The organism is Nonomuraea sp. H19 (assembly GCF_052068215.1).
In the GTDB taxonomy this organism is placed as follows: Bacteria; Actinomycetota; Actinomycetes; order Streptosporangiales; family Streptosporangiaceae; genus Nonomuraea.
The window spans coordinates 1-55,917 of record NZ_JBQHCV010000011.1; the positions used below are offsets into that span (position 1 = coordinate 1).

A 55,917-nucleotide genomic window follows, 5' to 3' on the forward strand; every position below is an offset into this window, starting at 1 on the left:
TCCGATCCTCCCAGTTCAAGGGCACTTTTCTTATGTGAACGATCAGGCTGGCTCAAATTCGCCGTGAAAGCCGCAGGCTAGTCGCGACAGCAGTAGAGAGAGGATTTCATCATGAGAAAACCGTTGATCCTGGCGGCTGCCGCTACTGTCGCCGCTACCGCGATCGGCCTTTCCCTCGTGGCTGCGGCGCAGGCCGACACTGCGACCTCGAAGGGCGCGATCGAGCACATGTCGCTGATGTCCCAGAGGCAGACTCCGGTGGATCACCTGCCCGAGTTCATCTCCTCCGGGACCGAGGTCGGTGAACTGGTCGCCCCGGCCACGACTCGGCGACTTGGTTCCGCCGGCGCCGGCACGTACTGGTCCGGGACCGATGCCAACGGTGAGCTCTGCCTGATCACGGTCATCGGTGACACGGCGGCCGACTTTGTCGCCGGCGCTTCGTGCGCGGCGCCGTCCGATTTCCCCAAAAAGGGGATAGGCCTACAGGTGGCCGGCCCACCCGGCGCAAGTGAGGCCTATCTCCTGCCGGATGGCGTGCCCGCCTCTCGACTGGGCGACGGGTACACCGTGGTGTCACCCAACCTGGTGCTGTCCGATCCCGGTGCGGAGCCGAACGGGCCTCGAAGCGTTGCCGGCACGAGCGGGACTTTCGTGCTCTCCGACCTGGCACCCACCCCGGTGCGATGAAGGCCTCCGAGATAAGGAATCAGGCCATGCCCATCCGCAAAAGGTCTCTGTACCTCATTCTGGCCCTCCTCGTATCGGTTCCGGCATTCGTCGCCACGACCGGGACCGCGCACGCCGCTCTCATCACGTACTGCAACCGGGACATAGCCCAGGGCGTGCAATGTGGTAGCGCTTCCTACCTATCGCTCACGGGAGGCACGGTCGAGTCGGGAACATGGACGACCGTGTACCTATATTCCGACTCGAACGTCACGAACGCGTCATATAGCTCGAAGGGTTCTTCTGGGCATACCACGATGACGCATCCACGGCTCAGCCCGGCGTACAGCACATGCAAGTGGACCGGCATCAGTGGAACCGCACACATCAACTGCAAGTACCGCAACTAACGTTCCCGGCCACGCCCAAGATCGGTAGAGCGCCGGCGCGTCCCTCAGTCGATCCCGGCGCGTGTCGCCGTCGCCTCACGATCGGCGCGAGCTGCGGCGTCATGGTCGCCGACGGCTGCGTGCAGGCGGCTGAGCCGGTCCAGTGCACGTGCCACGTTCACCGGGTCGCTCATGCCACGGGCCAGGTCCAGCGCCTGTTCGGCAGGGCGGATCCCGCCGTGCAGGTCGCTCGCTTCGCCGAGGTGCGGATCCGACAGCGCGAGCAGGTTCTCACCTGCATGAGCCCGTCGTTGTGCCCACGCGCGGCTTCCAGGCCACCGGACAGCGATCTAGGGAGAGCCTGGCCGGGAAGAGGGTCTTGCTGCCGAGGGCCGGCTCCCCGCAGATCTCGTCCAGCCGAGGTCGGCGGCCTGCTCGACGGCGGCTGGCAGCGATGGGCCCTCCGCCGCCAGCAGGGACAGCGGATCAGCCGACGGCGGGAAGGTGACGGTCACGGCCACGGCTGGTACGACCTCGAGGCCGTTGTCGCCGAGTACCCGTCGTACCGGCGCCGGCTCACCGGCCGGGTGGAAGACGGACGTCCCGGCGTCACACCGTGACGACGGCGGCCAAGCCCGGTCAGCGGAAGTGCCTCACCCCGGCGGCGTGGAGCACCCAGTTCGTCGGCCGGTTGTCGGGATACCACTTGGCCGGAATGATCGACTTCATGACGCTGGCACTCTCCGGCCAATCGAAGGCGCAATAGGCGATCGCGCTCCTGTGTGACGTACGGCAGTACCGGTAGTAGTCCGTGTTCCCCACCTTCCACTGCACCCGGACCGCTCCCAGCGCTCCGTCGATCGGGCACATGTCGCGCAGGAACACCTTGTCGTCGCTATGCCGCACCACCGCGATGACGTGCACCGCACAGGTCGGCCTCTCATGGACGGCGGGATAGGTCACCTCGGTCCTGTGGTCCAGGTCGCCCGGCGCTGAGGTCGCCCGCGTCGCCTCCTTGGAGACCACGTTGTCCGCGGCGATCGCCGGCGGGCTCTCGGCGATCATCAGGACTGCGGCGGTGGCCGCGACGGCGGGCGTGATCGCCCAGCGTCGGCTCATCCTGCGGAGGGCAAGGGTATGAGACATGGTTCGACGAACCTTCCATGGTCTTCGGCGTCCCCGCAGACCTTCTGGCGCCGCGCTCGGCCGACCTGGCCCCGCACAGTACAGGCCGGCGGTATACCGCCGGCATACGTTCGGAATGCGTAACCGGCCGTGGCCGAGCCGTCTGTCACCGCCGTACTTCCTGGCAACTCCCTACATATCGGCTTCGCTCGTCGCTCGTCAGACTGCCCGGCCTTCCGCGCTCGTGGATCCCCGCTCTCCCTGGACAGGAAGGAACGGCGTGAAGTCGATACGACGCAAACCCCTGATGGTCGCGGCCGTCCTTGCGGCGGCCGCGACCGCTTTCAGCGGCCCGGTGCTCGCCACGACCCATCGGCCTCGGCGGGTCCTCAGGCCGATGCCGGCGCGCTCTACATGTACGCGGTACGCGCCCCGCTCGGCAGTGCCACCCAAGACCGGCTGCTGCGCAGCTTCGACGTACTGGAACACCACCTCTACGTACTCGGTGACGCGGCCACCGGCTAACTAGCTGCGCGTGTTGATCCACGACCGCGATCCGCTTTTCACCGCCGCGTTGGCAGAAGCGTTCCAGGCCGAAGGGCTGCGGACCCTCACCACGCCGCATGACCCCAGCTCGGGCGCCAGAACTCAATATTCGAGCGGCACAGCATTCGGCCCTTAGGGGTTTCGATGATGAGTACCGGCTGCGTGAGCGGGTCGGGTGCGGAACTATGGCCGCCGACCGTCAGATGGCGGTCGTTCACGGCAACGTGTCGCCGAAGAGCCTGGCTGCCCTTCACCCGAGCCGGGCGTCCAGCGTTCTCATGCCATTCTCGTGCGAGATCCCACGGAACAGTTCGCGGGCCTCTTCCCAGACGGCCCTGGCCGTGCGGTGGTCGCCGGCGGCGCCGTGGGCGTCGCCGAGGGCGCGGAGCGCCCGCGCCAGGTAGGGGATCGAGCCGCGGGTTCGCCAGACCCGGACCGAGCGTTCGAGGGTGGCGATGGCGGCGGGCAGGTCTCCTTCCGCCAGATTCAACTGCCCGAGAACGCTGAGCGCGTCGGCGAGATAATGGCCGAAGTTGCCGTCCTCGCTGTGGGCCAGCGTCAGTTCGGCGGTCGCCCTGGCCCGCTCGTCCCCGACCGCGACGAACAGCTTCGAGAGGTAGAGCAGCGAGAACGTCTCCAGATAGCGGTAGTTCAACCGCCGTGCCATTCCCAGGGACCTCTCCAGCAGTTCCTGGCCGCCCGTGATGTCACCGCAGAACGATTTCGCCGCGCCGAGGAACTGGGTGATCGTCGTGGTGTAGTGAGCGTTGCCGAGCGCTTCGGCGACCTTCGTCGCCTGCTCCAGGACCGTGAGCGCCCCTTGAGGGTCGTCCTCGCCGTAGATGATCGCCATCACGTGATAGGCCCGCGCCTGGCCGCCGAGGTAGTCCGCGTCGGCGGCCGTCCGCAGAGCGCGCTCCGCCAGGGCGAGCGCTTGTGCACTACCGTTCCCGTCGGCCGTCATGCTCCAGGCCAGGGTGGCCAAGGCGTCGGCTATTCCGACCGGATCGTTCAGCATGGTGAACAGGTCGAGGAGCTGCGAAGCGCCGGCCCGCATCCGTGTCATCGCCGGTCCGGGGCCCGGCGGTGAGCTCCAGGTGGTGACCTCCAGGAGGCCGCGCATCAGCACGGCCTCGCCGCGCTTGTCGCCGGTCTCACGGCAGAGCGCGAGCGCCTGCTCGTGCATGCGCTGCCAGCCGTCATACAAGCCGCGCACGTTGAGGTACGTCTCGGTGGACCCCGCGAGATCCCATGCGAGTTGGGTCAGGCGCGCCTCGCACGCTTGGGCGACCCCCGCCATCAGCGCGGAGTGCTCTGCGCCGAACCAGGCCATCGGGTCGGCCAGCAGCGGGCCGGAGAGCGCCGCAGGCAGCCGCCAGCGCGGCGCGCAGCTGTGCATGGGTGCGTAGCAGGGGCCCGGGACGTGCTCCGCCGCGACCTCCGCCAGCGCCAGCCACGCACCCAGGGCCCGCTGGAGCGCGGCCTGGCGCTCGGGTTCGGAATCTTCGCGCTGCGCCCGCTCACGCGCGTACAACCGGATCAGGTCGTGGAACCGATACCTGAGCCTGCCCGTCTCGTCCGTCCCGGTGAGGTTCAGCAGATGAGCGTCGACCAGGGTTTCGATCTCGCGTTCCGCCTGCCGCACCGGCACGTCCAGGAGGGCCGCCACCGCCCAGGAGGCGAAATCGGGCGCGTCGAGCAGCCCGGCCAGCCGGAAGGCCCGCTGCGCGCCCGCGGGAAGCGTCCGGTAGCTCATCTCGAATCCCGCGCGGATGTCGAGGTCGCCCGCCACCAGTTCGTCCAGCCGATGCCGTTCCTCCCCGAGGACGCCGGCGAGGTGGGACAGACTCCACTGCCTTCTGCCGAGAAGCCTGGCCGCCGAGATGCGGACCGCCAGCGGGACCCGGCCGCACAGCCGGGTGATCTCCAGAGCCGCGTCCGGGTCGTCCTGGACGCGTTCGTCGCCGACGATCCTTCTCAGCAGGCCCATGGCCTGGGCCGACGGCAGCACGTCGAGTTCCAGCAGGCTCGCGCCCTCGAGACCGACCAGCCGGACACGTCCGGTGAGGAGCACCGCCGTGCCGGGAGCCCCGGGCAGGAGCGGCCGCACCTGCTCCTCCCCGGCGACATTGTCGAGCAGGATGAGAATTCTGCGTCGGGCCAGGCAGCTCCGGTAGAACGCCACGCGTTCTTCCAGGGATTCGGGTATGCCGGTGGCGCTGATGCCCAGCGCGAACAGGAACCGGCTGAGCACATCCTCTGGGCGGGCAGGGTCGGCGGAGGCGCCGCGCAGGTCCGCATAGAGCTGACCGTCGGGAAAGCGACCCGCGATCCGGTGCGCGACGTGCACGGCGAGCGTGGTCTTACCCAGGCCCCCCAGACCCGCGATGCTGGCCATGGCGACGGTGCCCGGCCGTGGCTCGGTGAGGACCTCGGTGAGGTCTGCCACCTCGTCGTCCCTGCCCGTGAAATCCGCGATGTCCGGCGGCAACTCGGCGGGGGTGGGGGCCGCTTGAGGTTCAGGCATCGGGGCCGTGGCCTGGACGGGACGGTCGGCGGACAGGACACGCACGTGCGCGTGCTGCACTTTCTCGCTCGGCTCGATGCCCAGTTCCCCCGACAGGCGCGCAGCAAGTTCACGGTAGCCCCGAGGGGCCTCCGCCGGCCTGTACGGGCTCGGCCCCACAGGGGAGCCCGTGATCGTCGCCATGACGCGAGGAACGAGGTCGAGTGAGGGGTCCTGAGTGAGGATTCTCTGATACATGTCGTGCAGTTCTTCGGCCGGGTCCAGCCCGGTCTCCTCGATCAGGGTCTTGCGGGCACGCGTGTATTCGGCGAGCGCGTCCGCCCGCCGGCCACAGCGGTACAGCGCCAGCATCAGCTGCGCGCGCAGCCGCTCCCGCAGTGGATACTCGCTGGTGAGCGCGGTCAGCTCGCCCAACAACCCGGCGTGGCGTCCCAGCCTCAGGTCCACGGCGATCCGCGACTGCAGGACCGACAGGCGGACCTCGTCCAGCCGCGCGGCCTCCGCGGCCAGCATCGGGACATCGGTCATGCCGACGAACGCGGGCCCGCGCCAGAGACTCAGCGCCTCGTGCAGGCGGTGGGTCGCCTCCTCCGGCTCACCGGCAGCCTCCACCGCCTGCCCTGAGCCGGCCAGGTTCTCGAACCTCGCCGCATCCAGCTCGTCCCCGACCACCGGCACCAGATAGCCGGAGCCCTGCCGCACGACGCGAGCCGGGTCGCCCAGGTGCCGCCGGAGCCGGTGGACGTAGGTCTGCACATTCTTGGTGGCGCTCTTCGGAGGGGTGTCCTCCCACAGCGCCACGGCCAGTTGATCTTCCGAAACAGGCTTACCCGCTTGGCACAGCAGAACCGCTAACAGCACCCGCGCCTTAGGGGTGCCAAGATCGAGCTGCTCACCCTCTCGCCACACCGTCAGTGGACCTAGTATCCCAAACTTCATCGTGCCCCCTTGGCTGTACGCACTGTAACCTGGACGGCCTGTTTCGGTGATCCACTGGGTGAAGAAACGATTGCGAACTCTTCTCGCCCGGCCCTCGATCCCCCGACGGCATCAGTGTCGAACGCGCCTGGTCTGAGATAACCGCGAGCGGCTATGGCGTCGATCGGTCAGGTGAGGGGGCCCGCTGAGCCTTGCTCATCGGGACGGCGACGGCCCCCTCTGCGCAGTGAGGGCTCATCGGCTCGTGGCGTGTCCGCCTTCGAAGACCGATCGGCCGGCACGGCGGCGTGACGGATTGAACGCTGCGGAGGTCATCCCTAGACCGAAGGCCATCACCCGCCACGTCGATGACTACGCCGCCCACGCCCGGCTTCCCCGGGAGTCCTGAAACTTGACACCAACGTCCAGAAGCTCGTGACCAAAGATCGTTAGGCTCCTCGGAAGACCGGGAAAGCTCGGCGACCACGGGGATATTCCCGACGTATTCCAAGCTGCCACCGGCGTACGCAAGGATCCAACCAGGAGTTGTGAGCAACGGCCGCACGGGCGCCTGTTGTCGCGACGGCCGACATTGCCGCTCATATCAGAACTCACAAATCGGCTTAGATTAATTCGCCAGCAAAATGATCTGGTTCGGAAGGGACAGAAAGCCCATGAACAAGCTGGCCAAATTCGCCGCGGTAGGCCTTGGCGCCGTGGTTGCGAGCATCGTTCTCGCGCAACCGGCCTTCGCAGTGAATTTCATCCGAGACATCGGCGACGGGACCGTTCGGTACACCGACGACACCAATCAGATATGCCTCCAGGCGGACAACACCTTTGGGACCGCCTGGGTGGAAGTGGCCGTGTCCCGCCAGGGCGGGGACGGATCACCCATCGTCATCAGGGACGACAACGTCGATCATCCGGGCGCCACCTGCAGGGTCCTCAACGTTCCGGAGAACGTCACCTACCAGGGCGAATACCGGAGCTACTGGGAAGGGCGGGGCACCCCAATACGTGGGGTATTCCTCTTCACTACCTGACCGACCCGGCAAGGCGGACTCCCCGTCCACCACCCGCACGGCATCGGGGGAGTCCGTATCCGACAAGGCACGTCGGCCGGCAGTAGATCACCGCGCCGCAACCAGCGACACACGTGCAGCACCGAGGTGACTTGCTTGACGGCATGTTTGTGCCGAGACTGTGCCGCTGGCTCTGACGGGACTGTCAAGATTTCCGTACGGTCCCTGACCGAGTCTCGACCGCATTGTTAAAGGCCGCTTGATTTGAGTGATTGCGGCTTATGTTCGTGCCTCGCCCGTCTTGATCCACCAGGATGACGAGATCTCGCATGTCCGCCCCCGATCGCAAAGGATTTTCCATGAACAAATATATGAAGGTCGCCCTCGTGGCAATGGTCGCCACAGGATCCTTGCTCGTCGGAGCACTGCCGGCACAGGCCGCCAACCGCGACAACTGCCGCGGACTCGTCTCCAGCATCTACACGAGCGGCTCTGCCGTCGTCGCCTCGTACGTTGTCATATGCGACCGGATCCAGGACCGCATCATCGTCTCGGCAGACGTCAACCGCCACACCATCCCGATGAAAACCGCGCGCAGTCTGAAGACCTGTGACAACACCAGGAGGTGTAGCGTCCAACCACGGATTTTCAATCCCACCGGCAGGCAGTTGTTCTCCGGAGCGGTCTTTGCTGCGACCGCCAGGCGAGGGAGCTACATCGCAGGATGCGGGTATGTAGAAAGCGTGCTGAGCGGGGGCCTGAGCCTGGACGCGATCATGCCCTGCAGATCCTCGGACGAGTTTCACTGATGCCGGTCTGAATGAAGGCGAGGATCTCTGGCCACCAGGTCTCGATCGTGGTGGCCAGGCGTTCCAGCTCGGGCAGCCGGGGTTCGCTGCCGCTTGCCCACGTGAAGGTCGAATTTTCGGGTCAGTCAGGACCCTGGGCCGCAGTCGCCAAAGGCTCGTCCTTCAGTGCCACGCCGTGTAAACGCTTCCACCCGTTCCGAGGCGTCGCTCCGGCCCGCTTGGAAGGCACCGAAGAGGGTTGGCCGGAGTCATTTCTGGCCGGGCGGGCCGAGGAGATCCGTACGAACCGCAGGCGACGCTCGGGCCGCCCTGGGCGAAGGACCATCGGATGGCGCTGGCGGCCACAGTCATGGCCGCGCCTGACGCGGCCCGTCGATGTCGCCTTCGACCTGCACGCTCATCGCGTCGTTCCGTCGTTCCGGCGGACCGTGCGGGTCCGTCCAAGGATCACCCGCCCGACGCCCTGACCGCGGGCCCGCCCGGGTGGCGCTCCGCCGGCCGGGCCGAATGCTCACCCGTCCTCGGCCTGCCATTTCTGCAGCGCCGGGACCCAGCGCAACACGGTGCCATCGGGGATCGCACTGATCCTCTCCGAGAGGGCGCACATCTCCCGGGCCACGGCCTCGCCCGCCTCCATGGCCGCGGTGTCGAAGACGAAGGTGACCCGGGTGGTCCGATCCGCGATCGCCGCCTCCTCCTCCGGTCCGCCCCGGCCGAGCGGCAGTACGCGCCGGAGCAGGCCCCACAGTCGTTCGCCCGCCGATTCCCCGGTCTTCTCCGCCAGCACCCCGAGCATGGCGCCCAGGGCGCTGCTCACCAGGACCACGATCTCGGGGTCGACGCCCATGGGCGGAGGCAGCTCGTCCACGTCGAAGCCGAGCGCTTCGGCCGCCGCGGCGAAGTCGTCGGCCTCCGCCGCCGACAGCCGCTCGAAATCGATATAAAGCACTACATATTCCATTCATCCTCCGTGGTCGGGTCAGCGTCCCGTGTATCCGAACGCAGCCCAGTAGACGGGCTCCGCGTAGCGAATCTCCGCGTCTCGCCGGCCGGCGAACGTCGCGGACGCCCGGCGGTTGGCCAGGCCGGGGTAGCGGGGGGCGATCTCGGCGCCGTTCGCGCCGCGCAGCCAGCACTGCGCCATGGTCAGCGCCCGTGCGGGCGACCGGCCCATGGCGAGGAAGTCGTGGAAGCGGTTGAGGAGCAGCATCGCGGCGCGCTCGTTGACCTGCCACTGCGCGGCGACGACCCCGGCAGCGCCGGCCTGGATCAGCGCTGCCGGCAGGCCGACCGCCTCGTTCGGTGCCGTGGCGCCCGTGAACTGGCTCTCGCAGGCCGCCAGAACCACCAACTGCGGCCGGCCCGGTGGGCGGCCCATCAGGGTTCCCACCGACAGGCGTCCGTCCATCAGCTCCAAGCCGCCGAGCAGCGGATCGGCCGGTTCGGCTTGACCATGGCCGAAGAACTGGACCAGGTCGGCGTCCGCGAGGCGGTCGAGCACCTGAGCGCGGGAGGCATCGCTGAGCGGGTGCGCGGCCGGACCGTACCGCTCGGCCAGGGTGGCTGCCTCCTTATGGGCGTACCGCAGCTTGCGCTGTCCGGGTGCCTCGGTGGCGTCCACCACGAGCACCCGTGGTGCGGGGCCGATGGTCAGCGGGCGGCCGAGACCGGCGCGCGCGTTGGGCAGGCTCCGGACCACGAGCGGTTCCCGCGCCGGGTCAGCGATGGTGGCCTCCAGCAGCGCGGCGTTGAAGGGCAGGTTGTCCAGCCCGCCCACCGGCACCAGGGCGATCTCGGGATCCCCGCGCAGAGCGCACACCAGCGGGCCGAGCCTGGCCGTGAGCAGCCGGACCCCTGCGGCCAGCGTGGCGGGCACCGGATTCGGCTGCCGCTGGGCGGCGAACTCGTCGCTCAGGCGCAGTGCGGGCAGCCGTACGAACTGCGGCTCGCCGTGGTCGCGGACGATGAGGGCGTAGCCCGACTCATCGGCGGAGGCGAGGTAGACGACAGGCGCCTGGCTGGCCACCTGCTGGATCATTGCGTAGGCCGGGATCTCCAGCGGGTCCGCTGGACCCGTTATCGCAGCGCTCGCCCGCCGCACCCGGGTGACCTCCGCCGAGGCGTGTTCGAGGTCGAAGGGGACTCCCGTGGCGTAGGCGCGGCCCTGTCTGATCAGGGATGCGCCGGCCGGGCCGCCTCCCCGGTGGAGGCGCCGGTAGGCGTCCGCGCGCAGCCGGATCGCCCGCTCGTGCGCGGTGATGAGATCGTCGCGGCCGGCCGCCCGCAGAGCCGTCCGGGTGAGCGGGTCTAGGCCGCCGATCATGCGGGTCAGCACGACGGCGCGGGAGAGCTCGACGACCGCCACCGCGTCGCGGCCCTGCTCGTCCGCCGCCAGGAGGTGACCCGCCTCAGCGGCCGCGTGCTCGGCCCGGCCGAGCACCCCGTACTGGTCGATCAGCAGGCCACGGCGCCGGGCCTCCCTGGCGGCGGTCATCACGCGCATCCGGTGCGCCTCCGCCAGCTCCGCCCGCGTGCCGTGCTGCCGGGCCCAGGCCTCGAACGTGTCGGCGACGGCGGTCAGGTCGGTGAGACCGCTGGAGAGCCCGGCCGCGAACGCGGCCCGGGCCAGCTCGGCGACAGAGCCGGACCGGCGGCCGCCGAGCCACGTGAGCCTCACTCGATCTCCGCCCGGATGACGGCGTTTTCGAGCAGCAGCGCCCTGGCGCCGGCCTCGATGGGCGGGCCGAGACGGACCAGCCGGTTGAGGATCGTCCTGGACTCGTCGAGGTCGCGCAGGCCGTCCTCCATGTACGGGGCCCGCGCCTGCAACGCAGAGGCGAGCTGGAGCTCGACGGGGTGGCGGAGCTCGGCCGGCAGGCCGACACGTCGATCCAGGGCCCGCCGGATCAGCCCGACACCTTCCATCAAGTCCTTCTCCTCGCCCAGCTCCGCTGCCCGGCACAGGAACTGGCCGTGCATCGCCAGCTCCTGCGCCCAAATGGGCGTCCCCGGCTTCGTGTAGGCGATCGCGGCCAGCCGCTCCCGCTTGACGCCTTGGCAGAGCTCGCGCAACGCACGTTCGGCGGCCACCTCGCCGGCCGTGTCACCGGCCTTCGACGCCTGGATCCAGGTCTCATGCATGCGCCGCAGCTGGAACGCCAGGTGGCAGGCACGGTGTCCGTGCAGCTTGGCCCTGCCATTCGGCACCCTGGGGTTCTCCTTGACCACCTCGGTCAGCAAGGCGATCGCCTGGGCGTACCGCCGGTCGTCCCTGCTGCGCTCGGCCATGCTGCTCTCGGCGTTGACCAGGTCGTCGGCGGCCGAGAGCGCGATCACCGGGTCCAGCGCGGGGTCGGTGAGCGCCGCCCGCAGCAGCGGCAGCGCCTCCTGCACCCGGTCCGAGTCGTCCTCCCGCAAGGCGAGCATCATCACCGCACGTGCCCGGTTGAGCGCCCTGACGGTGGCGGGCGCCTTCGGTGCGTCGGACTGGGCCCGGGTGGCGTCATCCAGCAACCTGCCATCCTTCAGGGAGTCGACCGCCAGAGGCTGGAGCACCTGCATCTCGGTGGCCTTCGGGCGTTGCCGGGCGTAGATTGGCGCGGCGACCAGCCCGACCAGGACCGCGGCGGCAAGGGCCCACTGCCACTCCGCGCCGAACGCCCCGAGCAGCACGCCCGTCATGAGCGCAGGTTGCAGCGCCCAGCAGAGCACGACCACCCAGAGCCGGCCGGCTCTCGTGAGACGCGCCGCCCACGTCGATCGAGCCACCAGGAAGAGGTTGAGCGCGAGCGCGCCGGTCAGCGCGGCGGCGCCGATGCCGGCGTAGGCGAGGCTGCCCGAGATGAACAGCAGGATCGCGCCATAGACCACGAACAGCGCCGGCAAGCCGGCCGCCAAGAGCAGGGCGAGGCGCCGCCATCGTCCATCGGAGCTCGCCTCACCCCGTGCCATCGTCGGCCTCGCCGGGGCCCTGCCCTGCCGAGGGCGCTGCCGAGGACTCGGTCGAGGGCGGTGCCGCCGTACGCCAGACGACGACGGCGGTCCGATCATCGTGCGAGCCCTGCCTGCGGTACCGGAGGGTGTCGCCCATCGCGAATGGCCACTGGGGAACCCGCCAGCGGCCCGCCAGCCAGCTCCGCAACGCGGCGGAATTGCGCAGGTCGTTGGCGAGACCATCGGTGCCGAGCACCACGATCTCCGCGAGTCCCAGCTCAGCCGTCTCCACCTGCTCGGGCCGCTCACCCGGCAGGGTCGCGCTCACCACGTTGATGAATCCGGACTCGACCGGGAACACCTCGGCGAACTCCCCGCCGGCCAGCGTGAAGCCTGCCACGTCGCCGATCCGCGCGAGCTCACACCCACGGGCGGAGAGAACCGCGACCGCGCCCACGCAGGCCGCCTCCCTGGCCTCGATCCGGTACGCCTCGGTGAGCACCCGAGCCGTCCGGACACTCGCCTCTGCCAGCAGCAGCGCCGCGGTGACGGGAGAGCCGTCCGCGGACTCCGCCTCGGCGGCCGCTATCAGCACCGACTCGGTGAACAGGTGCGCACCGAGCTGTGACGCCTGCCGGGAGCCGAGGCCGTCGGCGATCGCCACGTACAGCGCTCCCGAACGGCCCAGCATCACGTTGTAGGCGTCTTGCCGTGGTTGTCCGCCGTGCATATGACCCGCACCCATGATGGACGCCGCCGCGACGTGGAAGATCCCGGCCGTCGTCCCGTCGACGGCGACCGCCGGTGGGCGCAGTCGGCAGCCGGTCCCGAGCACGCCAAGGCTCGCCGCGCTCACCCGTCCGATGGCCGGGGCGTCCGTGGGAAGGTCGGCCGGCGCGTCGCGCACCTCGGCCGGCGCGTTGCGCACCTCGGCCGGCGCGTTGCGCACCTCGGCCGGCGCGTTGCGCACCTCGGCCGGCGCGTTGCGCACCTCGGCCGGCGCGTTGCGCACCTCGGCCGGCGCGTTGCGCACCTCGGCCGGCGCGTTGCGCACCTCGGCCGGCGCGTCGCCCGGCTCGGGCGGGGCCGGCCGCGCCTGGGGGACCGGCTCGTGGACAAGCGGCTCGTCGCCAGCTGGTGTGCCGAGCTCTTCGACGGGCTCGGGCAGGCAAGGAGCGGCAGCCCGACCGTTCCCGGCCGGGCGTGGGAGTTCCGTGCCTGGCCACAGTCTCTTCAGAAACTTCATGCCGTCCCGATCAATCCATGGGGATCGTAGGCAGCCGAGCGAAGTGTTCGGTCGGCGTATCAAGGTGAAGACCCTGCGCCTGCGACGGGTCCGTCAGGCTGGCTGAGGTCGTCTTGATACTCTTGATCAACGTCTTGATGATCTCCCGCACTTGAATTGCCGGGTCGGCGTCTCTGCAGTCGAACGCGAACGTGGTAGCGATGACCTGCAGCGGCTCCCTCTTCGCCGTACCGAAACCGAACGTGACCACCTCTGGTGCGAACTTCCATCCGGGATCGCGTAGTTGCTTCAGTGCGTCCGTCCAGCTCTCACGGGCTTGGTGCTCGCCATCACTCATGAAGAAGACCACGGGGCGGCACACCGGCGTCCCCTTCGGCAGCGAGCGCATGCCGGACTCGATCGCGTGGCGCGATTCCCGGAACGCGGCCGCGAAGTTGGTGCCGCCCTCCACGTACAACTCGGGCAGCTGTACCTTGGCGAGGTCGGAGAGCGGCAGGGCCACCCGGGCTTCGTCGGAGAACGTGACGATTGCGACTTGTGCGATCTCGCCGACCATCGGGTCGCTCTGCAGCTCTCGCTGCAGGTCCGGCAAGGCCGCGTTGATGGCTTCGATCGGTCCACCCGCCATGGACGCGCTCACGTCGATGAGCAGGAAAACGGGGAAGACGGTGAACAGCTCTGTAGACGGTGACGTCATGGTGCCTCCGGTCTGTTCGTTAGATCGCGATCAGGGAGATCAGGAAGAGCAACGCGTGCAACGAGCACATAGCGATGCCGGCGGTGCTGCTGACGATGGCTTTCATCCGGCCATAGGCGTCGGGGTCGGCGGTCAGCGCCTGTACGAGCACGATCGAGCAGAGAACGAGGCCGACGGGCCAGAAGAGGATGGTGAGCAGCAGCAGCGGAATCCACCATCTCTTGCCGCCGTTCATGGCCCATCGGGCGAACGCCTGCGGGGGACGATAGAACGGCTGGGCCGGAAAGGGCGTGTAGGTGATGGACGGAGCGACGGGCTGCCGCCATGTCGGCTGCGGCGGTCCCGGTAACGGTCTCGGCCCGGTCGGATGGGGCTGGGGTCGAGGCGGCGGGGACACCGGCCGGGCCGTGGGCATCGTCCGCGGCCGGGCGGGTGGTGCGGGCGGGTGCGGTCTCGGCATCTGGACGAACCCGGGGCCTGAGGTGTCCGGCAGGGGTGCCGTCAGCGCGCGGTCCAGCAGGGCCAGCGCCTGGTCGTCGTATCGTTCTCCTTGCACGTAGACGTCGAGGACGGCCCGTACCCACTCCGCTGGCTCGGGTCGCCCGCTCGCGTCGAGTGCGTTCGCCAGGCCGCGACGCAGCAGGGTGGCGATGCGCGGATCCAGGTCATGGGGTATCTGGCTCGGGGCCGCCCAGACGCCGTTGTGCTTGGCCAGGCTGCCACCCTGCGGCAGCAGCAACCCTCGATAGAACGCCAGCGCCAGGCAGTACCAGTCGCTGTAGTGGTCGGGCGCGGGCACGACCTTGTCGATGACCCGCGGATCGGTCCAGTGCGCCGCCTGAACCCCGACGGTGGGCGGCGGGTGCTGCGGAACCATGCCGTCGCAGTCGATGAGGTAGGCCGTCGGCTGCGGGTCCAGCGTCCACGCGACGTTCTTGGCGTTGAGGTCCCCGTGCACCAGCCTCTTGTCGTGGACGTACGCCAGGATCTCGGCCAGCCGCAGGAGCACGATGACCCGGGACAGTGCGGCGGGGGGCCGGCCACGGCGCATGACGAGGAAGTCCAGCGTGTTGACCTTGCCCAGGTCGGCCCGGAAATAGCGCTGCGGGATGGCGGGCAGGACGCATCCTTCGATGCGCCCGCCCCGATCCCGGATGATGTCCACGGGCCAGTTGACCGACGATTCCGGCCGCGCGGCGATCGGGAGCCCCTGCTGCACGAGAATGTCCCTGCCGACGTCCACCAGCCGCTGGAAAGGAGCGGGCCGAGGGGCCTTGTCGGGCGACGAATACTCCTTGTACATCCACTGCGGGTCCGTGGTCCGGTAGATCGCGCCGACGCCCCCTTTGGCGACGGCGTCACCGGTCACGGTGTAATCCCGGTACGCGCCATGAATCTGTCGCAGTCGTGGAGCGTTCACGACTTACCCAGCCCGGAGAGACTGTCTATGGTGCCCGAGGTCGTTCCGCTGTTCTCGCACCGTGGGCAGTGAAAGGCGGTCCAGCTGTTGTCATGGCAGTTCAGCCCATGGCAGCGGCCGCACCGGACGAAGTTGTCGGCCCCGCAGTAGGGGCATCCGGTATAACCCGCTGAACAGCTGAACGCGGCCTCGATCGCACCGCCGCCATCGGACGGGACCACGCAGCCCGGTCGTTGCCGGGACGTGCCGATGGCCGCATAGGAGCTGCCGTTCCATTGAAAGCGAATGACGGCGGGCAGACGTTGCGAGCTGCACACCAGGCCAACGAATAATGGATGATATTCCAAAATTCCCCTCCAGGCATGGCGGATGAAAGTGCTGCGCAGCACTGAGCGATATGGTGCCGATAATGCGCTGAGCACATGCGTGAATGGCGTGGTGATCAGCGACTTCCCCCATTGCTGAAGTAAAGTGTGCACGCCCGTGCGCGGTAAGTAAAGGGAACGGTCCAACGGGATTGGACCGAAAAACAGCTTTATAACGACCGGAATCCCGAGGGGATTACCCCCGGCTCTCCGCCCGCCCGCCGTCCGGGCGTGTGGCCTGGGGGCCGGTCCCGGACGGCGGCGGGACACCGGGCCGGACGCCACACGCCGGCCCCGCCGCACCGACCGAACGCTCCGAGCGGGGTTGCCACGCCGCCGCGCAGATAGAGCCCTTACGATTGCCACGACGTGGTCGGCCGCCGTGCGTGGTTGGGGGCGATCGACGAGCCAGGGTTCGTTCCTCACCCTGGCTCTCGGAGCAAGGCGGATGATCACCGATTAGGGCGTGGGAGGTTGTGCACTATGCGTGCCAAATTCATGACCCTTGGCTGAGGGAGTCCACAGGGCGCTCGGGGCACTCCAAGCAGACGAACATGTAGAGCGATCCAGCGTCCTGGATCATGAGATCGGTGGGGTTCTGCACTTCCGGAGGGGCGTGAGGGGTGAGCAGCGGACGCTCTTAGACGGGAGCCCAACGCTTGCCGCTCTCGATGTCGAGTTCCCAGCTCGCAATTGTCAGCAGGTGTGCCATCTCGTGGCCTCTGCCGCACTCGAACTGCACCCGATCCTGGATCCAGTCCACCCAGCCCCCAACCTTGCTCCCCGGAGCAGTTGAGAGGTGCGCGAAATAACTCCAGTCGTCAGAGTTCGAGGCATCCTCTTCCCATGCCCAGATCCGAGCCCTGAGCTCAGCGGGAAGTCCCCAGCCAGCCGGGTACTCCTCCACCCGCTCTGGCGACAGGACGCAAGCCGTAGGGAGATAAGAGTCGTCGCTGTCAGGATCTGGCTCGGGGGCCCTAATGAGCAGGCTCCCGACCTCTTCCGCCTTCCGCCAGCGCACGATCGTATGAGGCTGAAAGTACGGCTGCCGCATCATGCCCGCAGGCGCCCACCGGCCGGGAACGCTTCGGCCCTGGCCCACGGGGGGCTGGTGCCGGACAGGCTGGGCCTGTTCGTGGTCGGGCGGCTGGCCCACCGCAACGGTGCCGAGGTCACGCTGGTCCCCTCCGCCGTACAGCGGGATCGCCGCGCTCCTGCCCGCGGAGCTGATCCACGCGAAAGCGTCGGCTATTGAAGCGACACCAGCACCGGAATCATCCCCTGACCTTCCCGCAGAGCCCCAAGCGCCTTCCCGATGACCGCGCCGAAGGCGCGACCGGGGTCGGCCGCCTTCATCGCGTGACCCGGGGTCGGGGAGCTGCACAACAGGTCGCCGATCGCGATGGCGCCCGTGGTGGCGTCGGCGTGGACGTACACCTTGCCGAAGACCGCCACTGGCAGCCGCGAGGTGTTGTCCTCCCGGTTGTCGAGCACGATGCCCGGCCGGAACGCCCCGGCGCCGGAGACGATGCCGATCACGGTCCGGTCGTAGCCGACGGTCGACGGGCTGATCGTGCCGCTGTCGTCGACGACCACGACCGTGCCCGGCGTGATCTCGTCGGGATCGGCGGCGTCGAACAGCTCGGCGCCGTCGGCGTTGACGAGCCGGATGTCGCCGGTGACCTCGACGTCGCCCTGGAAGAGGGCCGCAAGCCGCTTGCCTTTGCCGAGAACGCCCACACCCTCGGCGCTGACGCCGACCACGCCGACGCCCTCGCCCTTGTGTTCTCCCCACATTCCGGCCCCGCCGGTGATCGACTTGGTCTCGCCGAACACGCCGTGCCAGGTCTTGCTCACGCCGATGACGCCCGGCCCGGTGGCCTCGCCCATCACGCCCGCGCCGCCCGTGACGCTTTCGCTGAAGCCGAACACCCCCATCCAGGTACGGCTCTGCCCCCATACCCCGGTGCCCTTGCTCGTCCCGAGGACACCGGGACCCGCCTGGTCGGACTGGTTCTCCTGGATCCCGGCGACAGCCGCGTGGTTCGGCGCGAAACTGATGCCGCGGACGCCGTTGAACTGGGTGCTCTCGGCCAGCACCCCGGGGGTGTCGGGCTTGGTGGTGTTGAAAACGCCTTCTGCCATGATCTGGTCTCCTTCAGGGGGGCAGCTGCTGGGTGACTTCGCGGGCGAGCTCTCGCAGGGAAGGGATCTCGTCGTTGGCGGCCACGTCGGCCACCTGGTCACGCACCCCCTCAGGGCGCGCGGCCCCGAGGGCCCGCAGGGTCCACTTGCGGACGCCCGCGTCGGGGTCGGAGAGGAAACGGCTGCCCATCTCGGCGCTGAGCGCGGGCTGGCGTTCCAGCGAGCCGGCCGCGGCGACCCTGACGACCGGGTCCGCGTGGTTGGCGGCCTCCTCGATCGCGGGCCTGGCCAGCTCGGCCGTGAGGAACCCGGCCATGGACGCCGCCTTGGCGGCCAGCTCGACGTCCTCTCCGGCCGCCAGCTCCGCCAGGATCGGGGCCGCGCTGGGCCCCAGGCGAAACGCCGCCGCGGCGTAGTCGATCTCGTCGGGACCGAGTTCGGTCACCACGTCCTGTCTCGTGAGGGCCATGCGGTCACCTCGGGCAGTCGTGGGTCAGGGTGGAATCTCGCATCGTGGTCGCCTCCGCGGAGCTGATCGTGGGCGTGCCGGTGATGGCCCCGGTGCCGCAGCCGGTCATCAGCCGGGTCCGGTCGGGCGTGCTGCAAGGCCGTCCTCCGGCGGCGGCGTTCTCGCCGGAGATGTGCGACAGGCCGAGGACGTGGCCGGTCTCGTGGGCGAGCGTCCAGCGGGAGGCGAGGTCGGTGACCACGGCGCCCGGCTGGCCGGCCGGGTGCGAGGCGCACCCGTTGAGCGCCGGGTTGGTCGAGCGGACGAAGTAGACGACCACGTCGTTCGCCCCGGCGCCGGCGCGGTTGCCGAACAGCGTCGTCTGCTCGGCCGTCATCACGCCATCGCACTTGGCGACGTCGACGTCCACCAGCGTGGTGAACGCCGTGCCGGTCAGCTCCTGGCGGCTGCCCACATCGACCCCGACGGCGGCGCCGTTGTAGACGGTGCGCATCGAGATCAGCTGGTCGCGGATCTGCCGCGTGGGCGTGGCCAGCGTTTTCAGGTGGAGGGTGACGCACTGCCCATGGGCACAGCGGGCGTCACGGATGAAGCGTCTCAGGGACAGGGGGAAGCCCATCCCGACCTCGCCGGCCAGCTGCCGCACACTCGCGGGCAGTCGGTCGACCCTGCAGGAATCGGACAGGTTCGGCATGTCACCCAGCATGCTCGCGCTGACTCTCACCCCACTTGAGTAGCCCCTTACTCAAGTGGGGTGGTGACGTGGACGGGACACACTCGTCTTGAGCGCTTCCCGCGTCGCAGCGAGGTGTTCGACCCTGGCGCGACGGCGTCAGCACGGGCGCCTCTTCCCTCCTGAAGGCGCGATGAGGGGGCCGGTCGCCGCGCACCGCTCGGATCGCCTGCCTCAAGTAGACGATGCGAGGGGCTTGCATGTCCTGCTTGGGCCGAACACATTCGCGATGGGCGACGTCAGCGAGGCTGGTCGCAGAAGCAACTGGCCAGCCAGTTGTTCAAGGCCGCCCGTGAGGAGATCGCGCTGCCCGAGTTCCAGTCGGTGGCTTCGGTGTAACGGTATGATCAGCACGAGCGTGTGTTGAGTGAACCTATGCCGTTCCTGTTCCAACGAAAGATCGGCACCTCGCGCAGAGTAATGAACTCACAAAACCATATGGCGCGTCCTCAACCGCGTATGCCGATCCGTCGCCGAAACGCGACCAGAATTCGCCAGGCTCGCTTTCACACCTCACAATCTCCGCAGAATCTTCGCGACCGACCTGATCAACAATGGACTGCCTATCCACATCGGCGCAGCCGCACTCGGCCGCCTGTCCACACAGGCCACTCGTGGCTACGTCGCCGTCTTCGATGAAGATCTCTTGCGTCACGAGCCCATACCCAACGCTTCACCCAGCGCGCGTGCACCTCGGACTTCCTGGGCTGCGACCTCCGCTCACAGCAACAGCCGCCTTCGCAGGACATCAGTTCATAGCAGTCGTCTTTGCACGACATCGGCGATGACGGCGTTCACGACCTTGCTGACTTCCTCAGGCTCCGGGGGGACCGCCTCCCGGCCGGCGAACAGCATGTGCCCGGCCCCGATCAGGGAAAGCGCCAGCGCATCCACGTCGGCGTCCGCCGCGATGCGACCCAGCTCGCACTCATCGTTCAGGTAGGCGGCGATCATGGCCGCGGCATCCGTCAGGACCGGGACGCCGGGAGCCGGCCGGGCCTGACGCAGGCGGGCACGCAACTCGTCCCGGAAGATGACGAGACCGACGATCGCCACCGCGACCGAGTCGAACAGGTCAATCAGCGCCCCGGTCAGGTTGCCGGCGACGTTGCCGGTCCCGGCGGAGCCGCGAAGGGCGGCGGCCTGGCCCTCGAGCCGGGCGATGCGGTCCTGCACGACCTCGGCGAGGAAGGCGTCGAAGTCCTCGAAATGCCGGTGCAGGACACCCTTGGCTACGCCCGCCTCCGCCGTGACGGCCCGGCTGGTCAGGCCGTTCGCCCCGTCCCGGAGCAGGACGCGCTCGGCGGCGTCGAACAACTGCTGCCGCACATCCCGGAGGGCCACTCCAGTCGGCATCGCCCGTTCCTCCTTCTTCGCCCGCTCTTCGCTCACCGCGAACCGCTGCCTGGTTGTCGAGTGGGCGCGTGCCCACTATGGTGGGCGCATGCCCACTATATCGCAGGAGCAACCAGAGGCTCCGCGGAACGAGCCCCATAAGGCCAGGCAGATGGCGGAGTCGTTCGGGATCGACGCCGAACGCTACGACCGGGCCCGGCCCGACTATCCCGATGCCCTGGTGCAGCAGATCATCGCTGCCAGCCCTGGCCCCGACATCGTCGACGTCGGCTGCGGCACCGGCATTGAAGCCCGTCAGTTCCTGGCCGCCGGGTACAGGGTGCTGGGTGTCGAGCCGGACGTACGGATGGCCGAGTTCGCCCGCCGTACCGGGGTCGAGGTCGAGGTGGCGACGTTCGAGGACTGGGACGCCGCCGGTCGCACCTTCGACGCGGTCGTCGCCGGGCAGTCCTGGCACTGGGTGGACCCGGTCGCGGGCGCGGCCAAGGCGGCGCAGGTGTTGCGTCCCGGCGGCCTGCTGGCGGTGTTCGCGCACGCCTACGACCCGCCGCCCTTCGTCGCGGAGGCGTTCGCCACCGTCTTCCGGGAGGTGGCGCCGGACTCGCCGCTCAGCGCCGGACCGCCGAGGCCGGCCCAGGAGATCTATCAGGCGATGTTCGCCACGTTCACCGACGGCATCCGGAGGACGGCCGGGTTCGGCGAGCCGGAGCAGTGGCGATTCGGCTGGGAGCAGTACTACAGCCGCGACGATTGGCTCGACCTGCTGCCGACCACCGGCGCGCTCACCCAACTCCCACCGGGCAAGGTGGCCGAGGTGCTGGAGGGCGTCGGGGCCGCCATCGACGCGATCGGAGGCGGCTTCACCATGGCCTACACCACGATGACGACCGCCGTGTCACTGAACACCTGAGTCGTCCAGCACTCCGAGGGCGCGTGGGCCGGGCAACGGCAGCGTCCCGATCCCCGCGCTCCCGGGTGCGGCCGGTGAAGTAGATGAACAGGTCACTTGCCGCCCGACTCGTGATCAACTTCTTAGTTCAGAGAACTTCCCCAGCGCGTCGGGCCCGAGCTCGAACGTCACCGTCCGGGTCTCACCCGCCGGCAGCAGGACTCGCTCGAAGCCCTTGAGCTCACGGACCGGCCGGGACGACGTGCCGTGGCGCTGGTGCACGGAGAGCTGGGCAACCTCCTCGACGTCGCGGCGGGAGGGGTTGGTGACGTCCACTGACACCGTTGTGGGGTCGCCGACGGTGATGGCGTCGATGCCGAGCCGGAGGTCGGAGTACGTGACGTCGGCGTACGACAGCCCGTGCCCGAACGGGTGGGCGCACGACGACCTTGCCGGCCTTGGCGCGTCCTTGCTCGACGTGGGCCAGGGCTTCGCGGGTCTGTTCGAAGTCGAAGACGGAGTCCACGACCGGCCGGATCGTCCCGGCGGCGATGAGCGCGGTGAGTTCGCGGAGTTGGTCACCGCTGGCCTTCATGAACAGGTACGAGTACGTCACCTGGTGTCGCCGGGCACGCCGGCGGATCCGGAAGCTCAACGCGGCCCTTGGCTTTCGGAGAAGCGGACCGGTGACGTGCCTGGCTGCTTACGACGTTCGCCGTGAGCAGCCGGGCCGGTGCCGTGACGAATGCAGGCGGCTGGCGCTGGCCGAAGAGATGGCACGGTTTCGCCGCCGGTCGGGCCTACTCTGGCTGTCCTGACCGCTATGGGAGGAACGGGGCGAGTCGGGTTTCGATCGGCTGGTGGAGGCTGGCGCGGACCGCGCGGGTGAGGTCGTCGGCCAGGATCTCCACGTCGCCCTTCTCGACACCGTCGAGGACTTGCCGAACCACGTCGGCGGGATTCGACTTGGCGGCGTCTGTCCCGGCGGTCATGTCGGTGTCGACGTACCCGACGTGGACTCCGACGACCTGGACGCCTCGGGGTCCGAGTTCCAGGCGCATGGAGTCGGTGGCGCTCCACACGGCCGCCTTGGAAACCCCATAGGTGCCGCCGAAAGGGAGCCAGGAGGCGACCGAGGCGATGTTGATGACGACGCCGGAACGCTGCGCCAGGCGGTCGGCGAAGGCCGAGGTCACGGCGAGCGGGCCGAAGAGGTTCGTTTCCAGTTCGCTGCGCAGGTTGGAGGTGTCGGAGTCGAGGACCGAACCGACGCGGGCGATGCCGGCGTTGTTCACCACGACGCTCACGTCCTGCGCGATCTCGGCGGCGCGGGCCACCGAGCCGGCGTCCGTGACGTCGAGCTGCAGCGGGATCAGGCGGGGGTCGTCGGCGAGGATCGTCCGCGGGTCGCGGGCGGCGGCATAGACCTTCGTGACCCCGCGGTCGAGGAGTTGACGGACGAATTCACGGCCGATGCCGCGGTTGGCGCCGGTGACGAGGACGGTCTGGTTGACGAGCTGAGTCATGTCATTCTCCGGGAGTCTGTGCGCCCGGTCGGGCGCTGATGTGACGAGTACGCCGCTGTACGGATTTGTTTCGCCGGCAGGCGGCGGGGAGAGTTCTCAGGCGCCGAGGCGGCGGCGCAGCCAGTGGCCTATCCCTTGAAGGCCGTGAGCCGGTGTCCGAACTCAGCGCCGTCGCCGGCGAGGGTCTTGTACTCGCGGGAGTGGACGCTGGTGGCTGTCATGTCGGCTCCCTGGCCCTTTGGATTACGTTCATAAGACTATAGGGTGAAGGCGTGGTCGGAGGCAAGGTGCTGGGCGAAATTAAATTATGATCATACTCTATATCTGATCGCAGTGGACGTCGCACGGGGAGGCCGTGCGTGGAGCACCGGCGCGATTGCGCGGCGAACCGCCCAGCCGTCCGTCCGGCCCGGGGCTCACCGCCGGCGTGAGCAACCGGTGAGATTACGAACACAATTTGATGACCGAGGAGTCTTGCCTCCAGATCCCTTCTCAGATTATGGTCGTATGATCGTAATTTAAAACTCTCGTCGGAAGGAACTCGATCCTCATGTCCGAGCAGACCCTGCCCACCACCGGTCGTGCGTGGCACCTGGAGGCGCGTCCGGTGGGCTGGCCGACGCCGTTGGAGTTCGCGCTGCGCGAGGTGTCGATCGCCGCGCCCGGCCCGGGCCAGATCCTGGTCGCCAACGAGTTCCTCTCGGTCGACCCCTACATGCGGGGCCGGATGAGCGACAAGAAGTCCTACATCGAACCGTACGAGGTGGGCGAGCCGCTGGACGGCCCGGCGGTCGGCCGGGTGCTGGCGTCCAACGCCGAGGGTTTCGCGGTCGGTGACCACGTGATGCATGCGCTGGGCTGGCGTGACTACGCCGTCCTCGACGCGGCCACCGCCCAAAAGGTGGACCAGAACCTGGCGCCGCTGTCGGCGTACCTGGGCGTGCTCGGCTTGCCCGGCCTCACCGCGTACATCGGACTGACCCGCTTCGCGCAGGTCCAGCAGGGCGACACCGTATTCGTCTCCGGCGCGGCCGGCGCGGTCGGCAGCATGGCCGGGCAGATCGCCAAGCTGCAGGGCGCCGCCCGGGTGATCGGCAGCGCCGGCTCGGACGACAAGGTCAAGCTGCTGGTCGAGGAGTACGGCTACGACGCGGCGTTCAACTACAAGAACGGGCCGGTCGCCGAGCAGCTGGCGCAGGCGGCACCGGACGGCATCGACGTCTTCTTCGACAACGTCGGCGGCGAACACCTCGAAGCGGCGATCGGCGCGCTCAAGCTGCACGCCCGGATCGTGCTGTCCGGGATGGTCTCGCAGTACAACGACGAGAAGGTGGTCGGGCCGCGCAACCTGTGGAACCTGTCCGTCACCCGGTCGAAGATCCTGGCGTTCATGTTCAACGAAGAACTGGACCTGCAGCCCGACTTCATCCGCGAGGTCGGCGGCTGGGCCGCCACCGGCAAGCTGCAGTTCCGCGAGACCGTCTTCGACGGCCTCGACAACACGCTGGACGCGTTTCTCGCGATGATGCGCGGCGAGAACGTCGGAAAGATGGTCGTCCGGCTCTGAGGCATGTGCGGCACAAGTACCGGGCCACCGGCCCGTCTATCTCCATCGAAGCGACTACCACGAAATGAGCCATCCGATGAGCCAGTCCAGCACGATCCGCCTCGAGCGCACCACCCCGCAGATCGCCAAGATCACGTTCGCGAATCCTCCGATGAACCTGGTGATTCCCGAGACCGTGGTGACGTTGCACGAGATCGTCCGCGGACTCGACAACGACCCCGACATCCAAGTGGTCGTCTTCTCCAGCGAGGTCCCCGACTTCTTCTTCAACCACTTCGACGGCGCCGAGGCCGGCAACCTGCCCGTGCCCGAGCACGAGGACGACGCGCCGGTCTGGACCGACATGGTCCTGCGGTTGAGCAAGGCCGCGTACGTCAGCATCGCGGCCGTCCGGGGCCGCACCCGCGGCGCCGGCAACGAACTGGCCCTCGCCTGCGACCTGCGGTACGCCAGCCGTGAGAAGGCGTTCTTCGGCCAGCCCGAGGTCGGTATCGGAATCGTCCCCGGCGGCGGTGGTGCCGAGCGACTCCCGCGGTTCATCGGCCGGGACCGGGCACTCGAGGCGATCCTCGGCAGCGCCGACTACGACGCCGACCTGGCCGAGCGCTGGGGATGGGTCACCCGGGCCCTGCCGGACGCGGAACTCGACGCTTTCGTCGACGCGATGGCCGCTCGCCTCGCTTCTTTCGACCGGCAGGCGTTGGCGACCGCCAAGGCGATGGTCGGCCGGGCCACCCTGCCGCCGGACGCCGACCTGATCACCGCCTACGGCGAGTTCGTGGACTCGCTGACCCGCCCGGCACTCCTGACTCGTGCGATGGCGCTCGGCGCACTGGCCGCCGACAAGGGCCTGGATGTCGAATACCAGCTGGGCGAATACCTCGGCGTGATCAACCAGAATCTCTGATCGCCTCCTCTGCGTCGGCGAGAGCGTGGGCCGGCTCTGAGCCGCGCGAGGCACTGAACCGAATGCGGGTACGCCGTGCGCGGAAGGGAAACGCGTCATGACCCAACTGCTCGCAGGGTTCGAACGGTTCGAGGTCGACGTCGACGGCGTTCGCATCGCCGGTCGGAGTGCGGGCTCGGGGCCGCCCGTCCTGCTGCTGCACGGCTACCCGCAGACGCACGTGATGTGGCATCGGGTCGCACCGATCCTGGCTGAGCGCCACACTGTGGTGCTGGCCGATCTGCGTGGCTACGGCGGATCCGCCAAACCGGCAGCGGGCGCCGACCATGCCGAGTACAGCAAGCGCGCCATGGCCGCGGATCAGGTCGCGGTGATGGCGAGGCTTGGTTTCGACAGCTTCGCCGCGGTCGGACACGACCGTGGCGCCCGCGTCGTGCATCGGATGTGCCTCGACCATCCCGCTCGGGTGAGTCGGGCCGCCGTCCTGGACATCGTGCCCACCCGGCACGTCTTCGCCACTGTGGACACGGCCTTCGCGATGGCGTACGAGCATTGGTTCTTCCTGGCCCAGCCGCCCGGATTTCCGGAGCGGCTCATCGGTGGCGACCCCGAGTTCTACCTCCGGGCGAAGCTGGCCGCCTGGTCCGCCGGCGGCCACACGTTCGACGAGGCCGCCGTCGACCAGTACGTCACGCACTTCCGAGACCCCGCCGCCATCGCGGCGAGCTGCGAGGACTACCGCGCGGCGGCGAGCATCGACCTGGACCACGACGAAACCAGTTACGCCGGCGGCGACCGGGTCACCTGTCCGTTGCTGGTCATGTGGGGTACGGCGGGGTTCGTCGGCCGCCACTACGACGTCGCGGCCGTGTGGCGGTCCTACGCCACCGACATGTCCACGGCCGCCGTCGCCGCCTCCGGGCACTTCCTCGCCGAGGAAGCACCCGCGGCCACGGCGGCCGCCCTGACCCAGTTCCTCCGGTAGTCGTCTCCGGACCGAGTCGAGCCGGGCCAGTACGGCATCGCCGACCGGCCCGGCTCCCTTCCCGATCACCTGCACCGCGACGTGATCGGCGGCGGCCTGGCGGTGGTGCGTCAGGCGGGCCGGGTGCGTGTGGGTGATGGTGATCCGGTCGAGCGGTGCTCCTCGTCGGTCTGCTCCTTCTCGAGGTCCGCCGGTGACTTTGGTGCGGCGAGACTCCTGCGGAGGGTTCAGGCGGTGACAGCCTGCCAGCTGTGAAGTATGACCGTAATCACATGTTGAAGCGACCCGCCGGTGTCTTGTGGAGTGATTGCATTACGACCATACTTCAATTGAACCACGGCGCACCAAGACGCTCAACCGCACGGGGCCCGCCCCGCCGTCGGGCCTGAGGGCACACACGAATACCTCAGGGTCTCGCCCAAAAGGAGATAACCATGAACGACCGTCAAGAAGCGCGAAACAGCGCGGTGACGTCATACAAGAACGCGCCCACCCGTACCGTCTCCGCCGGTGGCGTGGAGTTCGCCTACCGGGAGCTCGGCCCGAAGATCGGCGTCCCGCTGGTCCTGGTAACCCATCTGGCCGCGGTCCTCGACAACTGGGACCCCCGGGTGGTCGACGGCCTCGCCGCGAAACATCGGGTCATCGCGTTCGACAACCGGGGCGTGGGCGCCTCCACCGGCGCGACGCCGAAGACCATTCAGGCGATGGCGAAGGACGCCGTGACGTTCATTCGGGCGCTGGGTCTGAGCCAGGTCGACCTGCTGGGCTTCTCCATGGGCGGCATGATCGCCCAGGTGATCGCTCAGGACGAACCTCAGCTCGTGCGCAAGCTGATCCTCGCGGGCACCGGGCCGGCCGGCGGCGAGGGCATCAAGAACGTCACCAAGCTCTCGCATCTCGACACCGTCCGGGCGCTGCTCACGCTGCAGGATCCGAAGCAGTTCCTCTTCTTCACCAGGACCCCCAACGGCCGTCAGGCGGGCAAGCAGTTCCTCGCGCGCCTGAAGGAACGCACCGACAACCGGGACAAGGCGATCTCGCTCAAGTCCTACTTCGCCCAGCTCGATGCCATCCACAGCTGGGGACTGGAGCGGCCACATGACCTCTCCGCCATCCGCCAGCCCGCGCTCGTCGCCAATGGCGAGAGCGACCGGATGGTGCCGACAGAGAACTCGCGCGACCTTGCCCGACGCCTGCCGGACAGCGACCTGGTGATCTACCCCGACGCCGGGCACGGCGGCATCTTCCAGTTTCACGGGCAGTTCGTCGACAAGGCCCTCGCATTCCTCCAGCGATAGCGCCGCAAGGGAAACAGCCCCCTCGACCGCGAGGGGGCCGTGCCGCGGAACGCCTAGGCATTGCTCAACGAAGGAACACGAGAGCGTTCTCGATACCCTGCCTGAGGACCTCGTCGGCGAAGCCCTGGTCGGACAGCGCACGGGACAGCTGCAACGTCCCCACCGCCATCGTGTACAGCGCGAGCGCCTTCCCGCGCGCGGACTCCGGATCCTCGGGAGCCAGGCGGGCGGCGATCTCGTTCACGATGGACCGCGCACCGTCGGTGAAGGCGTCCTTGGTCCCGGTCGCGCAGCGCCCGATCTCGTCGAGCAGGGCGGCGGAGGGGCATCCGGCGCCGGGGTTGTCGCGATGCTGAGGCGACAGGTATTCGCGGAGGAACTCCTCCAGCCCCGCGCGGCCGGGCGCCAGCGCGCCGAACACCTCGACCTGAGTACCCAACTGGTCGGCAACGACGTTGGCGACCAGGTCGTCCTTCGACGAGAAGTGGGCGTAGAACGCACCGTTGGTCAACCCCGCGTCCGCCATCAACGTGGCCACGCCGGAGCCGTCGATGCCGTCGGTCTTGAACCGCTGGCCGGCCACCTTGATGATCCGCTGCCGCGTCGCCTGCTTGTGCTCCTTGCCGTAACGCGCCACCGGGACTCCTCCATCTACTCTCCACGGTCCATGCCCGCACCAAGCATACCGATGGTATGACGTATGTAATATTATAGTCGCTGGGCACGGTGCGGTGCACAAGGACATCAACTCCGGCAACATACGTCGTCCGTCGCTGATCGATTTCGGGTTGGCGACAACGTTCGCCGAGGAACTGCCGGGGTTTGCGCACGAGAATCTGCTCGTGGGCACGTCGGTGTCCATGGCTCCGGAGTAGACGGGTCGCACGGGTTCGGCCGGTGGATCACCGGGCTGACCTGCCGGCCACGTCCGGCCGCGCTGGGCAGAGCTTGAGCTGTCGCCGCGTGTCCGCTACTACCGCTGAGGCCCAAGCGCAGAATGCCTCGCGGTCATCCATCAGTTCCGTGAGGGCACGAATCTTGTCCTGCAGGTCGCCCAGCCATTGGAGGCCATCGGCACTCTCGTCGAGCACATCTGAGAAGTGTGCTCGTGCGCCTACAGCATCCCCGATCAGCGCAGCTGCGACGCCGGCGTGATACTGATCCCACGGGGTCGGGCGGTTCGGCATCGAGGAAGCAAGGAACTCTGCCGCGGCGGCGACATCGCGAAACTTCCGCCGATAGCCCTCGACACGTTCTACCGCCAGTTCACAGTGGCTCCTGATCGACTGCGAGAACTGTGCCTCGTTGAGAAAGTCGGTGCTCTCGTGGCCCGGATGCAGAACATCGAATCTGGCATGGGGAGTTGCATCCCACAGCCACATCACTCCGACGCGGAGCCTGCTGCCTTGGCTCCACCTGGGCGAGCCGAGCTCAACCATGCCCAGCCACCAATCCTGATCATCCAGCCATAGCCGTGACCGCCCCTGTTGCTTCAGTCCCGCCGGGCGTAACAGCTCACGTCCTGCCTGCGCCACAAATCTCGACGCCGATGATGGAACCGCCATGGCTCGAAGATCCCCTGTCAACCGCCGTCTACCGGTCCAAAGGTTACGAATGGAAATTAGCAGCTGACAATGCGATGTGCCCGGCCCCGTCCTGACCGGGACATGCTGCACCGATCAGGACGGGCCGCAGGATCCGGCCCTTTCACTCGCAGCTTCTGCGTTGGAGCCGCAGCGCCCGCCGTGCAATGATCATGGTGCTCCCGGAGACGCGACGACCGCGCCTCCGCGCCGGCCGTCGGGTCGGGTTCAGGAGCAGCAGCCTGATCCGCTCGTGCTGGGCTGTCCGCTGTGGAGGTCGTCGTCGTGGCCGGCGGTGATCCGTGTCCATTGCGCGGTCGGCCGTCCGTCCTTGCGGAACTGCTGGCCCAGAGTCTCGTACGGCTGCGGCCAGCCGGACGGGGAGTCCTCCCAGGTCTCCTGCCGCCCGTAGACGGTCATGTCGAGGATGCCGTAGGACGGCGCCATGGGTTCGACGCCGCGGCCGGTGGTCCAGTACGTCTCAAAGACGCGGTCCCCATCGCGGAGGTAGCTGGCTTTCATCCCGAAGTGGCGGCCGGCGAGGAGCCGTTCGTGCGACTCGGCGGGTACGGAGTACCAGGGCATGTCCCAGCCCATGAAGCGGCGGTAGCGGTCGGACTCCTCGTAGGGGCCCTGGCAGAAAACGGCGAAGGTGACGTCACGCTGGTGCAGATAGGACAGTTCGCGGACCTGGCCGGTAAAGAAGGTGCAGCCCTCGCACTGGTCGGCGGCGGTGTGGCCGTCGTGCCACATGTGATACGACGCGAACAGCTGGGTGCGGCCCTCGAAGACGTCGATCAGGGGGACGGCTCCGTCGCCTCCAACGAGCGGAGTCGATGGGTCCACCTCGGTCATGGGCAGGCGTCGCCGGGCGGCGGCGATCGCGTCGCCCTCGCGGGTGTGCGCCTTCTCCCGGGCGCGCAGGTTGTCGATTGAGGCCAGCCACTCCGTGCGGGAGACGACGGGCGGTGTGTTCACAGTGGTCATGCCCGTACCGACCCGGCAGCCCGCACAAACTCATCGGTGGAGCCCGAGGCGGGCACACCGACCACGACCTCGCCGGTCGGCACGGACGTTGATGACACCCCTCGATCCAACCCCGGCGAGGACCGTGTCAACGCCCTTGGCCACACGAACACCGCCACGCGTTATGCGCAGTGCTGTCCATCAAACCCGGACGGGTTCACCCTAAGGATTCGGGGAGACCCAAGTGATCCTGCACGGCGGGATGTTTCGCTGCGCTGCGTCCCGCTGTCGGTCGGCGAGTGTCTCCGCGATGTTGCCGACTGCAGCGCCTGCTTGATCATCTGTGGTTGCCGATGTACCGGCCTGCAGCTTCGCCACAAGCCAGGCAGGGTGCCGGCAAACGACCGTTTTCCGGCACCCGCACCGGACGCCGCAGGCCGTCAGCCCCGTAGTTCCACCGGCAGAGCGATCAAGCGGCTGCCCTGTATGCCGCCGAGGTCGATCTGCTGGAGTTCGGTGAAGGGCACCGCGAGGCGCGCCTTGGGGAAGTCGGCCCGCAGGACCTCCACGACCGCCTTCAGCTCGAGTTGAGCGAGTTGAGCGCCGGTGCAGTAGTGCGGGCCGGCGCCGAAGGTGAGGTCCGGCCCGATCGACCGGCCGGGGTCGGTGTTGATGCCCTGGATGTCGATGAGCACCGGCGAGCGGGCGGGGAGGCGCACCCCGGCGAGCTCGATGTCGGCGGAGGTGAACCGCCAGAGGCTGAAGGGCGCCGGCGAGTGCAGGCGCAGCGTCTCCCGGACGAACTCGTCGATCGTGGTCGCCTCCGCTGCGGTGTCTTCAGCGGCGAAGACGCGCGCGAGCAGGAATCCCAGCGACGGGTCGGTGGTGAGCTGTCCGGCGTAGATCAGCGTGAAGAGCAGGTAGTGCAGCTGTGTCTCGGTGATCTCCTCGGGGACCCGATCGCGCAGCTCGACGGCAAGGCCGTCCCGGCCGTCGCTCAGCGCGGCGGCGGCCAGTTCCCCGAAGGTGGCCATCGCCGCCCCCACCTCCTCGGGGTCGATGCTGTACATGCCTCGGCAGGCCGCGATGGCCTGGTCGATCCGCTCGAGCGGGACGCCGAGCACGTCGCAGACCACGGTGAGGGGGAACCGGGTGGTGAAGTCGGCCATCAGATCCACCGTTTCACCGGTGTCTGCGAGCCCGGTGAGCAACTCGCGGGCGATTGCCGTGATGCGTTCGGTGTAGTCGCTCATCCGCCGGGCCGTGAAGAGCGGGGCGTGCGCCCGGCGCAGTTTCTCGTGTGCCGGGCCGTCGAAGGTGGTGAGCGACGGTTGTGCGGCGGCGGTCGGTTCGAGACCTGCTGTCCGTGGGTCCCAGCTCACCGGCGCGTAGGCCGGGTCTTTCACGATACGCGGGTGGACGAAGACCTCCCGGGCGAGCACATCGTCGGTGATGATCCACACCGGGCCGCCGGCCGGGGCGTCGGCCTGAACGATGGGACCCGCGGCGCGCAGAACGGCGCGAGCGGGATGGGGTTCGCCGACTTTGCGGAGGGTACTGGCGAACGGGTCGACGGTGACATGGGGCGCGTCGGTCATCAGATCTCCTGGGAAGCTGTTCGGATCGGGGTGGCGAGGATGTGCGGACGTACGAGAAGCGGTGCCGTGGCCTGCGGTGTGCCGGCCGTCACGCGTGAGCGGCGCTAGCGCGCCTGGGCAGCAGGAACATGAGCGCGGCCGCGGCGAGGTAGCAGGCGACCTGCCAGGGCAGGATCGCGGTGAAGGCCTCGCCGTAGGCGACGAGGCCGGTGGCCCCATCGGGGGAGAAGCTTTCCAGCCGGGTGAAGAACACCACCCCGAGTACGGCGACGCCGAGTGCGTTGCCGACTTGGCCGACGGTGGTGAGGACACCGCCGGCGGCACCGGCGTCCTTGGCGGGTACGCCGGCCAGAACGACGTTGATCAGGGACGGGGCGGTGAGCCCAAGCCCCAGGCCGCCCACGAACAGCGGCGCGGCGAGTGCCCAATACGTGGGTTCGGCGCCGTCACGGACGATGAGGAGCAGGACGACCTGGGACGCGGCCAGGACCAGCGCGCCTGATACAAGGAGGGCGCGGTGGGCGAACTGGACACCGATGCCGGAGGTGATGATCGAGCCGATGGCATAGGGCAGGATCACCAGACCGGTTTCCAGCGCGGTGCGTCCGGTGCCCAGTTGGAGGTAGAGCGACAGCAGGAGGAAGAAGGAGCCGAGAGCTCCGAAGAACAGCAGGGAAGCGGACAGGCCGGCGGCGAAGGCTCGGACCCGGAGGAGGGCGGGATCGAGGATCGGCTGCCCGCCGCGTGCGACGAGCTGCCGTTCCCTGATGAGGAACAGGGCCACCGCTGGAACCGAGAGCGCCAGGATGAGGAAGCTCCACCAGGGCCAGCCCCAGTCGCGTCCTTGCATGAGGGGCAGGAGCAGGAGCACCACGGCGGCGGAGGCGAGGACCGCGCCCGGCAGGTCCAGCCGGGCGTTGCCCGGCACGCGGGACTCTGGCATGAAGCGGGCTCCCACGATCAGCCCGATGATCGCGATCGGTACGTTCACCCAGAAGATCGCCCGCCAGCCCAGACCGAACAGGTCGGCTTCGACCAGGACTCCACCGAGCAGCGGTCCGGCCACCGAGGCCACGCCGAGCACGGCACCGTAGGCGCCGAGCGCCTTCGCGCGTGCGCCGGGTTCGAACGAGGCGCGGATGATGCCGAACACCTGCGGGATCATCAGTCCGGCGGCCAGGCCTTGCGCGACTCGCATGCCGATCAGCACACCGGAGCTCGGCGCCAGCCCGCAGCCGGCGGAGGCCAGCATGAACGCGGCCAGCCCGAGGAGGAACACGCGGCGGCGTCCGAACTGGTCACCGATGCGGCCACCGGTGATCAGGCCTGCTCCGGCGGCGAGCGTGTACCCGGCCATCATCCACTGCAGTGAGGACTCGCTGGCGTCCAGGTCCTCGGCGATCGCGGGGGCCGCCACGCTGACGATCGTGGCGTCGAGGAGCTCCATGAAGTCCGCGATGAGGATCACGGCCAGAACGACGAACGCCGTGCGCCCGGACAGGAGGGCGGGAGCCGCCGCGCCACCACTCTGGGGGCGGGTGGATGTGGTCATACTGCGCTGTGCTCCTTGGTCGGAGGGCAATGAGATAATATGACTGCGCCACGCAGTGGCTGCGTCGCGCAGTTAAGTTACCACGATTGCTGCGCGACGCAGCAACATTGGATGGAGCGGATCTCACGATGACGAAGCCGAATTCGGACAGGGAAGCGCTGCTCGCCGAGCTCATCGGCGACGCGGTGCCCGGCTGGGCGATTCTGGTCGTGCAGCTCAACAACGTTGTCGCCAACCGGTTGGGAGTCATCGACACCGATGTGCAGTGTCTGCACGTGCTGGGCCGTCACGGCCCCACGACGCCGGGCGTTCTGGCCAAGCACGTGAATCTCACCACCGGATCGGCCTCACGGATGATCGACCGGCTGGTCGCCGCGGGCTGCGTCCGGCGGGTGGCCGATCCCGACGACCGCAGGCGGGTCCTCATCGAGCCCACTCAAGAGGGCCTCGACCGGGTCTCCGGCGCTTATGCGGGATTGATCGCACGTACCCGAGACGATCTCGCTGCCTTCGACGACGAAGAGCTCAGCGCCGTCCTGCGCTTCCTGGGAACGGCCCAGCGCAGCACCGCTGCCGAAATCAGCCGACTTCGATCCATCCCTGACGACCAGGAAGGCCCTGCGGGAGCTCGCGCGCAGTCCGTAAGCATCGATTGACTGCGCGGTGAAGCCGGCTCAAGGCCCAGGCCACCGCCGAGGAGGCCGGCGGACCTGGTCCGCCATCTCCTCACCGAGCCTTTCGTCGAGGACCAGGCGCAGGTTGCCGTGACTCGACATCGGTCAGGCTGGGGTGCTCATCCGGCTGCGGTGTGGCGATGGGCTTGGGCGGTGCCGGTGGGGGACGTCCAGACCTCAAGCATGGCCAATACGCGGCCAAGCGTGAGATCGGGTTCGCGGACCGGCAGCCAGACCAGCCCTATGTCGACCTCACCCGAACGAAGCAGATCGAGCGGGGCGGTCGGCTGGATCTCCCGGTAACGCATCCGCGCTGCCGGGTGCCGTGTTTGAAACGACTCGATCGTGTCGGAGATCGCCCACGGTTGCGGTCCCAGGGTGCCGAGGGTGAGCGGACCCGAGATTCCGCCTGCGATGGCGGTGGCGTTGTGGATCGCTTCCATGATCTGCCGGTATCCGGCACTCAGTGCATGGCGGAGCTGCTCGCCGAGCGCGGTGAGGCGCACGGCCTTTCGTTCGATAACCGGATGTCATCGGTGCGCCTACGAAGCCTGCGTTGATCCAGACCGCGGTGCGGCTGCAGGGTTGGAGTCATCCCAAGCGGCTGGCTCAGGGCCGAAATCTCAGGGTCCTCCGGTCACCTCTGGCCGCGCTGTTACGTCAGTGCAGTGCCGGACCGCTTCTGTCCGGCCGGAGTCACTCGTGAATCCCAACTGTAGGAGCACCACCATGCAAGCACGCATGACCAACCCCGCCTTCGTCCTCCCCGATGGAATGAAGGGCATCGGCGCCATCTTCAAGGCCATCGGCCAGGGCGGCATCTCCCAGGAACTGCAGGAGATCGCCGCGTTGCGCGTCAGCCAGATCAACGGTTGTTCGGCGTGCGTGCACGCCCATACCCAGGCGCTGGTCAAAGCGGGGGAGAGCATCGAGCGGATCGCGGCCGTGGCCGCCTGGCGGGAGGCGCCGTTCTTCACCGACGCCGAGCGCGCCGCGCTGGAGATGGCCGAGGAGGTCACCCGGCTGGCCGACCGCTCGGGGGAGGCGGTGAGCGACGAGCTGTGGGACCGGGTCGCCGATCACTACGACGAGAAGCAGATCGCCGCGCTGCTCCTGCTGATCAGCATCACCAACCTGTTCAACCGGCTGAATGCCGCCATCAAGGAGCCCGCGGGCGCCTCATGGAACTGAGCACCACGATGCACGATGCCCTTCCCCGGCACGCGACCGCTCCGCGGCTACGTCGTCGCTCGCCGGATCGCGTTCGGGCTGCAGGCACGTGACCGGCACGCCCTGGCCCGCAGAGTCGAGACCGGGATCATCCAACGCTTCGCCGACGGGACTATCGGGAGATCGAGCAGCCGGTGGGTGAGGACCTGCGAGCCGTGTTGACCCCGCCGGAGCCACCCGTCCGACCATCGCCCCTGCGACGCGCTATCACGCACCGCTGACTTATCTCGCGGTACGGCGACCGTACCGCTCACTGCCAACCCACTGAAGGAGAAATCCATGAGTCACTTTGACGTGCACGGAAACGTTGCCGAGGGGTTCGAGGAGGTACGCGAGGAGTTCGCCGCCTTCGTCGCGGAGGACAGTGGCGCGGCGGGCCCACAGCTGGCCGCGTACGTGCACGGGCGTCAGGTCGTGGACCTGTGGGCCGGCGACGGCGTGACAGGCGAGACGCTGACCGGAGTGTTCTCCTCGACCAAGGGCGCGGCGAGCCTGGTCGTGGCCTTGCTGGTGCAGGAGGGGTCTGTTGACCTGGACCAGCCGGTCGCCGCCGCCTGGCCGGAGTTCGCCGTCGGCGGCAAAGCCGGGATCACGCTCCGCGACGTGCTCACGCACCGCAGCGGGCTGGTCGGCGCGGAGGACGGGATGAGCGTCGCCGAACTCGCCGACGACCGCCTGGTGGCCAAGCGGATGGCCGAGCAGCGGCCCTTGTGGAAGCCCGGCTCGGCCTACGGCTACGCGTCGTTCGTGCCCTTCGCCATCGTGGGAGAGGTGGTGCGCCGCGTCACCGGCCGGTCCCTCCAGGAACTGTACGAGGAACGCATCCGCGCACCGTACGGCCTGGACCTGTACCTCGGCCTGCCCGAAGCGCTCGAACCGCGCTTTCTATCCATCCTGCCCTGGCAGGCCACGCCGGAGCAGCAGGCCGCCTTCGACGCCTACGCGCCCACCCCGCACAGCGTCGCCGGGATCAGCTACAACCTGCCCGTCTTCACTGTCCCCGACATACTGGACCTCCCCAACCACCGCCAGGTGCGCGCGCTCGGTCAGGCGTCGGCGGGCGGAGTGGGCAGCGCTCGCGGGCTCGCGTCCCTGTACGCGGCCGCCGTCTCCGGGCTGGATGACCGCCCGCCGCTGCTGGAGCCGCAGACCCTCGCCGAGTTCTCCATGCTTCACTCCACGGGCAAGGACCTGGTCGGCGGCGAGCGGTATCACTACGCCCTGGGCTTCCAGGCCAAGGGGCAGACCTACCCGTTCCTGAGCGCTCGCGCCTTCGGCCACACCGGCTCGGCCGGATCAGAATCCTTCGCCGACCCGCACACCGGCGTGGCCTACGGCTACACCCGCCGCCGGGCCGCCTTCGGCTTCGACGCACCGGAGAACACCCGGCTGGCCGCGGCGGTCGTCCGGGCCGCCGCCCGCAGCTGAGACCCCTTTTCCTGTTCAAAGGAAGTACCGCCATGTCTGTCGACGTCCCCGCATCGGCCCGGCCTGCTGCAGCAGGCCGCAAGCCGGGCCTTGCACTGGGCGTGATCGCGGCCGCCCAGCTCCTGCTCGTGATGGACGGCACCATCGTCACCGTCGCGCTGCCGATCATCCGGGACGCGCTGCGGCTGCCCGACTCGGAGCTGAACTGGGTGCTGACCGCCTACGCCGTGGCCTTCGGCGGCCTGCTGCTGGCCGGCGGGCGTGCCGGTGACCTGTTCGGTCATCGGCGGGCGTTCCGCGCCGGGCTGCTGGTCGTCATCGCGGCCTCGCTGCTGGGCGGCCTCGCCGCCACCGGCCCGGTGCTGGTCGCCGCACGCGCCCTCCTCGGTCTCGGCGCCGCACTGGCCGCGCCCGCCGCGCTGTCCCTGCTTGCCACCACCTTCCCCGCCGGATCGGAACGCAACAAGGCGCTGGGTGTGTACGGGGCGATGGGTGGTCTGGGCTCCGTCGTGGGCCTGCTGCTCGGCGGGGCGCTCACCGAATACCTCTCCTGGCGCTGGATCCTCTTCGTGAACATCCCGGTCGCCCTCGCCATCCTGACCGGCACGCGGTTGCTCAACGAGGGGGAACGGGAGCGCGGCGGCGTCGACGTGCCCGGGGCGATCAGCGTCACGCTAGGCCTCGGCTGCCTGGTCTATGCCATCAACCGGGCCGGCGAGCACGGGATCGGCGACGCGCCTGCCCTGGCCGCGGGTGGACTGGCCGCCGCGCTGCTGGTCGCCTTCGTCGTCATCCAACGACGCACCACCGCCCCGATGCTGCCGCCTGCCGTCCTCGCCGACCGGGGCAGGCTGGGCGCCAATCTCATCATGTTCCTGGTCGGCGCCGGCATGCTGGCCACCTTCTATTTCCTCACCCTCTACATGCAGGTCGTCAAGGGATACGCGCCCATGCTCACCGGCATCGCCTACCTGCCCTTCGCGATCGGCATCGGAGTCGGCGCGGGCGCCCTAGGCCCTCAACTGTTGCGCCGCTCCTCCCACCGGACCGTGATCGTGACCGGAACGCTGGTCGCCGCGCTCGGCATGGCCTGGTTCGGGCTGCTCCGCCCTGACCAGAGCGCCCTGGCCGTCCTGCTGCCCGCGCAGCTGGTGGCGGGGGTAGGGCTGGGGCTCGTCACGGTCGCGGTGACCGTCGTCGGCGTGCGCGGCGTGGCTGTGCGGGACTCCGGCATCGCCTCCGGCCTCATCAACACCAGCCAGCAGATCGGCGGCGCAGTCGGCCTCGCCGTGCTGGCCGCCCTCGCCACCGCCGTCACCGCGGCGCAACCCGCCGGCGGCGCCCAACTGGATGTGCTCACCCGCGGCTACACCACCGGCATCCTCGCCGGCGGCGGCCTGTACGTGATCGCCCTCCTCGTCGCCGTCATCACGCTTCGGCCCACCAAAGATTGAAGCGGCCGGTCACCCCGTTCGCGACCGGGAACAGCCTGGCGCATCGGCGCGAGACCTGTGTCTTGAGGAAAAGCGCAGGTCAGGGGCTTATTGCGACGGGACTGTAAAACCGTCGGCTCAGCCTGCGCACGTTCTAACCTTGCGCCTGCCGCCAGCAGTAAGTGCAGCTCCGAGGCCCTACGGGGCCTCTTCTGCATTTCAGGGGTGTGCAGCCGTATGCAGCCCTGAGCGGCCGTTTGTCGGTGGTCACGGGATATACGCGGGATGGGTCATGTTCCGTTTCCCCAGGTAGACCCCGTGATTCGGAGCATGTACGGGATGATCTGGCTGGGCCGATAGCCACTGGATTCAGCGTCGAGACCGGTCCCTGATCGCGGCCTCGATGCGAAGGCCGACGCCCACCAGGGCGATTCCGATGAAGATGGTCACCCATAAGGGCGAACTACTCGAAACCGTGGAGAGTCGGTTATGTGGCGATGAGCTCCTGAAGTCTGCTCCTGGCCGCTGTTCGAGCGGTCATGACCTGCTGCTCGTAGACGATCGGCGGTAGCGCGTCAGCGGCGCTATGTCGGCGGCGGGTGTTGGAGAAGTCGGCGATCTTCAGACGGGCTTCGGCCCGGGTGCCGAACCGATGCCGGAGGACGTATTCGACCTTGAGGGTGGACCCGTGTAGCGAGTCGCCGGAGTTGCTCTTCGTGGTGACGGACGCGAGCGGCGACGGCTTCCGGCGCGGTCTGGAGGATGCGGATCTCGTCCAGGAGGCCGGTGAGGGTGCCGTTGGTGGCGGCGCGATGACGGTTCTCCTCGATGACGGCGCGGAGGCTGGGATTGCGGTAGAGGGTGCTGCGACCCAGTCCAGTGAGGTCGGTGGGCAGCCCGGACCCGCAGCAGTAACTCACCGCGATCGAGACTCGATCAGATCGTGGAGCTGCTGAGTCACGGGATCGTGCGGGCGAGCGGCGAAGGCTATGCGCAGCCAGCCGTCGGCGTCGACCTGGAGGAGATCGTCGCGGATGGACGGGTCGGCACCGCGCTCCAGGAGCAGGCGGATCACTTGGAGACGACCGCCCGGGATAGCCCAGTGCAGGCCGGTCCGCCCGAGGTAGGGCGCGACGTCGGGATGGACGCCGCGGTCGAGGAACCAGCGCACGACCTCGATCCGGCCGTGCTGGCAGGCATGGACGAACGCCTCTCCCACGATCTCCTCCGGATCACCGGTCGCCGGCAGCCGAGACGGAAAGCCTGCGCCGGTGTCGGCGAGGTCGGGGCGCGCCGACGCGGCGTCCGGCCGGAGCCTGCCGTCCGCGTCGAAACAGGCCCGCACCAGATCCAGCCGGCCGCAGGCGGCATACGTCCAGAGCGCCTGCGGGACGATTCCGTGCCCGGCGAGCAGGTCGACGACCTCCGTGTTGTCGTGGTAGATGGCGTTCTCCAGCGGGGTGATGCCCCATTTCCGGATGCCAGGGTCGGCTCCGGCGTCGAGCAGCAGGCGCACGTATTCGACCCGGTTGAAGCGGGCAGCCCGGGTGAGCGGGAGATCCAGGTTGGTGGCCTTGCCGAGCAGGACATCGACTGCGGCGCGCGGCACGCCGAGCTCCTTCTCGAGCCGGACACCGGGGATCGTCTCGGGGCCCGCGAGCATGTGCAGCAGAGTGTCGGCCTGCTCGGCGGTCAGACCGGCCAGCCGATCGGTATCGCCGGCCAGCAGGGCTTCGGCCTCGCGGTGCAGCTGCCGCCGCTTCTCCCGACGTTCGTCGAGATCGCGCCGGGATTTCTCGGTGAACGACACGAGCTCCTGCCAGGTCGGGAAGCCGAGTTCCCGCGCGATGATCAGCCGCGCGTCGCGAAGCTCGGAGGTCGCGGCGGAGGTCGCGGTGGCGTGCCGGGGCACGTAGGCCCGCAACCGTTGCAGCGCGCCGGGATCGTCGCGGCGCAACTCGACGAGGAGGGCGTCGGCCATCGAGGCGTAGATGCCCGGCCTGACCCCCATGAGGCGGGAGACCGGCCGTTCTTCGGTGGTGCTGCGGCTTTCGACGTGGGCGCGAAACTCGGTCCAGGTCCGGAATCCGTGTTCCTGAGCGAGCACGAACAGGGCGTCGCTGCGCAGGAAGCGCTCGGCGGCTCGATCGCCCAGCACGTCGGCAACCCGGGCTTCGGCTGCCGCATCGCCCGCCGCGTACGCGTGATGCAGGTGCTTGGCCTGCTTGCGGTAGTACTCCAGGTTCGGATGGGCCGGCAGCTCGAAATGGCGATCGGACATCGCAACCTCCTTCGTCGCCGAGGTCCGCTTGCCCGGCCGGAAAGAGGTTGGTCTTGTCCAGTGCGTTGACGTGCTGCTCGAGGTGGGAAAATCCCTGCCCGCGGACTGGCAGCGCCCTCGCACGCTCCTTTCAGAATAGAGATCGGCTCTGCGTGGAGGCAACCGTTAGGAAGCATTGAGCGCCTGCGATCAAAGCCTGAGTGGCTGATCTCCGATTCAGGGCGCAGGCGCAGTCTCGCCCCCTATGCCCGTCTCGTTGCCGTCGGCGTCACGAAAGACCCACTTGCAGACGTTGCCGTGCTGCTCCATATCCACCGGCCGCAGCCCGCGCCCTGCGATCCGGTCCACCTCGGACACCGGATCGTCCACCCAGATCATGCTCACACCGCCTCCGGCGCGAGCGGCGTCCTCGATGACGTACACGTACCGGTCCTCGGCCAGCTGCCACACCGCTTCGACGTCGTTGGGCCAGAACGCCGGATCCTTGCCGAGGAGCCTGGTGTACCACTCCACGGCGCTCTTGCAGTCGCGGACAGGGATGCCCGCGAAGATCCCCACTGTCACTGTCGGATCTCCTCTCTGTTGGGGCCGGGAAGGTCCAGCTCACCGAAGGAATAGACTGCGCGCGTCTGCGGAAATCATCGCGGCTCCTCGCGGCCCTGAACACCGACCCAGACCTCACACAGCACAGGGAAATTGGCGAGCCGTCTACGTCGTCATGAAGACGGTCACCTACCCCCGGGGCGAGACCGAGACCAGCGGCGCCGGAGTCTTCCTCTCCCGACCTGATGCCGAAGACTGGGGCCGGGGCGTGATAGGCCTTGAACCGAAGATCGCCCCCCGACGCCGACAGCGCCACTGCGAGTGCAAAGCCGGACGAGCCCTGGATGGCAAAAGCACAAGAGACCGTACAGTCCCCATGGGAAAGGCTTACGTGGTGGTCGACGGCTTGGAGATGACTCCGGATAGATAGGCGGACTCCTCCAGGATCTGGGGAGTGAGCTTGATTCCGGTGAGGCGCTCGATCAGGACAAGCCCTGGCCCCCGGTAGAGATCCCATTTGTGCTCCCCGCAGTCGCGATCGAGCTGCTCCATGGTCTCCACGAGTTCGTCGGGAACCTCGGAGAAGCCGTCCTGGGCCCAGAAAGCGAACCGGATCTCCCCGTCCTCCACCCAGCGGAACTCCTCCAAGCCCTTGATGTCGAGGCGGTAGAGGGAGACCAGACGGGTGTCCTCCGACAGCGGCACGAGGAACTCGTCGTCGGCGCCGAGCCAACTGTTGTACTGCGCGACGAACGCCCAGTCACCGACGGTGGTGACCGCGACGAACTCGGTCTTGTAGTCGTAGCGGGCGCCGGCATCGATCGACTCATCGAGCGCCATCCAGGAGAAGTCTTTTGCCCGGCCGCCCATCCGGGCTACGAGCTGCTCGGGTGTGAGCCCGCGAACGAAGATGAAGCTGTAAGCCTCCGCGAGGCCGGAGTTGGTGAACCAGGCGTAGTCGCCGGGGGGCGTGATCATGCGGCGATCATGGCAGAGCCCACTGACACAACCTGCCGAGGAATTGCTGGTCCCAACCTCAGCGACCAAGCCCCGTTGTCTTCAGGCTCCAAGTGATTTTGGGATGTGGTCCAGGAGGCTCGCCGGCCTTACCGCTCGCCGGACTGACTTCCTGCCGGGGCGGAGTCTTGGATGGCTTGGATCAGCGCGATGGTGGCCGGCGGGTCGGGTGGATCGCCGTAGGTGACGACGTAGAGCCGGCGGGTGAAGCCGGTGAGTTCGGTGGTGTGGATGTCGGGTCGGCGGTGGGCTTGTAGCGCGAGTCCGGGCAGGGTGGTGACGCCTTTGCCGGCGGCGACGAGGGCTTGCACGACGACCATGTCGTCGCTGAGTGATGCGATGCGTGGAGTGAAGCCTTCTTGCCGGCACACCGTGATCAGCTCATTCTGGCACCGTTCGCAGCCGCCGATCCATGCGGAGTGGCGATGGTTCGCGATGCTGTCGTCGGGTCGCTGACTTACGAGGTAGATCGGGTCGTCGCCGATGTGGAGGAGGCGAAATCCCTCTTCCTCGACCGGGGCGTCGGCGTACCGGAAGATGAGTGCGACGTCGATCTCGCCCTGTCGCAGCATCTGTAGCGCTTCGACCGGGTGACGTTCGATCAGGATCAGCTCGAGTCCCGGGTGCGCCTGGTCCATGGCGGCGGCTGCCTTCGGCACGATCGTGCTCAGTACGGACGCGTTGGCGGCCAGGCGAACCCGCCCCGTCCGCAGACCGACCTGCGCGGCCAGCTCGTTGGTTGCCGCGTCGACCCGTCCCACGATCTCGGTGGCCCGGTTGGCCAGCAGTTGCCCTTCCGGGGTCAATCGGATCCCACGACCCACTCGCTGGACGAGCTTGGCGCCGGTGGCCGCTTCCAAGCGAGACAGGTGATGACTCACCGACGGCTGCGTGTAGTGGAGCTCCCTCGCTGCTTCGGTCACGGACCCATGTCGCGCCACCGCGGCCAGGACCCTGAGATGGACCAGGCTCAGCATAGATAGAAGATATCAATGTGAATGTCGAAGGATTGGCATTAGACGTCATCTATATACCCGGCCATGCTCTCTGGTGAGGGCGCCGGACAGCGGCGCCGAGCCGACTGAGGAGGCACGATGAGCAAGCTCAGGTGTCACATCTCGATCTCGCTGGACGGTTTCGTCGCCGGCCCGAACCAGAGCGAGGAGAACCCTCTCGGCGAGGGTGGCGATCGGCTCCACGACTGGGTGGTTCCGCTGGCCGCCTTTCGCCGAGCCCACGGCGAGCAGGGCGGCGAGGTGAACGCGAGCACACCGGTATTCGAGGAGTCGATCGCCAACATCGGCGCCGGGGTGATGGGCAGGAACATGTTCGGCCCCATCGGCGGTGGTGCCTGGGGCGACGAGCAGTGGACGGGCTGGTGGGGTGACAACCCGGCCTTCCACTACCCCGTGTTCGTCCTCACCCATCACTCGCGTGATCCGGTGGAGATGGAGGGAGGGACCACGTACCACTTCGTCACCGACGGAATCGAGTCCGCGCTCGAGCAGGCGAAGAAGGCCGCCGGCGGCAAGGACGTCATGCTGTGGGGCGGCGGCCACGTCGCTCAGCAGTACCTGGCAGCGGGACTGCTGGACGAGCTCGAGCTGCACGTCGTTCCGGTGTTGCTCGGTGGTGGTTCTCGCCTCCTGGACAATCTCGGGGACGCGGATGTGCGACTCGAGCAGGTCCGGGCCGTCGAGGCGCCCGGCGTCACCCACCTCAAGTACCGGATCTTGCCGGGTGCTCCATCATGATCATCGACAGCAGCCGACCCGGACGCAAGGGTGAGGCGGTCGTTAGCTGGGTCCATGACCTTGCGGTCAAGCGCGGCGACGCCAGGTTCGAGGTGGTGGACCTGACCGACTTCGCGCTTCCACCCCTGGACGAGCCGAAGCCGGCGATCACGGGCCCGTACACCCGGCCGCACACCCACACGTGGGCGCTCAATCAGTTGGAGCCTGCTATGGGAGGTCGATGCCGGCCGAGCGCATTCTTGCCTCGAACAATTCATTCAGCCGAGCCCAGGCCGGCTTCTGCTCTTGTCCGTGGTGGGCGAGCAGGCTGTACCGGATCGCGCCGTCGGTGCGGGCCTGGAGTCCGGCCGGGATGGGCAGCAGTGAGGGATGGGCGAGATAGTGGTCGGCCAGGGCTGTGGCGAGTTCGTCGACCCGGGGGTCGTCCGGCTCCCACTCGGCGGCACACCACATGCGTTTGATCAAGGAGACGTACCGAGGATCGTCGAGGGCGCGCTCGACCCGGGAGATATAGTCGTCGAAGCCCTCCGGCACCAGGGCCCTGATCAGCACCAGGCCCTCCCGGGCCATCGTCACGTCGTCCGGGGTGAAGCCGAAATCGGCGGCCGCCCTGTCCAGCTTCGCGAGAACGCGGTCGGGCAGCAGGGCCCGGTCGCCGGTGGCGAGCCGGCGCAGTGTGTCACGCCGCGCGATCAGTTCGTCGATCCGCTCATTGAGGCGCCGTTCCACGTCGACGAGTGCGGCGGCGAACCGGTCAGGATCGGCGTCGAGTATCGCCCCGATCTCGGCCAGCGGTACGCCGGCGGCGGCCAGCGTCCGGATTTGGATCAGCCGCAGCAGGTCAGCCGATCCGTAGCGCCGGTAGCCGGAGCTGTCGCGGCGGGGTTCGTCGATCAGGCCGTGCTTGTGGTAATGCCGTATGGTTTTCACCGTCACGCCAGCGAATTCAGCCGCCTGGCCGATCGTGACGCCGCCCGTCATCTGCTCAGCCGACCTCGTGATCGCGGGGTGCCGGCGAGCTCGCGAACCGCGTCCGCGACGGCACGGAAATCCTTGCGCAGCATGTTGCCGTGGTTGCCGGCGACCTTCACGCTCATCTTGATGTTCGGGTTGCGGGCGAGCACCGGGGCGAGGGTGGCGCGCATCTCTTCCATCTCCTCTCGGCTGCCTCCGAGGTTGGCACCCGTGGCGACCACGTACCGGACCGGGAAGGTCACACTGTCCAGGACCGGGCCGAGGGCGGCGCAGATCTCGACGAGTTCGATGTTGCTCTGGGCATGCTCCTCGACGGACATCTTCGCGCACAAGTGCAGTGGACGCAGCACCGGAAACAGCCAGCCCCACCGGCGGAACAGCCGCCGGATCCGTTCCGGGGTGACGGTGTCGGTCCAGCCGTGCGGGTACGCGCCGTCCACGGACACCACTCCCAGGACGCGGTCCGGCTTCCGGCTGGCCCAGTGCAGCGCGACCGGCGCGCCGTAGGACCAGCCGACCAGAAGCGGCCGGTCCACGCCCCTCGCCGCAAGGACGGCGTCGACGTCACGGACGTTCACCTCGAACGAATAGTCCGCCGAACGCCTCGATCGGCCGCGGGCCCGCATGTCGTAGGTGATGTGGCGGTAGTCGCTGCCGAGTTCGGCGATGACGCGCCGCCAGTACGACTGAGTGGCGAACTGACCATTGAGGTAGACCACGGGACGACCGGGCCCACCGGTGTCGGTCACGGCCAGCGCGGTGTCGTCGACCGGCACCATGCCGGTCCAGGTGGAGTTCAAGTTGGTCACCCGTTCAGCGTGCGGCCTGACCTAAGGTCAAGGTCAACCCCCAGGGGGAACACCTACGTTCAGCAGCGAAGTTCGCTCAGCCGGGCCGCCCGAGGCATCGCAGCCTCGGGCTCTACAGAATCGCCTGCGCCATGTCGCGCGGACAATCTGCGGCACCCCGACCAGGCCCGGGGGAACACTGGATGCCGCATCGTGTAGCCGCCCAGCGCGGCGGCGAAGGCGAGGCAGCCGATGGCGAACAGCGGCTTGTTCTCCTGCCACGAAGCCCGGCCCCTTGCACGGGTACGCCGTCAAAGAGGCGATGCGCGAGGCCACCGAGGGCCGCATCGACCTGCCCACGGGCACCCTTTATCTCGCCTGGACCCGTTTCTGGAGCGGGTGGATCACCGTACCGGCGGACCCGCGCTCACCCTGCAGGCGGACGACGGGCGCCATCGTGGCGGCGACCATGAATTCCGCTCACTGCAGGCCCTCGTCGAAGGACACGGACATGCTCAAGAAGTCTCTGCCGGCCGCGCTGGCGGCGACGGCCGTCGCCGCCCTCACCTTGGTCCCCGCCGGCCCCGCCGCGGCCGCCACGATCGAGATCCGTCCCGGGCAGGTCTCGACCCTGAAACAGTCGAACAGCAAGTTCAACTGCCCGACTAACGAAGTGCTGATCGGCCGCGGGCACCGCGGCGACGAGAACGGCGACACCACGTTCCACTGCGGCCGCATCTACATCGACAACGTCCAGGTCACGGTGCTCAGGTTGGACATCTGGGGCACCAAGACGGATGAGAACAACCACGATTACCACACTCCGGCGAACCAGGCCATCACCGGGATTCGGCACGACGGGGACGAGAACGGCGACACCATCTACTACAGCGGCGCGCTGTTCTGGCAGGGCAAGGCGGTGCAGATCACCCCCAGGCAACTGGAAGGCTGGGTCAGGGAGAACAACCACGCCTCGATGGGCGGCACCAACCAGGTGATGACCGGCCGCAGGCACACCGGGGACGAGAACGGCTGGACTCAGTACGAGTACGGCTGGATCTCGTACAGCGGCTGATCGCGGGAGCCGGGTGGCGATCCGTCCCACGGGGACGCCGCCGCCCAGCACCTCCACGCATGGGGTCTACTGATCGGTGGGGAGCTTGGCGACCGCGGCCTCCAGGTCGCCGTGGGTGGGCAGGATGTACCGGCGGGTGGTGTCCAGGCGGGCGTGACCCATCAGCTCGGCGACCACGACGATGTCGACGCCCTGGCGCAGCAGGTGGGTGGCGAAGGTGTGCGCAGAGGCTGCGGGTGCACCGTTCTCGTCGACCAGGTCCGCCTCGAGGGCGAGCGCGTCGGGCAGTTGGTCGACCGCGCGGGCCGACAGGCGGCCGCCGCGGTAGCGGTTGAGTTCCCCTACCAGTTGGCTGACTCCCGAGAAGGTCCAGCGAATGGAGCCCGCGCCTGCGGGTTGATTCACTTGGGGTCATCCAGCAGGTGGCGCCGCTGCGGTGCGCCTTCGTCACGTATTGCGGGCCACCAGGAGGAGCGCCCTACGTGATCCTGCGGGCGAAGTCGGGGGCGTGTTCCGGGCGGGGGCCGAAGCCCACGAACCGGGCGGGAATCATCCGGAGTTCACGGACGTTCGCCGAAGCATTCCTCCGCGCCGCCGCTCTGTGATCCGGTCTACATGACCAGCGGGAACCGCGTTCCAGTACCTCGTGCAGGCGCAGGCCGGTGCCGACCAGCAGGAGGCACACGCCGGGGCCGGCGGCTGGTTTGGAAAGTGAGTTCGGAGGCCGGTTTCAAGTACCACTGTGCGGCTTGGCAGCGCGGGGTTTCGTCCACGTTGTCGCATTTCGCTGAAGCCTGTGCGGCACAAGTTGGTGTGTCAGCCGCGCCGGGTGTGCGGGGATTGTTCCTGCTGAGGCTGCCCGGTCCGGCCGGGCGTGTCATCGGTGTGGTCGAGGGTGGCGGCCCAGCTGGCCAGGAGTCGGAGTTTGTCTTCGGAGTCGCTTGCGGGCTCGGCTCCGTAAGCCACGAGGGTGAGGCCGTCGGCGGGCAGGTCCATGGATTCGTAGGTGAGGTGGAGGTCGCCGACGACGGGGTGGCGGAAGGGCTTGGCCCCGAGATGGTGTTGGCGGACGTCGTGGCGGGCCCAGCGGGTACGGAAGTCCTCGCTGCGGGTGGACAGCTCGCCGACCAGGTCGGTGAGGTCCTTGTCGTACGGGGCGCGGCCGGCCTCGGTGTGCAGAAGGGCGACGGTGTCGTCGGCGGCGCGTTCCCAGTCGCCCCAGAACAGGTGGGAGCGGGCGTCAAGGAAGATGAAGCGGGCGTGATTGGGCGTGGCGCCGCGGGCGGCGTCGAACATGGGCGCGTACAGGGCGCGGCCGAGGGTGTTGGTGGCCAGGACGTCGCCGCGGCCGTTCATGACGAAGGCCGGCGCGTCGGTCATGGAGTCCAGCAGCCGCTGCACCGAGGGCCGGACCTGGTTGGAGGTGGAGCGGCGCCGGCGGCGCGGGCCGGGAACGGCAGTGCGGGCCAGATCCTCCAGGTGGGTGCGTTCGGCGTCATTCAGCCGCAGTGCGCGGGCCAAGGCGTCCAGGACCTGGTCGGAGACTCCCGCCAGGTCGCCGCGTTCCATGCGGGAGTAGTACTCCACGCTCACTCCGGCCAGCTGGGCGACCTCGGCGCGGCGCAGTCCGGGAACCCGGCGAGTTCCATAGGAGGGCAGCCCGGCCTCCTGCGGGCTGATCTTGGCCCGGCGGGAGGTCAGGAACTCACGGATCTCGCGGCGGTTGTCCACTCTCCTCAGGTTAGGCGGCCTTCCACCTCGCAGGGGTGCCCTCTCAGTACACCTTTCACCAATGCCTTCCTCGCCGTATGACCAGCGGTTTCCATGGGTAGTGGCCAGCATGCCCGGCCCTGCCGGGCACCCCAGGGGCGCCGTCGGGACGGCCGCGTAGGGGACTCTCCGATCCGTGGCCCCGCCGAGTGGGCGTGGGCTGGCCAGAACAACAGACTCTGGACAACAGGCTCAAGGAGTGAAAGACATGCGTGGTGTAGTGCTGCACGCCCCCGGCGATGTCCGGGTGGAGGAGATCGACGACCCGAAGATCACCGCCCCGACGGATGCGATCATCCGGCTGTCGGCGGCCTGTGTCTGCGGCTCGGACCTGTGGCCCTACCGCGGTGTGGACTCCGTTGATCAGCCCATGCCGATGGGACACGAATACGTCGGGATCGTCGAGGAGGTCGGCAGCGAGGTCAAGAACGTCAAGCCCGGCCAGTTCGTGGTCGGCTCGTTCGTCGCCTCTGACGGCACCTGCGAGATCTGCCGCTCGGGCTACCCCTCCTCCTGCGTCCACCGCGTGTTCATGTCCGAGGTCGGCACCCAGTCCGAACGAGCCCTGATCCCGAACGCCGACGGCACACTCGTGGCCACCCCCGGGATGCCCGACGCGGAGCTGATCCCCAGCTTCCTGGCCGCCTCCGACGTGCTGGGCACCGGCTGGTTCGGCGCGGTGGCCGCCGAGACCGGCCCCGGCAAGACGGTCGCGGTCGTCGGCGACGGCGCGGTCGGCCTGATGGCGGTGCTGGCCGCCAAGCAGCTCGGGGCCGAGCGGATCATCGCCATGAGCCGCCACGAGAGGCGCCAGAAGCTGGCCCGGGAGTTCGGCGCCACCGACATCGTCACCGAGCGAGGCGACAACGGCGTGGCCAAGGTCAAGGAACTGACCGGAGGCATGGGCGCCCACTCAGTCGTCGAAGCGGTCGGCACCCAGGAATCGATGCAGCAGGCCATCCGCTCCACCCGTCCCGGTGGCCACGTCGGCTTCGTGGGCGTCAACCACGACGTCGCTCTCAGCGGGGAGGAACTCTTCTTCGCCCAGGTCAGTCTGCTCGGCGGCCCGGCCCCGGTGCGCCGGTTCCTGCCCGAGCTGATCGACCTGATCTGGGACCGGAAGATCGACCCCGGCAAGGTCTTCGACCTCACCCTGCCGTTGGAGCGGGCCGCCGAGGGATACCGGGCCATGGACGAACGCCGGGCCATCAAGGCCCTCCTCCAGCCCTGACCCGGCAACGCTGCCACGCAGACTCCCGGCCACGCCCTTCCCCCCACGCCCGGGACTCAGCCCGGCCGACGTGTGCGGCGGTGAGGTGGAGACGGGACGCCGTACGTCCGATGTGCATGGCAGGCGGACGATGCCGGGATGGCTGAAGTAGCGGGCGCTGGCGACGCTGAGTGAGCCGATGACTTGGCCGGTGGCGATCAGGTGCTGCAGCTCGTTGATGGTACGGGCGACCGGACCCAGGGAACGCGGCGCCCGATCCCCGACCTGCGGCAGCAGTTCAACGCCGCGATGTGAAGGGCCGCGTTCAGGAGCGGGATGAGGAACTAGTCTTCCTGTCCCTTCCGGGGACGCCACGCGGGCGTGAAAATGGGGTCGGGTTGCCCGCCGACGCCGGTGCTTCGCTTGGGACTTGAGCCCGTGAACTAGTCTGGCGCCGGGGCCCGCCCCTTGAAGGGTCACGCACTGTTGCTTCGAGCACGCCGGTCAGAATTTCGGTTCCCGACCGAGGCCCCCGGGCAGCCCGTACTACCCCCTCGAGTAGTGACGGAGGACGGTGTCGGGCGAGGCGCCTGAGGAGATCGCGGATGTGGAGCATGAGCAGATGTTCCAGCGGGTGTGCGCGGTCGATGTGGCCAAGGACGCGGGCAAGGTGTGCGTCCGGTTACCGGCCTCCACGGCGTCGGGGCGGCGGGTCAGCAAGGTGTGGGAGGTCAGGGCGACCTTCAACGCGGTCACCGAGCTGGCCGCTCAGCTGGTCGATGCCGAGATCGAGAAGGTGACGATCGAATCGACGTCGGACTACTGGCGGATCTGGTTCTACATCCTGGAATCGCACGGCCTGGATGTGCAGCTGGTCAACGCGCGGGAGGCCAAGCACGGGTGTCCTGGGCCAAACTGTCGCCACGGACCATCCAGTCGGGCGCCAAGAACGGCGCGGGCAAGGCCGGCAAGGGCAACCCGCACCTGAAAGGGGTCCTCGGCCCGGCCGCCGCGGTCGCCGCCGGCACGCCCGCGCCCGGCACGCCCGCGCCCGGTGATGTCCATCACCCTTACCGACCAGAACAAGCTCACCCTGCGCACCGCCGCGTACGGCGCCGTCTCGCTGCTGGCCGCCGCTGGTGCCGCCGGCTCGGCCCACAAGGTCGCCACCCACGGCTCCATCGCCCTGACCTCCGCGACCGGCCCGGTCGGGCACGTGCTCACCAAGGCGCCCAAGGGCGTGAAGTACGGCAAGTCCGTGGCCGAACTCGCCGACCAGGTGCTGCCTGCCCTGACCGCAGCCATGAGCCTGCTCAAGCAGCAGGCTCCGGCAGAGGCCGACAACTTCCGCAACACCGTCATCGTCGCCATCGAAGCCGCCGCCCAGACCCAGAAGGGCGAGCCCAGCCCCACCATGACCGAGATGGCCCGCAAGATCACCGAAGCCCTCGACGCCGCTTGACGGCATGCCGACCCGCGTAGCCACAGCTTGTCACCGGGGTCCTGTCCGGTGGCGACAGCATGATCGCGAATCCGCCGACGCCGGCCCCGAGCTCATCACGTCCTGGCCCGGCTGAGGGGCGGGCGGTTGGCCCAGGTGGCCCAGCGCCAGAGCCACTCGATGGGGCCTTGGCGGTAGCGGCGCAGCCAGAGGGTGGAGAACAGCCACTGGGCCGTGAGGATGGCTCCCGCAGCCAGGTACGCCGTCGTCAAGGATTGGCCGATCGGCAGGCCGAGGATGTGGCTGGCCGCCAGAACGAGGAGTGTGGCGGTCAGATAGTTGGTCAGTGCCATCCGGCCCAGTGGTGCGAAGACGGCCTGCAGCGCCGGTCGCAGCGGCGTTCTGAGCAGGACCAGCAGGGCGCACACGTACACACCGGCGAGCAGCAGATCGGCCAGGCTGGACGTGAAGGACGGCTGCGTCGTGCCTGCCCCGGTTTGCATGCCGGCGTGTACCCACCGGGCAGAGGCAGTCCCCGCCGCGAAGAGCAGGCCCAGCAGGAGCGGCCCTCGGGTGGACCGGTCGATCTGCTCGATCACCCCGTATCGGACCAGTGCTGAGCCCAGCAGGAACAGTCCGGCGATCAGCAGGGGCCCGCCCCCGCCGATCAGCGCCGCCGGGATGAGTGCGGCGGCGAGGCCGGCCACGGCCCACCGCGGCAGCCAGGTCGAGGGCAGCAGCACCAGCATGCCGACCACGGCGTAGCTGGTCAGGATCTCGCCCGGCCACAGCAGAATATGCCCGAGGCCGATCGCGAGCAGCGCCAGCAGCCGGCGCAGCAGGATCAGGCGTGGGCGGGGGACGCGGTTCGCGGCGGAGTCCAGCAGCAGCGAGAACCCGATACCGAACAGCAGGGAGAAGATCGGGACCCCGAGCCAGGGGTCCCAGTCGCCCATGGGCTGCGCCACGACGGCGGTGCCGTCGTTGGCTATCAGCTGGATGTTGGCGAACAGGATCTCGCACAGCGCGAACCCGCGCAGCACGTCGAGCGCGATGACTCGGGGCCGACCGGAGGAGAGTGCGGCGGTCTGGGGTTGGCCGGAGGAGAGCGCGGCGGTCTGGGGGTGGCCGGACGCGGGCGGGGCGGTCTGGGGCCGATCGGGGGAGACGGCGGCGGGTCCGTCGTGCGGGAGACGGTGCCTGGGATGGCTGGTCGGGCCCTTGGGGTCCGGTTCCTGGGGGAGATCGTCGCGTGGCATGGGGCCTCATCCTGCAGGGCCGCTCGGGGGGACGGCGCCGGTCGAAGGCAGGGTTCACGGCGTCCGAGATCGTACTTTCGGCCGGTTCATCGGGCGAGGGCGGGCGCATGGCCTTGAGCATCACTGCGGCTCCATCCTGGTAGCCCCTGGTCGCGGCAGGTGCGCGGGAGACCTGGCCCAGCAGGCGCTGCTGCTTCTGGCCCATCTGCGAAACGGCGACAGCTACGCGCGCCTGCCATCGGCGCCAGCACAGCCTGGCGCTACGTCCGCGAAAGCATCGATCTGGTAGCCGCCGCCCGCCGACCGCAAAGTGGTGTTCACAACTCCAGGCGCACCCCGTACGACGTGAGCCAGACGTTCAGGCTCAGCACGATCTCCAGGGCCATGCGCGTCATCGTGGTGGACTTCTCCACGGGGCTCCGCAGCATCAGCTCGACGGCCTTCGTGTCCAGCAGCGGCAGGACGGGGGCGTCGCCGTCGCGGGCCAGCGCGGCGATCGCGTCCCGGAGCGCCTGCTCGTAGCCCACGTCCTGGGTCGCCGGGTACGGGCTCTTCACCCGCCGCAGCACGGACTCCGGCAGCAGGTCGGCGACGGCCGCCCGGAGCAGGCTCTTCTCCCGGCCGTCGAAGGTCTTCATGGCCCACGAGGTGTTGAAGACGTACTCGACCAGCCGGTGGTCGCAGAACGGCACCCGGACCTCCAGCCCCACGGCCATGCTCATGCGGTCCTTGCGGTCAAGCAGCTCCGGCAGGAACCGCGTCAGGTGCAGATAGCAGACCTCCCGCATGCGCCGCTCGCGGTCGTCCTGCCCGGGCAGGTACGGCACCTCGGCCAGCGCCGACCGGTAGCTGTCGGCCGTGAACCCCGGCATGTCGAGCTTGGCCAGCAGGTCCGGGTGGAGCAGCTCGTACGGGGTGTGGTTGCGAAAAAACAGGGCGAGCCATGGGAAGGTGCCCGAGTCGACGGTCTGCGGGTTGTGGAACCAGCTGTACCCGCCGAAGATCTCGTCGGCCGACTCCCCCGACAGCGCCACCGTGGAGCGCTCGCGAATGGCACGGAACAGCATGTACAGGGAGGAGTTCATGTCGCCGAAGAGCTGCGGCCGGTCCCAGCCACGCAGGGCGGTCTCGCGCAGCCGAGGGTCGGTCAGCTCCGCGGTGTCGAGCATGATGTCGGTGTGGTCCGAGCCGACGTGCTCGGCCAGGTCCCGCACGAACGGGCCGTCGGCGTCGACGCGCATCTCGTCGGGCTGGAAGTTCTCGGCGTACCCGGTGAAGTCCACCGCGAACGAGCGGATCTGGCCGTGCTGCCTGGCCAGGGCGGTGATGGTGCTGGAGTCGATCCCGCCGGACAGCAGCGTGCACAGCGGCACGTCGGAGACGAGCTGGCGGCCCACGATGTCCTCCAGCAGCTCACGGACGGTGCGGATGGTGGTCGGCAGGTCGTCGGTGTGCTCGTGGGCCTCCAGGGCCCAGTACCTGCGCAGGCTCACGCCCTCGGGGCGCACGCGCAGGAGGTGGCCGGGGCGTAACTCGTTCATGCCCTTGAAGACGGCCTGCTCCGGCGTCTTGACCAAGGTGAGCGTCTCGCGCAGGCCGTCGGCGTCCACGGCGCGGTCGGCGAGCGGGTTGGCGAGGATCGCCTTCGGCTCGGAGCCGAACAGCACGCCGTTCGGCAGCCGGTAGTAGAAGAGCGGCTTGATGCCAAGGCGGTCGCGGACCAGGAGCAACTGCCGGCGGCGAGCGTCCCACAGCGCGAAGGCGTACATGCCGTTCAGCCGGAGGACGACGTCCTCGCCCCATTCGAGGTAACCGCGGAGGACCACCTCGGTGTCGCTCCTGGTACGGAACGTGTGCCCCCTCGCCTCCAGCTCGGCGCGGAGCTCGTGGAAGTTGTAGACCTCGCCGCTGTAGGTGATCACGGCCAGGCCCTCCGCGCTCATGGGCTGGCGGCCGCCCTCGATGTCGATGACGGCCAGTCTGCGGTGGCCGAGCGCCACGTGCCGGTCCAGCCAGAGTCCTTTGTCGTCGGGTCCCCGGCAGCCCATGGTCTCCGCCATGGCCTCGGCGACGGCGCGGTCGTTGGTGAGATCGCGCTCGAAGTCCACCCATCCTGCGATGCCGCACATATGAAAGCTCCCCACGTTCGATTCGTTCCTGGGCAACGTCCTCAAGTGATCATTCACCGACCGGCGCGATCTGTCATGGGCAAGGAGCGCACGGATTTGGATTTCCCTCGCGTATCTGAACGTTCGGTGACACGCCTCTGTATCTGTCCGTGTGAGCGATGATCGCGCATGAACCCCGCTCTCGCCGATGACGTGCATGCCGCCGTCGCCCGCGCCTCTCATCTGACCTACGCCATGGCTGGTGCATCGGGGCTGACGATCCTGGCGGTGATCCAAGACAGACTGGGGATGCCGCGCGAGATCGCGGTAACGGCGACAGCGCGGTCGGCGCGGCTCGATGGTTGGACTGTTGCGGTGATCGTGGGGCGTTCCCTCGAACGGTCGCGGCTGATGCGCCTGGTTGCTGATGCGAAGGACAGCCGGGGCCGGTCGCTGGTGGTGCGGGGCGAGGCCGGGATCGGCAAGACGGCGTAGCTCGACTACGGCATGCGCGTGCTCCGCGTGTCGGGGTCGAGTCAGAGGCCGAGATTCCGTTCGCCGCTCTGCAGTTGATGCTGGCCGGTTCGATGGTGGTCGGGCGTCACGTGTTCGACATGACCAATGGCTGGGAGGGCAAGCCGCCGGCGGGCGAACACATGGTGGTGGTGTCGCAGACAAGTCGCAGGCTGGTCAGCGGCACCTGCTCTATCGGGTCCGCCGCTGGCGTGATGCGCCTGATCGCGTCGCGAGCGCGGCGGAGAGCGCCACAGGCCGCGAACCGCTACGGCGTGATCGCGTCGGCGGCCGGGGTCGCCGGCTTCAGTAGTCGCCATCCCAAGGGTGCCAGGGCCAGCCACATGCACAGGACCGCGAACGGCATGAGGGCCTGGCGGCCGGGTCCGTCCAGCACTTCGTAGCCGATGAACAGGACCAGGGTGGCCAGGACGAGTGTCAGGGTCGTCGTGCTGATTCGCTTCAGGATGGCCAACTGAATGATCAGGATCAGGAATCCAAGGTAGACAAGCTGGGTGCCGAATCCATACAGGATCGCCTCGGCTGCCGGGATGCTTCGGATCTGCTGGTCCAGGGCCTTCAACTGCGCGAGGTTGTCGGTGGCGAATACGACGTACAGGTCGACGACCATCTCGGCGATCGAGGCGGTGAGGCTGATCAGCGCCACCGCCAGACTCACCCTGGCGAGGATCTGCCCGGCACCACGGCTTCGGACCCGGCGAAACAGTTCGACGCAGGCGATGGCCAGCAGCACGAAACCGATGAGCCACACCGAATGCGCGATCGTCGTCCATGGCTCGACTCCTTCGTTGCCGCCGAACCTCATGAAGGTCCACCCGCCGATCTGCCCCACCGGCGCCAGGATGAGTGACCACCCGGCGAGGGTTCGCCAGGTCATCGTCACCGCTGGAGTCTGGTCGGATGAGCTGCGGCGCAACAGTTCACGTCCTACCGGCAGGAAGGCCAGCCACAGAATCAGCGCCGATCCGGCCTGCGCCAGCCGCAACGGGATCTCCACCAGCAGCTCGGCGCCGTTGACCAGTACCGCCACGGTTACCAGGGTCGCGAAGAGTGTGGTGCCCCTGCCCTGCGCCGCGAGGTGTATCGCCTGCACGATCAGCGCCAGGAACAGCAGCACCGGGCCGACGTCGTAGATGGCCGACTGCACCCCC

Annotated in this window: 52 protein-coding genes and 1 pseudogene (1 of these 53 only partly in view); 20 read left to right on the forward strand and 33 right to left on the reverse strand. The window is 68.5% G+C overall.

Features of this window, described 5'->3' with window-relative positions; genetic code table 11:
- Nucleotides 1–111 precede the first annotated feature (111 nt).
- The gene (locus tag ACTMTI_RS24420; RefSeq protein WP_441122822.1) at nt 112–690 is read left to right on the forward strand and encodes a hypothetical protein; all 579 of its coding nucleotides are present in this window, start codon (nt 112–114) and stop codon (nt 688–690) included.
- A 1,007-nt stretch (nt 691–1,697) separates the two neighbouring features.
- On the opposite strand, the gene ACTMTI_RS24425 is transcribed toward ACTMTI_RS24420, so the two are convergent.
- A complete protein-coding gene (locus ACTMTI_RS24425) occupies nt 1,698–2,177 on the reverse strand; it encodes a hypothetical protein (protein ID WP_441122823.1) in 480 nt (159 codons plus the stop codon).
- Between the two features lie 802 nt (nt 2,178–2,979).
- Nucleotides 2,980–6,195: an AfsR/SARP family transcriptional regulator gene (locus ACTMTI_RS24430; protein WP_441122824.1), complete on the reverse strand. Its 3,216-nt coding sequence runs from the start codon at nt 6,193–6,195 to the stop codon at nt 2,980–2,982.
- 653 nt (nt 6,196–6,848) lie between these two features.
- Between ACTMTI_RS24430 and ACTMTI_RS24435 the strand changes: the two genes are divergently transcribed.
- Nucleotides 6,849–7,220 carry a hypothetical protein gene (locus ACTMTI_RS24435; RefSeq protein WP_441122825.1) on the forward strand — a complete coding sequence of 124 codons (372 nt, stop codon included), beginning with the start codon at nt 6,849–6,851 and terminating at the stop codon, nt 7,218–7,220.
- Between the two features lie 338 nt (nt 7,221–7,558).
- On the forward strand, nt 7,559–8,008 hold the full coding sequence (locus tag ACTMTI_RS24440) for a hypothetical protein (RefSeq protein ID WP_441122826.1): 450 nt from the start codon (nt 7,559–7,561) through the stop codon (nt 8,006–8,008).
- Nucleotides 8,009–8,519: 511 nt separating this feature from the next.
- Here the strand turns inward: ACTMTI_RS24440 and ACTMTI_RS24445 are convergent.
- The 10 genes from ACTMTI_RS24445 to ACTMTI_RS24490 form a co-directional block, all read right to left on the reverse strand.
- Entirely contained in the window at nt 8,520–8,969 is a 450-nt protein-coding gene (locus ACTMTI_RS24445; RefSeq protein ID WP_441122827.1) for a hypothetical protein, read from the reverse strand.
- 18 nt (nt 8,970–8,987) lie between these two features.
- The gene (locus ACTMTI_RS24450; protein ID WP_441122828.1) at nt 8,988–10,685 is read right to left on the reverse strand and encodes a CHAT domain-containing protein; all 1,698 of its coding nucleotides are present in this window, start codon (nt 10,683–10,685) and stop codon (nt 8,988–8,990) included.
- A complete protein-coding gene (locus ACTMTI_RS24455; protein ID WP_441122829.1) occupies nt 10,682–11,959 on the reverse strand; it encodes a hypothetical protein in 1,278 nt (425 codons plus the stop codon). Before ACTMTI_RS24455 ends, ACTMTI_RS24450 begins: the two co-directional genes overlap by 4 nt.
- Nucleotides 11,946–13,187 carry a protein phosphatase 2C domain-containing protein gene (locus ACTMTI_RS24460; RefSeq protein ID WP_441122830.1) on the reverse strand — a complete coding sequence of 414 codons (1,242 nt, stop codon included), beginning with the start codon at nt 13,185–13,187 and terminating at the stop codon, nt 11,946–11,948. Before ACTMTI_RS24460 ends, ACTMTI_RS24455 begins: the two co-directional genes overlap by 14 nt.
- A gap of 10 nt (nt 13,188–13,197) precedes the next feature.
- Nucleotides 13,198–13,884 (reverse strand): vWA domain-containing protein, encoded by a 687-nt coding sequence (locus tag ACTMTI_RS24465; RefSeq protein ID WP_441122831.1) that lies wholly within the window; start codon nt 13,882–13,884, stop codon nt 13,198–13,200.
- 19 nt (nt 13,885–13,903) lie between these two features.
- Nucleotides 13,904–15,253: a hypothetical protein gene (locus ACTMTI_RS24470; RefSeq protein WP_441122832.1), complete on the reverse strand. Its 1,350-nt coding sequence runs from the start codon at nt 15,251–15,253 to the stop codon at nt 13,904–13,906.
- A gap of 47 nt (nt 15,254–15,300) precedes the next feature.
- A complete protein-coding gene (locus tag ACTMTI_RS24475; protein WP_441122833.1) occupies nt 15,301–15,783 on the reverse strand; it encodes a hypothetical protein in 483 nt (160 codons plus the stop codon).
- Nucleotides 15,784–16,917: 1,134 nt separating this feature from the next.
- Entirely contained in the window at nt 16,918–17,814 is an 897-nt protein-coding gene (locus ACTMTI_RS24480) for a hypothetical protein (protein ID WP_441122834.1), read from the reverse strand.
- 13 nt (nt 17,815–17,827) lie between these two features.
- Entirely contained in the window at nt 17,828–18,283 is a 456-nt protein-coding gene (locus ACTMTI_RS24485) for a HEAT repeat domain-containing protein (RefSeq protein WP_441122835.1), read from the reverse strand.
- 4 nt (nt 18,284–18,287) lie between these two features.
- On the reverse strand, nt 18,288–18,977 hold the full coding sequence (locus tag ACTMTI_RS24490) for a hypothetical protein (RefSeq protein WP_441122836.1): 690 nt from the start codon (nt 18,975–18,977) through the stop codon (nt 18,288–18,290).
- Between the two features lie 475 nt (nt 18,978–19,452).
- Between ACTMTI_RS24490 and ACTMTI_RS24495 the strand changes: the two are divergent.
- Nucleotides 19,453–19,641: pseudogene (locus ACTMTI_RS24495) on the forward strand (tyrosine-type recombinase/integrase); the annotation flags it as partial.
- Nucleotides 19,642–19,769: 128 nt separating this feature from the next.
- Here ACTMTI_RS24495 and ACTMTI_RS24500 read toward each other — a convergent pair.
- On the reverse strand, nt 19,770–20,372 hold the full coding sequence (locus ACTMTI_RS24500; protein WP_441122837.1) for a TetR/AcrR family transcriptional regulator: 603 nt from the start codon (nt 20,370–20,372) through the stop codon (nt 19,770–19,772).
- Nucleotides 20,373–20,460: 88 nt separating this feature from the next.
- On the opposite strand from ACTMTI_RS24500, the gene ACTMTI_RS24505 reads away from it, so the two are divergent.
- Nucleotides 20,461–21,282: a class I SAM-dependent methyltransferase gene (locus ACTMTI_RS24505; protein ID WP_441122838.1), complete on the forward strand. Its 822-nt coding sequence runs from the start codon at nt 20,461–20,463 to the stop codon at nt 21,280–21,282.
- A gap of 114 nt (nt 21,283–21,396) precedes the next feature.
- Here the strand turns inward: ACTMTI_RS24505 and ACTMTI_RS24510 are convergent, their stop codons facing one another.
- From ACTMTI_RS24510 to ACTMTI_RS24520, 3 genes are all read right to left on the reverse strand, one after another.
- Nucleotides 21,397–21,603 (reverse strand): fibronectin type III-like domain-contianing protein, encoded by a 207-nt coding sequence (locus ACTMTI_RS24510; protein WP_441122839.1) that lies wholly within the window; start codon nt 21,601–21,603, stop codon nt 21,397–21,399.
- Nucleotides 21,503–21,856 (reverse strand): zinc-binding dehydrogenase, encoded by a 354-nt coding sequence (locus ACTMTI_RS24515; RefSeq protein WP_441123153.1) that lies wholly within the window; start codon nt 21,854–21,856, stop codon nt 21,503–21,505. The genes ACTMTI_RS24510 and ACTMTI_RS24515 overlap by 101 nt, the downstream gene beginning before the upstream one ends.
- Before the next feature lie 226 nt (nt 21,857–22,082).
- Nucleotides 22,083–22,787 (reverse strand): SDR family oxidoreductase, encoded by a 705-nt coding sequence (locus ACTMTI_RS24520; RefSeq protein ID WP_441122840.1) that lies wholly within the window; start codon nt 22,785–22,787, stop codon nt 22,083–22,085.
- Between the two features lie 550 nt (nt 22,788–23,337).
- Here ACTMTI_RS24520 and ACTMTI_RS24525 point away from each other — a divergent pair.
- The 4 genes from ACTMTI_RS24525 to ACTMTI_RS24540 all read left to right on the forward strand — a co-directional run bounded on the left by ACTMTI_RS24525 (nt 23,338) and on the right by ACTMTI_RS24540 (nt 27,547).
- The gene (locus tag ACTMTI_RS24525; protein WP_441122841.1) at nt 23,338–24,354 is read left to right on the forward strand and encodes an NADP-dependent oxidoreductase; all 1,017 of its coding nucleotides are present in this window, start codon (nt 23,338–23,340) and stop codon (nt 24,352–24,354) included.
- 76 nt (nt 24,355–24,430) lie between these two features.
- Nucleotides 24,431–25,261: an enoyl-CoA hydratase/isomerase family protein gene (locus ACTMTI_RS24530; protein ID WP_441122842.1), complete on the forward strand. Its 831-nt coding sequence runs from the start codon at nt 24,431–24,433 to the stop codon at nt 25,259–25,261.
- A 97-nt stretch (nt 25,262–25,358) separates the two neighbouring features.
- A complete protein-coding gene (locus tag ACTMTI_RS24535) occupies nt 25,359–26,246 on the forward strand; it encodes an alpha/beta hydrolase (protein ID WP_441122843.1) in 888 nt (295 codons plus the stop codon).
- A 434-nt stretch (nt 26,247–26,680) separates the two neighbouring features.
- On the forward strand, nt 26,681–27,547 hold the full coding sequence (locus ACTMTI_RS24540; protein WP_441122844.1) for an alpha/beta fold hydrolase: 867 nt from the start codon (nt 26,681–26,683) through the stop codon (nt 27,545–27,547).
- Nucleotides 27,548–27,611: 64 nt separating this feature from the next.
- Here the strand turns inward: ACTMTI_RS24540 and ACTMTI_RS24545 are convergent, their stop codons facing one another.
- A complete protein-coding gene (locus tag ACTMTI_RS24545; protein ID WP_441122845.1) occupies nt 27,612–28,184 on the reverse strand; it encodes a TetR/AcrR family transcriptional regulator in 573 nt (190 codons plus the stop codon).
- Between the two features lie 94 nt (nt 28,185–28,278).
- Between ACTMTI_RS24545 and ACTMTI_RS24550 the strand changes: the two genes are divergently transcribed.
- Nucleotides 28,279–28,422 (forward strand): hypothetical protein, encoded by a 144-nt coding sequence (locus ACTMTI_RS24550; protein ID WP_441122846.1) that lies wholly within the window; start codon nt 28,279–28,281, stop codon nt 28,420–28,422.
- Nucleotides 28,423–28,449: 27 nt separating this feature from the next.
- Here ACTMTI_RS24550 and ACTMTI_RS24555 read toward each other — a convergent pair whose 3' ends face one another.
- The 4 genes from ACTMTI_RS24555 to ACTMTI_RS24570 all read right to left on the reverse strand — a co-directional run bounded on the left by ACTMTI_RS24555 (nt 28,450) and on the right by ACTMTI_RS24570 (nt 33,246).
- Entirely contained in the window at nt 28,450–28,986 is a 537-nt protein-coding gene (locus ACTMTI_RS24555; RefSeq protein ID WP_441122847.1) for a hypothetical protein, read from the reverse strand.
- 372 nt (nt 28,987–29,358) lie between these two features.
- Nucleotides 29,359–30,117, reverse strand: a complete 759-nt coding sequence (locus tag ACTMTI_RS24560; protein ID WP_441122848.1) for a DUF899 family protein — start codon at nt 30,115–30,117, stop codon at nt 29,359–29,361.
- A 419-nt stretch (nt 30,118–30,536) separates the two neighbouring features.
- Nucleotides 30,537–31,694, reverse strand: a complete 1,158-nt coding sequence (locus ACTMTI_RS24565) for a cytochrome P450 (protein ID WP_441122849.1) — start codon at nt 31,692–31,694, stop codon at nt 30,537–30,539.
- Nucleotides 31,695–31,782: 88 nt separating this feature from the next.
- Nucleotides 31,783–33,246 carry an MFS transporter gene (locus ACTMTI_RS24570; protein WP_441122850.1) on the reverse strand — a complete coding sequence of 488 codons (1,464 nt, stop codon included), beginning with the start codon at nt 33,244–33,246 and terminating at the stop codon, nt 31,783–31,785.
- A gap of 86 nt (nt 33,247–33,332) precedes the next feature.
- Between ACTMTI_RS24570 and ACTMTI_RS24575 the strand changes: the two genes are divergently transcribed.
- Nucleotides 33,333–33,902 (forward strand): MarR family winged helix-turn-helix transcriptional regulator, encoded by a 570-nt coding sequence (locus tag ACTMTI_RS24575; protein ID WP_441122851.1) that lies wholly within the window; start codon nt 33,333–33,335, stop codon nt 33,900–33,902.
- A 137-nt stretch (nt 33,903–34,039) separates the two neighbouring features.
- Here the strand turns inward: ACTMTI_RS24575 and ACTMTI_RS24580 are convergent, their stop codons facing one another.
- Nucleotides 34,040–34,426 carry a LysR substrate-binding domain-containing protein gene (locus ACTMTI_RS24580; RefSeq protein WP_441122852.1) on the reverse strand — a complete coding sequence of 129 codons (387 nt, stop codon included), beginning with the start codon at nt 34,424–34,426 and terminating at the stop codon, nt 34,040–34,042.
- Between the two features lie 223 nt (nt 34,427–34,649).
- Here ACTMTI_RS24580 and ACTMTI_RS24585 point away from each other — a divergent pair, with 223 nt between their 5' ends.
- The 3 genes from ACTMTI_RS24585 (at nt 34,650) to ACTMTI_RS24595 (ending at nt 38,032) form a co-directional block, all read left to right on the forward strand.
- Nucleotides 34,650–35,111 carry a carboxymuconolactone decarboxylase family protein gene (locus ACTMTI_RS24585; protein ID WP_441122853.1) on the forward strand — a complete coding sequence of 154 codons (462 nt, stop codon included), beginning with the start codon at nt 34,650–34,652 and terminating at the stop codon, nt 35,109–35,111.
- A 318-nt stretch (nt 35,112–35,429) separates the two neighbouring features.
- Complete coding sequence (locus ACTMTI_RS24590; RefSeq protein ID WP_441122854.1) at nt 35,430–36,578, forward strand: serine hydrolase domain-containing protein; 1,149 nt, start codon at nt 35,430–35,432, stop codon at nt 36,576–36,578.
- Nucleotides 36,579–36,610: 32 nt separating this feature from the next.
- On the forward strand, nt 36,611–38,032 hold the full coding sequence (locus ACTMTI_RS24595) for an MFS transporter (RefSeq protein WP_441122855.1): 1,422 nt from the start codon (nt 36,611–36,613) through the stop codon (nt 38,030–38,032).
- A gap of 895 nt (nt 38,033–38,927) precedes the next feature.
- On the opposite strand, the gene ACTMTI_RS24600 is transcribed toward ACTMTI_RS24595, so the two are convergent.
- The 4 genes from ACTMTI_RS24600 to ACTMTI_RS24615 all read right to left on the reverse strand — a co-directional run bounded on the left by ACTMTI_RS24600 (nt 38,928) and on the right by ACTMTI_RS24615 (nt 42,829).
- Complete coding sequence (locus tag ACTMTI_RS24600) at nt 38,928–40,292, reverse strand: ankyrin repeat domain-containing protein (protein WP_441122856.1); 1,365 nt, start codon at nt 40,290–40,292, stop codon at nt 38,928–38,930.
- Nucleotides 40,293–40,508: 216 nt separating this feature from the next.
- Nucleotides 40,509–40,856, reverse strand: coding sequence for a VOC family protein (locus ACTMTI_RS24605; protein ID WP_441122857.1), 348 nt, complete (start codon nt 40,854–40,856; stop codon nt 40,509–40,511).
- A 366-nt stretch (nt 40,857–41,222) separates the two neighbouring features.
- A complete protein-coding gene (locus ACTMTI_RS24610) occupies nt 41,223–41,813 on the reverse strand; it encodes a DUF6461 domain-containing protein (RefSeq protein WP_441122858.1) in 591 nt (196 codons plus the stop codon).
- 128 nt (nt 41,814–41,941) lie between these two features.
- A complete protein-coding gene (locus ACTMTI_RS24615; RefSeq protein ID WP_441122859.1) occupies nt 41,942–42,829 on the reverse strand; it encodes a LysR family transcriptional regulator in 888 nt (295 codons plus the stop codon).
- A gap of 117 nt (nt 42,830–42,946) precedes the next feature.
- On the opposite strand from ACTMTI_RS24615, the gene ACTMTI_RS24620 reads away from it, so the two are divergent.
- The gene (locus ACTMTI_RS24620) at nt 42,947–43,606 is read left to right on the forward strand and encodes a dihydrofolate reductase family protein (RefSeq protein WP_441122860.1); all 660 of its coding nucleotides are present in this window, start codon (nt 42,947–42,949) and stop codon (nt 43,604–43,606) included.
- A 207-nt stretch (nt 43,607–43,813) separates the two neighbouring features.
- On the opposite strand, the gene ACTMTI_RS24625 is transcribed toward ACTMTI_RS24620, so the two are convergent.
- The gene (locus ACTMTI_RS24625; protein ID WP_441122861.1) at nt 43,814–44,587 is read right to left on the reverse strand and encodes a MerR family transcriptional regulator; all 774 of its coding nucleotides are present in this window, start codon (nt 44,585–44,587) and stop codon (nt 43,814–43,816) included.
- Nucleotides 44,584–45,390 (reverse strand): alpha/beta fold hydrolase, encoded by an 807-nt coding sequence (locus ACTMTI_RS24630; RefSeq protein WP_441122862.1) that lies wholly within the window; start codon nt 45,388–45,390, stop codon nt 44,584–44,586. Before ACTMTI_RS24630 ends, ACTMTI_RS24625 begins: the two co-directional genes overlap by 4 nt.
- 301 nt (nt 45,391–45,691) lie before the next feature.
- On the opposite strand from ACTMTI_RS24630, the gene ACTMTI_RS24635 reads away from it, so the two are divergent.
- Nucleotides 45,692–46,444, forward strand: coding sequence for a hypothetical protein (locus ACTMTI_RS24635; RefSeq protein ID WP_441122863.1), 753 nt, complete (start codon nt 45,692–45,694; stop codon nt 46,442–46,444).
- A gap of 66 nt (nt 46,445–46,510) precedes the next feature.
- Here the strand turns inward: ACTMTI_RS24635 and ACTMTI_RS24640 are convergent, their stop codons facing one another.
- Entirely contained in the window at nt 46,511–46,849 is a 339-nt protein-coding gene (locus ACTMTI_RS24640; protein ID WP_441122864.1) for a tyrosine-type recombinase/integrase, read from the reverse strand.
- Nucleotides 46,850–47,260: 411 nt separating this feature from the next.
- Complete coding sequence (locus ACTMTI_RS24645) at nt 47,261–48,175, reverse strand: helix-turn-helix transcriptional regulator (protein WP_441122865.1); 915 nt, start codon at nt 48,173–48,175, stop codon at nt 47,261–47,263.
- 247 nt (nt 48,176–48,422) lie between these two features.
- Between ACTMTI_RS24645 and ACTMTI_RS24650 the strand changes: the two genes are divergently transcribed.
- The 3 genes from ACTMTI_RS24650 (at nt 48,423) to ACTMTI_RS24660 (ending at nt 50,886) form a co-directional block, all read left to right on the forward strand.
- Complete coding sequence (locus ACTMTI_RS24650; RefSeq protein WP_441122866.1) at nt 48,423–49,445, forward strand: zinc-dependent alcohol dehydrogenase family protein; 1,023 nt, start codon at nt 48,423–48,425, stop codon at nt 49,443–49,445.
- A gap of 553 nt (nt 49,446–49,998) precedes the next feature.
- Complete coding sequence (locus ACTMTI_RS24655) at nt 49,999–50,412, forward strand: hypothetical protein (protein ID WP_441122867.1); 414 nt, start codon at nt 49,999–50,001, stop codon at nt 50,410–50,412.
- Nucleotides 50,413–50,481: 69 nt separating this feature from the next.
- Nucleotides 50,482–50,886 (forward strand): hypothetical protein, encoded by a 405-nt coding sequence (locus ACTMTI_RS24660; RefSeq protein ID WP_441122868.1) that lies wholly within the window; start codon nt 50,482–50,484, stop codon nt 50,884–50,886.
- A gap of 95 nt (nt 50,887–50,981) precedes the next feature.
- Here ACTMTI_RS24660 and ACTMTI_RS24665 read toward each other — a convergent pair whose 3' ends face one another.
- Together ACTMTI_RS24665 and asnB are read right to left on the reverse strand one after the other, a co-directional pair.
- Nucleotides 50,982–52,124 (reverse strand): DUF418 domain-containing protein, encoded by a 1,143-nt coding sequence (locus tag ACTMTI_RS24665; RefSeq protein ID WP_441122869.1) that lies wholly within the window; start codon nt 52,122–52,124, stop codon nt 50,982–50,984.
- Nucleotides 52,125–52,441: 317 nt separating this feature from the next.
- On the reverse strand, nt 52,442–54,253 hold the full coding sequence (gene asnB, locus ACTMTI_RS24670; protein ID WP_441122870.1) for an asparagine synthase (glutamine-hydrolyzing): 1,812 nt from the start codon (nt 54,251–54,253) through the stop codon (nt 52,442–52,444).
- A gap of 168 nt (nt 54,254–54,421) precedes the next feature.
- On the opposite strand from asnB, the gene ACTMTI_RS24675 reads away from it, so the two are divergent.
- Nucleotides 54,422–54,727 (forward strand): hypothetical protein, encoded by a 306-nt coding sequence (locus tag ACTMTI_RS24675; RefSeq protein ID WP_441122871.1) that lies wholly within the window; start codon nt 54,422–54,424, stop codon nt 54,725–54,727.
- Between the two features lie 286 nt (nt 54,728–55,013).
- On the opposite strand, the gene ACTMTI_RS24680 is transcribed toward ACTMTI_RS24675, so the two are convergent.
- Nucleotides 55,014–55,917, reverse strand: the 3' portion of a protein-coding gene (locus ACTMTI_RS24680) for a hypothetical protein (RefSeq protein WP_441122872.1). The gene runs 143 nt beyond the window's last position; the window shows 904 of its 1,047 coding nt (coding positions 144–1,047); its start codon lies beyond the right edge, outside the window — the gene reads right to left on this strand; it ends in the stop codon at nt 55,014–55,016.

Bases quoted from the DNA above. Each gene is read 5' to 3' on its own strand.
- ACTMTI_RS24555 (WP_441122847.1), bottom strand. From the start codon at position 28,986: ATGGTTGAGCTCGGCTCGCCCAGGTGGAGCCAAGGCAGCAGGCTCCGC.
- ACTMTI_RS24465 (WP_441122831.1), bottom strand. From the start codon at position 13,884: ATGACGTCACCGTCTACAGAGCTGTTCACCGTCTTCCCCGTTTTCCTG.
- ACTMTI_RS24620 (WP_441122860.1), top strand. From the start codon at position 42,947: ATGAGCAAGCTCAGGTGTCACATCTCGATCTCGCTGGACGGTTTCGTC.
- ACTMTI_RS24660 (WP_441122868.1), top strand. From the start codon at position 50,482: ATGTCCATCACCCTTACCGACCAGAACAAGCTCACCCTGCGCACCGCC.
- ACTMTI_RS24565 (WP_441122849.1), bottom strand. From the start codon at position 31,694: ATGACCGACGCGCCCCATGTCACCGTCGACCCGTTCGCCAGTACCCTC.
- ACTMTI_RS24515 (WP_441123153.1), bottom strand. From the start codon at position 21,856: ATGAAGGCCAGCGGTGACCAACTCCGCGAACTCACCGCGCTCATCGCC.
- asnB (WP_441122870.1), bottom strand. From the start codon at position 54,253: ATGTGCGGCATCGCAGGATGGGTGGACTTCGAGCGCGATCTCACCAAC.
- ACTMTI_RS24585 (WP_441122853.1), top strand. From the start codon at position 34,650: ATGCAAGCACGCATGACCAACCCCGCCTTCGTCCTCCCCGATGGAATG.
- ACTMTI_RS24520 (WP_441122840.1), bottom strand. From the start codon at position 22,787: ATGACTCAGCTCGTCAACCAGACCGTCCTCGTCACCGGCGCCAACCGC.
- ACTMTI_RS24430 (WP_441122824.1), bottom strand. From the start codon at position 6,195: ATGAAGTTTGGGATACTAGGTCCACTGACGGTGTGGCGAGAGGGTGAG.
- ACTMTI_RS24675 (WP_441122871.1), top strand. From the start codon at position 54,422: ATGAACCCCGCTCTCGCCGATGACGTGCATGCCGCCGTCGCCCGCGCC.
- ACTMTI_RS24455 (WP_441122829.1), bottom strand. From the start codon at position 11,959: ATGGCACGGGGTGAGGCGAGCTCCGATGGACGATGGCGGCGCCTCGCC.
- ACTMTI_RS24595 (WP_441122855.1), top strand. From the start codon at position 36,611: ATGTCTGTCGACGTCCCCGCATCGGCCCGGCCTGCTGCAGCAGGCCGC.
- ACTMTI_RS24485 (WP_441122835.1), bottom strand. From the start codon at position 18,283: ATGGCCCTCACGAGACAGGACGTGGTGACCGAACTCGGTCCCGACGAG.
- ACTMTI_RS24540 (WP_441122844.1), top strand. From the start codon at position 26,681: ATGAACGACCGTCAAGAAGCGCGAAACAGCGCGGTGACGTCATACAAG.
- ACTMTI_RS24445 (WP_441122827.1), bottom strand. From the start codon at position 8,969: ATGGAATATGTAGTGCTTTATATCGATTTCGAGCGGCTGTCGGCGGCG.
- ACTMTI_RS24610 (WP_441122858.1), bottom strand. From the start codon at position 41,813: ATGATCACGCCCCCCGGCGACTACGCCTGGTTCACCAACTCCGGCCTC.
- ACTMTI_RS24435 (WP_441122825.1), top strand. From the start codon at position 6,849: ATGAACAAGCTGGCCAAATTCGCCGCGGTAGGCCTTGGCGCCGTGGTT.
- ACTMTI_RS24635 (WP_441122863.1), top strand. From the start codon at position 45,692: ATGCGCGAGGCCACCGAGGGCCGCATCGACCTGCCCACGGGCACCCTT.
- ACTMTI_RS24650 (WP_441122866.1), top strand. From the start codon at position 48,423: ATGCGTGGTGTAGTGCTGCACGCCCCCGGCGATGTCCGGGTGGAGGAG.
- ACTMTI_RS24420 (WP_441122822.1), top strand. From the start codon at position 112: ATGAGAAAACCGTTGATCCTGGCGGCTGCCGCTACTGTCGCCGCTACC.
- ACTMTI_RS24480 (WP_441122834.1), bottom strand. From the start codon at position 17,814: ATGGCAGAAGGCGTTTTCAACACCACCAAGCCCGACACCCCCGGGGTG.
- ACTMTI_RS24460 (WP_441122830.1), bottom strand. From the start codon at position 13,187: ATGAAGTTTCTGAAGAGACTGTGGCCAGGCACGGAACTCCCACGCCCG.
- ACTMTI_RS24560 (WP_441122848.1), bottom strand. From the start codon at position 30,117: ATGACCACTGTGAACACACCGCCCGTCGTCTCCCGCACGGAGTGGCTG.
- ACTMTI_RS24525 (WP_441122841.1), top strand. From the start codon at position 23,338: ATGTCCGAGCAGACCCTGCCCACCACCGGTCGTGCGTGGCACCTGGAG.
- ACTMTI_RS24505 (WP_441122838.1), top strand. From the start codon at position 20,461: ATGCCCACTATATCGCAGGAGCAACCAGAGGCTCCGCGGAACGAGCCC.
- ACTMTI_RS24530 (WP_441122842.1), top strand. From the start codon at position 24,431: ATGAGCCAGTCCAGCACGATCCGCCTCGAGCGCACCACCCCGCAGATC.
- ACTMTI_RS24440 (WP_441122826.1), top strand. From the start codon at position 7,559: ATGAACAAATATATGAAGGTCGCCCTCGTGGCAATGGTCGCCACAGGA.
- ACTMTI_RS24490 (WP_441122836.1), bottom strand. From the start codon at position 18,977: ATGCCGAACCTGTCCGATTCCTGCAGGGTCGACCGACTGCCCGCGAGT.
- ACTMTI_RS24500 (WP_441122837.1), bottom strand. From the start codon at position 20,372: ATGCCGACTGGAGTGGCCCTCCGGGATGTGCGGCAGCAGTTGTTCGAC.
- ACTMTI_RS24600 (WP_441122856.1), bottom strand. From the start codon at position 40,292: ATGTCCGATCGCCATTTCGAGCTGCCGGCCCATCCGAACCTGGAGTAC.
- ACTMTI_RS24425 (WP_441122823.1), bottom strand. From the start codon at position 2,177: ATGAGCCGACGCTGGGCGATCACGCCCGCCGTCGCGGCCACCGCCGCA.
- ACTMTI_RS24615 (WP_441122859.1), bottom strand. From the start codon at position 42,829: ATGCTGAGCCTGGTCCATCTCAGGGTCCTGGCCGCGGTGGCGCGACAT.
- ACTMTI_RS24665 (WP_441122869.1), bottom strand. From the start codon at position 52,124: ATGCCACGCGACGATCTCCCCCAGGAACCGGACCCCAAGGGCCCGACC.
- ACTMTI_RS24570 (WP_441122850.1), bottom strand. From the start codon at position 33,246: ATGACCACATCCACCCGCCCCCAGAGTGGTGGCGCGGCGGCTCCCGCC.
- ACTMTI_RS24535 (WP_441122843.1), top strand. From the start codon at position 25,359: ATGACCCAACTGCTCGCAGGGTTCGAACGGTTCGAGGTCGACGTCGAC.
- ACTMTI_RS24590 (WP_441122854.1), top strand. From the start codon at position 35,430: ATGAGTCACTTTGACGTGCACGGAAACGTTGCCGAGGGGTTCGAGGAG.
- ACTMTI_RS24625 (WP_441122861.1), bottom strand. From the start codon at position 44,587: ATGACGGGCGGCGTCACGATCGGCCAGGCGGCTGAATTCGCTGGCGTG.